The 57,671-nt window shown below is 45.4% G+C and carries 46 protein-coding genes and 1 pseudogene (2 of these 47 running past the window's edge); 21 read left to right on the forward strand and 26 right to left on the reverse strand.

Annotation, left to right across the window (positions count from 1 at the left end; genetic code table 11):
- The 4 genes from ACXAGP_RS02035 to ACXAGP_RS02050 form a co-directional block, all read left to right on the forward strand.
- Positions 1–194: the 3' portion of a methyl-accepting chemotaxis protein gene (locus tag ACXAGP_RS02035; RefSeq protein ID WP_475259205.1), read on the forward strand. The gene continues 1,363 nt to the left of window position 1, outside the view; the window shows 194 of its 1,557 coding nt (coding positions 1,364–1,557); the start codon falls outside the window, past its left edge; the stop codon is at positions 192–194.
- Positions 195–420: 226 nt separating this feature from the next.
- The gene (locus ACXAGP_RS02040) at positions 421–1,461 is read left to right on the forward strand and encodes an ABC transporter substrate-binding protein (RefSeq protein WP_475259206.1); all 1,041 of its coding nucleotides are present in this window, start codon (positions 421–423) and stop codon (positions 1,459–1,461) included.
- Between the two features lie 322 nt (positions 1,462–1,783).
- A complete protein-coding gene (locus tag ACXAGP_RS02045) occupies positions 1,784–2,749 on the forward strand; it encodes an FHA domain-containing protein (protein WP_475259207.1) in 966 nt (321 codons plus the stop codon).
- A 171-nt stretch (positions 2,750–2,920) separates the two neighbouring features.
- Positions 2,921–5,584 (forward strand): protein kinase domain-containing protein, encoded by a 2,664-nt coding sequence (locus ACXAGP_RS02050; protein ID WP_475259208.1) that lies wholly within the window; start codon positions 2,921–2,923, stop codon positions 5,582–5,584.
- Here the strand turns inward: ACXAGP_RS02050 and ACXAGP_RS02055 are convergent, their stop codons facing one another.
- The 4 genes from ACXAGP_RS02055 to ACXAGP_RS02070 form a co-directional block, all read right to left on the reverse strand.
- Positions 5,585–6,043 (reverse strand): hypothetical protein, encoded by a 459-nt coding sequence (locus tag ACXAGP_RS02055; RefSeq protein ID WP_475259209.1) that lies wholly within the window; start codon positions 6,041–6,043, stop codon positions 5,585–5,587.
- Between the two features lie 103 nt (positions 6,044–6,146).
- Positions 6,147–6,641: a hypothetical protein gene (locus tag ACXAGP_RS02060; RefSeq protein WP_475259210.1), complete on the reverse strand. Its 495-nt coding sequence runs from the start codon at positions 6,639–6,641 to the stop codon at positions 6,147–6,149.
- Between the two features lie 480 nt (positions 6,642–7,121).
- Positions 7,122–7,562 carry a hypothetical protein gene (locus ACXAGP_RS02065; RefSeq protein ID WP_475259211.1) on the reverse strand — a complete coding sequence of 147 codons (441 nt, stop codon included), beginning with the start codon at positions 7,560–7,562 and terminating at the stop codon, positions 7,122–7,124.
- A gap of 395 nt (positions 7,563–7,957) precedes the next feature.
- Positions 7,958–8,377 carry a hypothetical protein gene (locus ACXAGP_RS02070; protein WP_475259213.1) on the reverse strand — a complete coding sequence of 140 codons (420 nt, stop codon included), beginning with the start codon at positions 8,375–8,377 and terminating at the stop codon, positions 7,958–7,960.
- A 328-nt stretch (positions 8,378–8,705) separates the two neighbouring features.
- On the opposite strand from ACXAGP_RS02070, the gene ACXAGP_RS02075 reads away from it, so the two are divergent.
- A complete protein-coding gene (locus ACXAGP_RS02075; RefSeq protein ID WP_475259214.1) occupies positions 8,706–10,367 on the forward strand; it encodes an L-lactate permease in 1,662 nt (553 codons plus the stop codon).
- A gap of 7 nt (positions 10,368–10,374) precedes the next feature.
- Here ACXAGP_RS02075 and ACXAGP_RS02080 read toward each other — a convergent pair whose 3' ends face one another.
- The 3 genes from ACXAGP_RS02080 to ACXAGP_RS02090 form a co-directional block, all read right to left on the reverse strand.
- The gene (locus ACXAGP_RS02080) at positions 10,375–11,661 is read right to left on the reverse strand and encodes an NAD(P)/FAD-dependent oxidoreductase (protein ID WP_475259215.1); all 1,287 of its coding nucleotides are present in this window, start codon (positions 11,659–11,661) and stop codon (positions 10,375–10,377) included.
- 171 nt (positions 11,662–11,832) lie between these two features.
- A complete protein-coding gene (locus tag ACXAGP_RS02085) occupies positions 11,833–12,330 on the reverse strand; it encodes a MarR family winged helix-turn-helix transcriptional regulator (RefSeq protein WP_475259216.1) in 498 nt (165 codons plus the stop codon).
- Positions 12,331–12,359: 29 nt separating this feature from the next.
- On the reverse strand, positions 12,360–14,327 hold the full coding sequence (locus ACXAGP_RS02090) for a BCCT family transporter (protein WP_475259217.1): 1,968 nt from the start codon (positions 14,325–14,327) through the stop codon (positions 12,360–12,362).
- A gap of 283 nt (positions 14,328–14,610) precedes the next feature.
- Between ACXAGP_RS02090 and ACXAGP_RS02095 the strand changes: the two genes are divergently transcribed.
- The 5 genes and pseudogenes from ACXAGP_RS02095 to ACXAGP_RS02115 form a co-directional block, all read left to right on the forward strand.
- Positions 14,611–17,256 (forward strand): TonB-dependent receptor, encoded by a 2,646-nt coding sequence (locus tag ACXAGP_RS02095; RefSeq protein ID WP_475259218.1) that lies wholly within the window; start codon positions 14,611–14,613, stop codon positions 17,254–17,256.
- A gap of 78 nt (positions 17,257–17,334) precedes the next feature.
- Complete coding sequence (locus ACXAGP_RS02100) at positions 17,335–19,278, forward strand: tetratricopeptide repeat-containing sulfotransferase family protein (RefSeq protein WP_475259219.1); 1,944 nt, start codon at positions 17,335–17,337, stop codon at positions 19,276–19,278.
- 96 nt (positions 19,279–19,374) lie between these two features.
- A complete protein-coding gene (locus ACXAGP_RS02105; protein ID WP_475259220.1) occupies positions 19,375–20,121 on the forward strand; it encodes a hypothetical protein in 747 nt (248 codons plus the stop codon).
- Positions 20,118–20,594 (forward strand): hypothetical protein, encoded by a 477-nt coding sequence (locus tag ACXAGP_RS02110; RefSeq protein WP_475259221.1) that lies wholly within the window; start codon positions 20,118–20,120, stop codon positions 20,592–20,594. Before ACXAGP_RS02105 ends, ACXAGP_RS02110 begins: the two co-directional genes overlap by 4 nt.
- A gap of 99 nt (positions 20,595–20,693) precedes the next feature.
- Positions 20,694–21,497, forward strand: a pseudogene (locus ACXAGP_RS02115) (sulfotransferase family protein); the annotation flags it as partial.
- A gap of 8 nt (positions 21,498–21,505) precedes the next feature.
- On the opposite strand, the gene ACXAGP_RS02120 reads toward ACXAGP_RS02115, so the two are convergent.
- The 4 genes from ACXAGP_RS02120 to ACXAGP_RS02135 form a co-directional block, all read right to left on the reverse strand.
- Positions 21,506–22,021 (reverse strand): hypothetical protein, encoded by a 516-nt coding sequence (locus tag ACXAGP_RS02120; RefSeq protein ID WP_475259222.1) that lies wholly within the window; start codon positions 22,019–22,021, stop codon positions 21,506–21,508.
- 140 nt (positions 22,022–22,161) lie between these two features.
- The gene (locus tag ACXAGP_RS02125; RefSeq protein WP_475259223.1) at positions 22,162–23,025 is read right to left on the reverse strand and encodes a substrate-binding periplasmic protein; all 864 of its coding nucleotides are present in this window, start codon (positions 23,023–23,025) and stop codon (positions 22,162–22,164) included.
- 9 nt (positions 23,026–23,034) lie between these two features.
- A complete protein-coding gene (locus ACXAGP_RS02130) occupies positions 23,035–24,135 on the reverse strand; it encodes a hypothetical protein (RefSeq protein ID WP_475259224.1) in 1,101 nt (366 codons plus the stop codon).
- Positions 24,136–24,144: 9 nt separating this feature from the next.
- A complete protein-coding gene (locus ACXAGP_RS02135) occupies positions 24,145–26,253 on the reverse strand; it encodes a methyl-accepting chemotaxis protein (protein ID WP_475259225.1) in 2,109 nt (702 codons plus the stop codon).
- Between the two features lie 350 nt (positions 26,254–26,603).
- Here ACXAGP_RS02135 and ACXAGP_RS02140 point away from each other — a divergent pair, with 350 nt between their 5' ends.
- Complete coding sequence (locus ACXAGP_RS02140) at positions 26,604–27,662, forward strand: glycoside hydrolase family 26 protein (protein ID WP_475259227.1); 1,059 nt, start codon at positions 26,604–26,606, stop codon at positions 27,660–27,662.
- A 30-nt stretch (positions 27,663–27,692) separates the two neighbouring features.
- Here the strand turns inward: ACXAGP_RS02140 and ACXAGP_RS02145 are convergent, their stop codons facing one another.
- Complete coding sequence (locus ACXAGP_RS02145) at positions 27,693–28,004, reverse strand: 4a-hydroxytetrahydrobiopterin dehydratase (RefSeq protein WP_475259228.1); 312 nt, start codon at positions 28,002–28,004, stop codon at positions 27,693–27,695.
- A gap of 117 nt (positions 28,005–28,121) precedes the next feature.
- Between ACXAGP_RS02145 and ACXAGP_RS02150 the strand changes: the two genes are divergently transcribed.
- On the forward strand, positions 28,122–28,943 hold the full coding sequence (locus ACXAGP_RS02150; RefSeq protein ID WP_475259229.1) for a substrate-binding periplasmic protein: 822 nt from the start codon (positions 28,122–28,124) through the stop codon (positions 28,941–28,943).
- Between the two features lie 123 nt (positions 28,944–29,066).
- Here the strand turns inward: ACXAGP_RS02150 and ACXAGP_RS02155 are convergent, their stop codons facing one another.
- The 5 genes from ACXAGP_RS02155 to hrpB all read right to left on the reverse strand — a co-directional run bounded on the left by ACXAGP_RS02155 (position 29,067) and on the right by hrpB (position 37,962).
- A complete protein-coding gene (locus ACXAGP_RS02155; RefSeq protein WP_475259231.1) occupies positions 29,067–30,128 on the reverse strand; it encodes an efflux RND transporter periplasmic adaptor subunit in 1,062 nt (353 codons plus the stop codon).
- Positions 30,125–33,226, reverse strand: coding sequence for an efflux RND transporter permease subunit (locus ACXAGP_RS02160; RefSeq protein WP_475259232.1), 3,102 nt, complete (start codon positions 33,224–33,226; stop codon positions 30,125–30,127). Before ACXAGP_RS02160 ends, ACXAGP_RS02155 begins: the two co-directional genes overlap by 4 nt.
- A gap of 171 nt (positions 33,227–33,397) precedes the next feature.
- Positions 33,398–34,798 carry a Type 1 glutamine amidotransferase-like domain-containing protein gene (locus ACXAGP_RS02165; protein WP_475259233.1) on the reverse strand — a complete coding sequence of 467 codons (1,401 nt, stop codon included), beginning with the start codon at positions 34,796–34,798 and terminating at the stop codon, positions 33,398–33,400.
- Positions 34,799–34,916: 118 nt separating this feature from the next.
- On the reverse strand, positions 34,917–35,081 hold the full coding sequence (locus tag ACXAGP_RS02170) for a hypothetical protein (RefSeq protein WP_475259234.1): 165 nt from the start codon (positions 35,079–35,081) through the stop codon (positions 34,917–34,919).
- Positions 35,082–35,439: 358 nt separating this feature from the next.
- Positions 35,440–37,962: an ATP-dependent helicase HrpB gene (hrpB, locus tag ACXAGP_RS02175; protein WP_475259235.1), complete on the reverse strand. Its 2,523-nt coding sequence runs from the start codon at positions 37,960–37,962 to the stop codon at positions 35,440–35,442.
- Positions 37,963–38,129: 167 nt separating this feature from the next.
- On the opposite strand from hrpB, the gene ACXAGP_RS02180 reads away from it, so the two are divergent.
- Positions 38,130–40,046 (forward strand): acetyl-CoA hydrolase/transferase C-terminal domain-containing protein, encoded by a 1,917-nt coding sequence (locus ACXAGP_RS02180; RefSeq protein ID WP_475259236.1) that lies wholly within the window; start codon positions 38,130–38,132, stop codon positions 40,044–40,046.
- A gap of 142 nt (positions 40,047–40,188) precedes the next feature.
- Complete coding sequence (locus tag ACXAGP_RS02185) at positions 40,189–41,334, forward strand: ABC transporter substrate-binding protein (protein ID WP_475259237.1); 1,146 nt, start codon at positions 40,189–40,191, stop codon at positions 41,332–41,334.
- On the opposite strand, the gene ACXAGP_RS02190 is transcribed toward ACXAGP_RS02185, so the two are convergent.
- Complete coding sequence (locus tag ACXAGP_RS02190) at positions 41,331–42,203, reverse strand: ion transporter (protein WP_475259238.1); 873 nt, start codon at positions 42,201–42,203, stop codon at positions 41,331–41,333. The two genes, ACXAGP_RS02185 and ACXAGP_RS02190, sit on opposite strands and share 4 nt — an antisense overlap.
- 137 nt (positions 42,204–42,340) lie before the next feature.
- Complete coding sequence (locus ACXAGP_RS02195) at positions 42,341–44,224, reverse strand: DUF885 domain-containing protein (protein WP_475259239.1); 1,884 nt, start codon at positions 44,222–44,224, stop codon at positions 42,341–42,343.
- Positions 44,225–44,482: 258 nt separating this feature from the next.
- Here ACXAGP_RS02195 and ACXAGP_RS02200 point away from each other — a divergent pair, with 258 nt between their 5' ends.
- Positions 44,483–45,034: a DUF3299 domain-containing protein gene (locus ACXAGP_RS02200; RefSeq protein WP_475259240.1), complete on the forward strand. Its 552-nt coding sequence runs from the start codon at positions 44,483–44,485 to the stop codon at positions 45,032–45,034.
- A gap of 2 nt (positions 45,035–45,036) precedes the next feature.
- Positions 45,037–45,504: a hypothetical protein gene (locus tag ACXAGP_RS02205; protein WP_475259241.1), complete on the forward strand. Its 468-nt coding sequence runs from the start codon at positions 45,037–45,039 to the stop codon at positions 45,502–45,504.
- A 12-nt stretch (positions 45,505–45,516) separates the two neighbouring features.
- Here the strand turns inward: ACXAGP_RS02205 and ACXAGP_RS02210 are convergent, their stop codons facing one another.
- Entirely contained in the window at positions 45,517–45,927 is a 411-nt protein-coding gene (locus tag ACXAGP_RS02210) for a MerC domain-containing protein (protein WP_475259242.1), read from the reverse strand.
- Positions 45,928–45,941: 14 nt separating this feature from the next.
- The gene (locus ACXAGP_RS02215) at positions 45,942–46,412 is read right to left on the reverse strand and encodes a Fur family transcriptional regulator (RefSeq protein ID WP_475259243.1); all 471 of its coding nucleotides are present in this window, start codon (positions 46,410–46,412) and stop codon (positions 45,942–45,944) included.
- 157 nt (positions 46,413–46,569) lie between these two features.
- Here ACXAGP_RS02215 and ACXAGP_RS02220 point away from each other — a divergent pair, with 157 nt between their 5' ends.
- The 3 genes from ACXAGP_RS02220 to ACXAGP_RS02230 all read left to right on the forward strand — a co-directional run bounded on the left by ACXAGP_RS02220 (position 46,570) and on the right by ACXAGP_RS02230 (position 52,680).
- Complete coding sequence (locus tag ACXAGP_RS02220) at positions 46,570–49,071, forward strand: TonB-dependent receptor domain-containing protein (protein ID WP_475259244.1); 2,502 nt, start codon at positions 46,570–46,572, stop codon at positions 49,069–49,071.
- Positions 49,072–49,102: 31 nt separating this feature from the next.
- Positions 49,103–50,521: a 5-methyltetrahydrofolate--homocysteine methyltransferase gene (locus ACXAGP_RS02225; protein ID WP_475259246.1), complete on the forward strand. Its 1,419-nt coding sequence runs from the start codon at positions 49,103–49,105 to the stop codon at positions 50,519–50,521.
- Between the two features lie 311 nt (positions 50,522–50,832).
- Positions 50,833–52,680 (forward strand): thrombospondin type 3 repeat-containing protein, encoded by a 1,848-nt coding sequence (locus tag ACXAGP_RS02230; protein ID WP_475259247.1) that lies wholly within the window; start codon positions 50,833–50,835, stop codon positions 52,678–52,680.
- A gap of 263 nt (positions 52,681–52,943) precedes the next feature.
- Here the strand turns inward: ACXAGP_RS02230 and ACXAGP_RS02235 are convergent, their stop codons facing one another.
- A complete protein-coding gene (locus ACXAGP_RS02235; protein WP_475259249.1) occupies positions 52,944–53,111 on the reverse strand; it encodes a hypothetical protein in 168 nt (55 codons plus the stop codon).
- A 67-nt stretch (positions 53,112–53,178) separates the two neighbouring features.
- Between ACXAGP_RS02235 and ACXAGP_RS02240 the strand changes: the two genes are divergently transcribed.
- Positions 53,179–53,601 (forward strand): DUF1801 domain-containing protein, encoded by a 423-nt coding sequence (locus ACXAGP_RS02240; protein WP_475259250.1) that lies wholly within the window; start codon positions 53,179–53,181, stop codon positions 53,599–53,601.
- On the opposite strand, the gene ACXAGP_RS02245 is transcribed toward ACXAGP_RS02240, so the two are convergent.
- From ACXAGP_RS02245 to ACXAGP_RS02255, 3 genes are all read right to left on the reverse strand, one after another.
- Complete coding sequence (locus ACXAGP_RS02245; RefSeq protein WP_475259251.1) at positions 53,598–54,944, reverse strand: class II 3-deoxy-7-phosphoheptulonate synthase; 1,347 nt, start codon at positions 54,942–54,944, stop codon at positions 53,598–53,600. The genes ACXAGP_RS02240 and ACXAGP_RS02245 overlap by 4 nt on opposite strands.
- 144 nt (positions 54,945–55,088) lie before the next feature.
- Positions 55,089–55,547: a low molecular weight protein-tyrosine-phosphatase gene (locus ACXAGP_RS02250; protein ID WP_475259253.1), complete on the reverse strand. Its 459-nt coding sequence runs from the start codon at positions 55,545–55,547 to the stop codon at positions 55,089–55,091.
- Positions 55,548–55,562: 15 nt separating this feature from the next.
- Positions 55,563–55,925: a nucleoside triphosphate pyrophosphohydrolase family protein gene (locus tag ACXAGP_RS02255; RefSeq protein ID WP_475259254.1), complete on the reverse strand. Its 363-nt coding sequence runs from the start codon at positions 55,923–55,925 to the stop codon at positions 55,563–55,565.
- A 384-nt stretch (positions 55,926–56,309) separates the two neighbouring features.
- On the opposite strand from ACXAGP_RS02255, the gene ACXAGP_RS02260 reads away from it, so the two are divergent.
- On the forward strand, positions 56,310–56,705 hold the full coding sequence (locus ACXAGP_RS02260) for a DUF3429 domain-containing protein (protein ID WP_475259256.1): 396 nt from the start codon (positions 56,310–56,312) through the stop codon (positions 56,703–56,705).
- A gap of 12 nt (positions 56,706–56,717) precedes the next feature.
- On the opposite strand, the gene ACXAGP_RS02265 is transcribed toward ACXAGP_RS02260, so the two are convergent.
- A protein-coding gene (locus ACXAGP_RS02265; protein ID WP_475259257.1) for a glutathione S-transferase family protein crosses the window boundary here: on the reverse strand, positions 56,718–57,671 show its 3' portion. It continues 3 nt past the right edge of the window; the window shows 954 of its 957 coding nt (coding positions 4–957); its start codon lies off the right edge, out of view; its stop codon occupies positions 56,718–56,720.

A 57,671-nucleotide genomic window follows, 5' to 3' on the forward strand; every position in this document is an offset into this window, starting at 1 on the left:
CCGATCTGAATCGCAGTGTTGCCGCCTCAATCGAGGAGCAATCGGTGGTGGCTGAGCAAGTGGCAGTAAACGTAAACAGTATTAAGGAGCTGGCCGACGAGAGTGGCGATCACGGTAAAAAAGCCCAGCATCTGAGTGAGTCTTTGAAGTCCCAGGTGTCAACCCAAACCTCGCTGATAAAACAGTTTAATTGAGAGATTTAGTAAGACAACGGGCAGAGAATAAACTCCGCCTGTTGCGCTTAATTCCCTCTGGCATTTCATTCAAAAAACAGTACATTTCCCAACCACAAGCAAACATAGAAACCAAAAATATTCACGCAGAGGCATAATACTAACCCACCTTTTACGCTACTATTTCACTATGAACTTAAAAATCCAGATCGCCCTTACGCTAAGCTTTTGTCTTGCAACTAGCGTTATGGCAGCACCTTTAAAAGTCGCATTCATCAATCCGGGTCATCCACAAGGTGATGACACCGGGGCTTTCTGGTCTAACGTCAATCGCTTTATGCAAGCCGCCGCTAATGATCTGGATATCGAACTGGTGTCGTTGCACGCCAAGCGCAACCACCTGTTAATGAAACAACTGGCGAATGACGCCGCGGCGTTAAAACCCGATTACGCCATTATCGTTAACGAAAAAAGCAGTGGCCTGGATGTGGCTCACACCTTAATGGCCCACAACATTCCGGTTTTTATGTTGCTGAATAATTTTAGTGAACAAGAACTTGCATCCTTCAGCGCCTCACAACAAGCACTGTTAATTGGCAGCGTCATACCGGATAACTTTCAGGCTGGACGCAGTCTGATGCAGGGCCTGCTCAGCATCCATCAACAAAAATATCCGCTGCAAAAAAGCATCACCTTAATCGCACTGCAAGGGGATTATCGCAGCCCGGCGTCAGTTCAGCGCAATGCCGGACTCATAGATTACTTAATACAGCATCCTGAAATTCAGTTTTTAGATAGTCCAGTGGTAAGTTGGTCGGGGGAAATTGCCTATCAAAAAATTAAGGGACTGATACAACGGCAGCGCATTGATATTATCTGGTCGGCCAACGACCCCATTGCTGTTGGTGCCCGGCGAGCGGTTATTGAAGCCCTGCCCGACTATCAGGTAACCATTGGCGGTATCAACTGGGATAAACCCGAGAAGCAATTCCCCATTGATTTATCCTACGGCGGCCATGTGGTATTGGGGGCAAAAGCGCTGGTTATGCTGGCGGATTATCACGCCGGATTGCGCCCCGCCTGTCGTATGCAGCGCAAGTTAGCGATTTTTACACCAGGTGACCAACATCAAATTGCTGCCTTTCACGCCAATACCGATGGCAGTGCTGTAGAACAATTCGATTTTGCCCGCTTCAGTCGAGCCCATTCCGAACCAGCTAAGTTTGATCTTGAGACCTTTGTCACCAAAACCTTCACTCCAGAAGGCCAACAAAGCATCTGCCCCTGAGCGTTTATTGCTTTACGCGTCGGCTTTTACACCAAATATCGAAGCCAAACCACATTACCGTACAAAATGTAAATTATGACAGGAATCATTTCATTTTCTGGCGAAGCCATGGTTAGAATAGTTTTTTATATCGACCAGGCTGATGCCCAAAATTCACTACTGCTTTTTTGAACAAGCCGCGCATTTTGAGCGAGTTTTCATGGAGTAGCACTTATTTGGCCCATAACCTCGTCGATAACTATATGAAGGCATTAATGCGCCCTGCCTTGAGTAGTGAAAAAGAACCAAAACAATTACAACAAAGAAATATCCGGTACCCAATATGGCCTTGATCAGCAGCACAATTAGCCCTTATCCATTTTACCTGAAGAGCTACCACCGCTTTGGACGTTTAACCGGCGCCGTGGATACCTTGCTGGCCAGCCCGGCCATCAGTAAAGTGCACGCCGTGATCGAATGGGAAAATCAACAATGGCAATTGCGGGACCAAAGTAAAAACGGCTGCTGGCTGAATGATCACAAACTGCAAAAAGGCGAAAGTACGCCATTAAAACCCGGCGACATTATTCAGCTGTGCAATACCGGAGAGCACGTATTTAAAATCGTTGATATAGCGCCGCCGCAAAACTTATTGTTGCCCACCACAACCAATGTTTCCCCGGAAGATGCGGTTTTATTGAGTAACTACAACCTGTTACCCAATGAGAAAGACTTGCAAGTAGCATTGTATTTCAATGACTTAGAGCAGCAGTGGTACTATGAGAACCTCACCACTCAACAGCCTCCCAAAAAGGTCTTTAACGGCGAGCAAATTCTGATAGGTAACCATACCTGGCGCTTACAGCTATTTAATAATATCGACGAAACCCAGCTGCTGGAGCATCACGAAATTGCGCAACTGAACTTCCGCTTTGATTTGAGTCTGGATGAAGAAAGCACCCGTTTGCAGCTACAAACTCCCGACAACCTTGTGGACTTTAAGGTGCGCAGCCACCACTACCTCACCCTGCATCTGGCCAGAGAAAAGGCCCAACACGCGCAACAAGGTATTGATGCCCAAAGCCAGGGTTGGGTAGAAATGGAGTTGTTATCGCGTGATTTAGGCATGGACCCTAACCACCTGAATATTCTTATCCATCGCGCCCGTAAACAGTTTACCGATAAGGTAAAACAAGTAGACAACGCCGACCGTTTATTTGAGCGTCAGTCAGGCAAGATACGCTTTGGTGGTGAACATTTTACAATTTATAAAGGCGCCAATCTGGAATGCCAATTCCCGAAGGCATAAATTCAAAACTGTCCAGGCAAATAAACATCTACAACTTACGCTGTAAAATGGCGATGGAAATAAAAGCATTTTAACGGATTAAGCGAATGCATCTGGTAATTATCGACCAAATGCCATTATTATAGCCCTTAGAGTTTTCACCTATTGGCATGTTTTTTCAGGAAATATCCCTTGGCTAGCGCATCAAACGACACCACTGAAATCCAGACAAACACCGACTTTCAGCACCTCAAGGGATATAGCCCCATTAAACTCTTAGGCCAGGGCGGCATGGGCCGGGTGTATCTGGCAGAGGATGAAACCCTGGGCCGCCAGATTGCCATTAAGGTACTGCATCACAACCATGACAACGCCAGTTACGCCGAGGATGTATTACAGGAAGCGCGCACCCTGGCCAAAATCAATCATGCCAATGTGGTGCAGGTACACAGCGTTATCGAACAACCCGGCGCGGCCATTATCATGGAATATGTGCCGGGCATTACCTTAAAAAAGTATCAGCTAGAAAATAGCCTGTCGCTGCAGCAAAAAATCGGCTTGTTATACCAGATAGCACAAGGTTTGCAGGCCATACACCAACACGATATTGTGCATAAGGATATTAAAGCAGACAACATTCTGCTGGATACCCGCGATGGCCAAAACATTAAAGCCAAGCTCACCGATTTTGGCATTGCTGCTCGCCTTAACGAAGCACCACTGAATAGTGACGGAGCTAAGTCGGAAAAAGTGCGCGGCAGTTTGCCCTGGATGTCGCCAGAGCAGTTACAAAACCAAAGCCTGTGTATCGCATCGGATATGTTTTCGTTTGGCCTATTGGCATTTCAGTTACTGGCAGATAAACACGCCTTTGCCAAACACAGTAGCCTCAATTTAACGGAAACCCCCACAGAAACCACGGCAACCGATATCGCTCAGGCCATTGTTAATGACAGCGCCATGAACGCCAGCGACATCACCCCGGCCTTACCGCCCGAACTGGCACAATTGCTCAATCAGTTATTGCATAAAACCCCCGATAAGCGACCTTCCAGCAAACAGGTATGCGACCGTTTGCAACAACTGCAGCGCATGTTGGCGCAGCAAGATATTCTGGGCATGGAAACCCAAACCATCGAAACCTTGCCGCTTAGCAAACCTAATAAATCTTATACCCTGCCCGCGATTGCTGTGGCTTGTGTAGCCCTTATCAGCGTATTGGTGGTGTGGTTTATGATGCAGCCACCGCCTACCCGGTATGTGGCAGTATTAAAACCACAAATAACCGAAACCGAACCACTGTCCAGCCTGCAAAAAAACCTGGTACTCACCAGTATCGAAGACGCCTTGCAGCAGCTGATTATTAGCACGCCCCATTTAATGCTAATTCCCCAATCAGAACTGGACGACACCCAGGGCGATATTGACTTAATAGGTAAAAGTACCGGCGCCGACGACATCGTCGCCCCTGAGCTTATCTGTAACGCGCAACACTGTGAACTGGTGTTGTCTTTATTTAACCAGACGGAAAATAACAACGCGGAAGAGGCCAAATGGCATACCACCAACCGCCTGCAAAATCCCATTTACCTGGAAAGCTATCAGCCTATTTATCAGTTTGCCCAAACCCAACTTACCAATCTCTACAGCGGTATTAGCGAGCTAAACGCCAAATCGTTGGTGATTTCAGAGGAAGACTACGCCGAATATCTGGAGATTTATTATCAGGTGTATACCGAAGGGCAATACACTCAGACATCGCTGGAAAGATTGGAAGCACTGATTAAAAACAATGCCTATTTTTACCCTGTGTATAGTTTATATTTTGAAACAGCATTGGATGTTTATTATGAAAGCAACGATCAGAAAGTTCTCGAAACAGCAAAAGATATATTTATTACAGTTCCAAATGAGCTTCAAATTTCTAAGACGTACTTAAAGGACGGTTTCTATTTGGCGATGGGCGGCAGACAATACGAGGACGCTCACAGTATAATAACTGAAATGGAGAATCGGGGATTCAATAAAACACAACTATTGTTTTTAAAAGGTTTTTATTATCAGTTCACTCAACAATATGAAAAAGCAATAGAGCATTATTCCGAGTTAATTTCCCTGCATCCAACTGCAATAGCTTATTCCAATATTGCCTACACATATTGGTGGCAAGGTAATCAGCAACAAGCATTCAATAGTTTGATAAAAACCAAAGAATTATATGGTTATATCCCTAAGGTATACTCTTTGCTGGCGGCTTTGTATTTGCAAGAAGGCTCTCTTAATGAAGCAATTAACTTATATGAAGAAATTGCAGACAATGAGCCGAGCGGCACCAGCCTCACAAACTTGTCTCTTGCATATTTCATTAAGAAAGATTTAGTTCAAGCTCTTGAGTTGTCAAAGTCCGCATTAGAGTTTAATGCAGCACATCCCGGGTTTTTGCTAAATTATGCAGATATACTTTTAGCGTCCGGCAAAATAAAAGAAGCAAAACAAATATATTTAAAAATTATTGAAATCAGCACTGGTAAAAGTGACTTGGTAAGCCTCTCTCGACTAGCACAATCATACCTTCATTTAGGGAAAGGAGCTGAAGCATTGAAATTTATTTCTGAGGCAAAACAAATTTCACCATCAAACCCAAATATTCTTTATATCTCAGCGATGATTTTGGCAGAATTACAAGAAAACAACTCTGCGTTAAATGATATCAAACAAGCGATAAACCAAGGAATGGGTAAAATTTGGTTTTACCTTCCTTGGTTTAAGAATCTTTGCAATAATGAAGAGTTTTTGGAGCTGGTTTCAATAGACTCAATTGAAACCAGCCTTCAGTGTAAAAGTTCCAAACAGTAATTACTGTTGTGGGGGGCGCCCAACCACGATCTCCGGATCAAACAAATGGTCCTTACCATTATTTGAACTCTTAATATCAAAGTTAAAGGCAAAGTTGGTTTTTTCGATATCGACATTATTTAGTGTCACAATGCAGGTTGTGGGTTCTGGCAATGTTGCAGCAAAGTCAAACTTATCCGGGTCGGTAACATTTTTGATACCATTGTCTCTTTTACGGAATGTATAGCCCGGCGTTTGTAGATTGAATACCAGGTTCGCCGTTTGATCTCCGTTATTTGCAAAGGTGCCGTTGTAGATAAGGTCAATAAAGGTAAACTCACCGTTTAGTGCGAACTTCTTATCTGCAAATTCGGCTACCAAAGACTCGTCTGGGTCACCAATATTTTCCACATACAAGTTAAAGTGGGTATTGGCCGTGGTCCATGGCTCAATCACCAAAGAAATTTCCGGATTCGACATTATCATTCTCCTGAATTTAAAAAATTAAAAGCACTAAGCTTAAACACAGATTAAAAATTTAATTCCATTGATTCAATTACACAAGATTACATTTTAGAAACTATCACTTTGGTGGTCGAATAATTACAATTTCTGGATCACACATAAAACGTTGCCCGGTTTGGGTGTCGTAAACCCACACTTCAAAATAAGTGTTCTCGACTAAAATGCCATCATCTAAGGCCAGATTGATTTTCTTGTGGGTCTTTTTGGTTAGGGTCACGTCTTGCGGATTTTCAGCGGTGATCCAGCGAAATTGATAGCGATGTTTTACATCATCGTGAAAGCGAAACTGCACCACCCGATTGGTGTCTTCTTCATCAAAAGTCAGGCTGTCCGGGCTATAGAGGTAATGGTAACTATCCCCCACTTCTGCCAACTTAGCCTCTGCTGGCGGCACTTCATCCGGCGCCCACAGATTTAAGGTAAAGGTTTGTACATTTTGCTGTCTGGCATGTTGCTCGCCTGATTGCTTGCGCTCAACACTCACTGTTTCTGCTAATGTATACGGACTGCTGACTGCCGCCAGCACTAATAAACCAAGTAGTGATTTCTTCATCCTGAGTTCTCCCTGACCGAAATTATTTTAGATACTTCATGTTCACTTGATAAAATGATTATCCGACGCTTTTTCACACAGTGCAACCGCAAAAAATAAATTAATAAATCGGTCATATATTAATCACAAACATAGGTGAATCAGGATTAATTAATCAGAAAAATTAACGGCGAATATGTTGATTGGTTTGTTCTGCTTGAGCGCCATGGATGGCGTGAATGTCTTTTTTGCAGGGAGCAAAAAAAGACCAGCTGGACAACGGGGTGTGAATCCACCAAATTTGTCCGACTAAAGTCGAACCTACAAACGAACCTACATCAAATCGATAGACCATTGTAGGTCGAACTTCAGTTCGACAACGGTATTCATATCAACCATCATTCTACGATTGGACCACCTTTGTCCGCATAGCTGTTTATTGTTCCCGACAAAAACGGCATTCACTACCTCCCTGTAGCTCAAGTCGAACCTAAATAAGATCTACGCTACTGTCTGCGCAAATGTGGATGCTGGCTGCTTGCCATTGCCCCAGTTAGTGATGTTCACATCATGGCTGGCCGAGCCATCTAAGGTAACGCTTTTAAAGCGCAAGATTTGATTGGTATCGCTACCGCCGATGTCTGCTGTTTCCAACACTGCAACAACAGTGTGATCACCTTCAGACATGTTTTGCGGTGATATCACCACTTGTGCAAATGCGGTGGCTTCAGTGCCTTCGTAAACATAGTTACCCATTAAAGCGAAACTGTTAACGTTGTTGCCTTCGTTATTCCATTTCCAGGGGTTCGCATAAAAAGGACCAGCCCAAGACTGACCGGTGGCTGGATCCACCATAGTACCTACCTGAATACCTGTTACATTCTTCTGGTAATCACCACCACCTTGCATTACAAATTTAATTTCGATTGAAGTTGCCGCCATGAGTTAATCCTCTTAACTGGTTTATTGAATCTGTTAACCTGCCGAGCTACCGGAAGGCATGTATCCAGACTATGCCGCCACCTATTCGATGGGTATTACAATCCATTACACCCTTGTTGCGAGGTCGAAGTTGAGCACCATCCTCTTCCCTTTTATGAGCAATAATTTAAAAAATCAGATCTCCAGTTTTGAGAGGTATCAGGGAAGAGACCTCAATCAATGCTAGTACAAGGACGTACTATCATTGATGGTCAAAATTGGCTGATTTATTAATTTATGTCTTGCGAATCAAGGGCTGCGGGGGATTCTTAAGGGGGGCGCAGCCGCTCCCCTTAAGGCGAAGTCGGCGCCCCGACGAAAATTAAAATAATGAATTTAATTAATAAAAAACTTGCTTACTTCTTCGCAAGCGTCAGCTGTCCGTCCATATTAGAAATATCCGCCAGTTGCGCGGCATCTTCCGTGGTAAAGCGCACTGGTACGGAGCGCACCCAGGAGCCATCGATTTTCTGGCACATAGCCTGAATGGTCACGTGCAGCCCGGTGCTGGTTAACTGATAGCTACCCGCAGGCACAAACTCGCCAAATTGATTGGTAGGGTTGGCTTTATTGCCGTCACCGCCGCCAACCACCAGGTTGCCGTTCTCATTGATGATGTCGCCGATGTTAGGCGCTTCACTGGCGGGGTATGTCACTGCGGCATTGGGGTTGTGACTACCATCGACACGGGTGGCTATGGCGTTAATGGAAATTTCTACGTCTTTACTGGTTAACAGATAACTGCCCGCGGGCACGTATTGGTTTGATTCTGCCATGTTATTCTCCTGGAAATTGATAAATGAATGAATAACAAAGCCACGTTTTGGTCTTGCAGTGGCTTTGATGCATGCAACATAAACAAGGAGTAAAAAAATAGACATTACAGGTAATTACAGTATGCAAAAGGCTCACAAGGCTGGGGCGTTCGCTTTATGGATCAGGTTGTACGCGATAACAAATAGCTCCACTCCCTGTTATACACCGGTGCCGATTGTGGCACCGCTGCTTTACTTTTCATTCTTCTACTCTGCCAAAGAATACTTCACTTACCTGGCATTCTGTCGTTAACATAGCCGCAGTTGTTTAACCATTCCCACACGCGCCATGCTTGAACTCAGTTTGTCCTTTTTTCCGGTACTGCTGCTTATCTACTTGATGACCAAAAAGCAGGCGCTAGCCAGTCATATCGCTTTACCCCTGATCGCGGCACTCACTTATATGATTTTGTGGCTGGCGTTTTCAGAGTCCTTTTTATTGCTCAACGCAACGGTGGTGCATGGCCTGTTGAAGTCCTTAACCCCCATCTTGATCATTGGCGGCGCTATTTTCCTGTTTAAAACCCTGGAGGCCACAGGTGGACTGGCGGTGATAAAAGCGGAACTGAATCAGGTGTCCGACAAGCCAGTAGCACAGCTGATGATCATTGGCTGGGCGTTTCCATTTCTGATTGAAGGAGCAAGCGGTTTTGGCACACCTGCCGCCATTGCAGCACCCATATTAGTAGGGCTGGGTTATCCACCGCTGAAAGTGGCGATATTGGCTTTGATCATGAACAGCGTGCCGGTGTCTTTTGGTGCGGTGGGTACCCCTACCTGGTTTGGCTTTTCAGCACTTGGACTAAGCCATGGAGAACAACTGGGAATCGGTTTTCGCTCCGCGCTGGTGCACGGCATTATTGGGCTGTTAATTCCGCTTTTGGCCCTAAAGCAACTGCTTAGCTGGCAAAGTATTCGCCGTAACCTGGTGTTTATCCAACTTTCGCTGGTGTGTACTCTGCTGCCTTATGTGATTATCGCTCGATTTAATTATGAGTTTCCTGCCCTGGTGGCTGGGGCAATTGGCTTATTGTGTACCGTTTTTCTGGCCAAATATCAGATAGGGTTGGCAAAAGATGAGAATTCAGCCCCATCAGCCTATTCCGACAGCGATAAGAGTGCGGCAGCCACTCATGATTCGGCTGAGCAACAAGTAACATACCATATCCCCGCTGCAACCAAAACTCGCTTGTACAACCTGATTAACGCCGCCTTTCCCATCTGGGGAACACTGTTGTTTCTGGTTATCTCCAGAATACCCGATTTGGGGTTGAAAGCCTTGCTCACCAGCACTGCGCCGTTAATGGCCTTGCCGGTTGGTTATCTCGGTGATTTTGCGGTGAGCCAATCACTGGTGCTAAACCTGAACAATATCTTTGGTACGACTGAGTCCTGGCAGCACAATACCCTGTATGTCCCCTCAATTTTGCCCTTTATCTTTATTTCTCTGCTGGCGCTGTTGTGGCAGGACAAAAACCTGAAAGGCTTTGCGCCAGTGTTAAGCTTTACCTGCACCCGCATGAAACGTCCCACTTTGGCGCTGTTTGGTGCTCTGATATTTGTCGGCCTGATGATGACAGGCGGCGCGAATTCACCCGTATCGCTTATGGGACAAAGCCTGGCGCAAATCAGTGGCAATAGCTGGACGTTGTTCGCGCCCTTTTTAGGCGCGCTGGGCTCATTTTTCTCCGGCTCTGCCACGATCAGCAATCTCACCTTTGGCGCCATACAGCAAAGCATTGCTCTTGAATCAGCGCTGGATCAATACAGTATTCTGGCGTTGCAATCGGTAGGTGGTGCGCTGGGAAACATGGTGTGTATTAATAATATTGTCGCTGTGTGCTCGGTATTAGGGCTTAACAACAGCGAGGGCAGTATATTGCGCAAAACCGCCCTGCCCATGTTTATTTATGCCCTGTTAGCAGGCCTGTTGGGCCTGCTAATCTTGTGAGGCAAAATCAATGCAGTTTTAAGGTGGGTCTCAAACGCCGGTTAATGCGATTCACCAACATAAAAAACAGCGTTTTGAGTTTGCCGTAAACCACCATCTGGTGCATGCGGTACAAACTAATATACACAATACGCGCCAGCTTGCCTTCGATAAAGACACTACCTCGGGTGAGACTACCCATCAGACTGCCAATGGTGGAATATGAAGACAGTGATACCAGCGAGCCATAATCCACATATTGGTATTGCTTCAGCTCCTGACCTTTTTGCTCTCGTTTAATATTGTCAAACAAACAACTGGCCATTTGATGCGCCGATTGCGCCCGTGGCGGTACTTTGGATTCGTCCGGCATAATGCAATGAGCACAATCGCCAATGGCATAGATGTTGTTATCAGTAACGGTTTTCAGAGTTCGGTCCACCACTAGCTGATTGATGCGGTTAGTTTCCAGGCCATCCAGTTGCTGCATAAATTCCGGGGCTTTGATGCCCGCCGCCCATACCGACATATCGGCCGGAATAAAATCCCCCTGTTTGGTATGCAGCCCTTTGTCACTGGCTTCAGATACGGCAGTATTGAGCATCAGCGACACACCCAACTCACGCAGCTCATGAGCCACCTTTTGGGCGATTCGCTCAGGTAAAGCGGGTAATAGTCGTGGCCCCGCTTCGATAACCGTAACATTCAGTCGCGCTGAAGAAACATTCTGGTAACCATAAGCTTTGAGTAGCTCGGCGGTTTTATAAAGCTCAGCCGCCAATTCCACCCCGGTAGCTCCTGCCCCAACAATGGCAATGTCCAGCTTGTCTTTATTACTGTCGGATTGCAGCTTTAAAAACTCATTGAGCAGTTGCGTATGAAAACGCTGAGCGCTATCAGCAGAATCCAGGAAGATACAATGTTCTTTGGCTCCGGGTGTACCAAAATCATTCGTTACCGAGCCAAGAGCAAACACCAGTTTGCTATAAGCAATGGTGCGCGCCGGTAATACGGTATTACCTTCCTCATCTAACATGGCAGCTAAAGACAGGGTTTGCGCGCTGCGATCCAGCCCCACTACTTCCCCCAACTGAAATTGAAAGCCGTTTTTCTGACTCAGCGCCAGATAATCCAGACAGTCTATGTCTGCATCCAAAGAGCCTGCGGCCACTTCGTGCAATAGCGGCTTCCAGATGTGTGTGCGATTTTTATCTACCAACAGAACGTTAGTATCTGATTTTTTGAAGAAGCGTCCGAGTTTAACGGCCAGCTCTAAGCCTCCGGCACCTCCACCGACGATGACGATATCATCCATAAGTTTTTACCTGTTTAAATTGAAATTCGAGCACAAAATAGTCAAGCGCACAGGTAAAGCAAAAGGCTATTTTGCTGGTGTTAAAAACAATCTCGAACTGGCGGGAAATCGGGGCCAAAAAGTCTAACGTGATTTGTTCGTAACATCCGTAATTCGCGGATGTCTAGTATACTACTTATTGCTGCTGTCGACAGCTTGTTTATCATCAAAACTGGCAATTTCTAATACTGGTGCAGCATCCAGATTTTCAGCATCCATCATACTGGCCAAACGCTGAACGGAAGCGATCATCAGACTTTGTTCCCAATCTTCCAAATTGGAAAAACGATTGAGGAAATGTTCCTGAAATGGCATAGGTGCATCACTTAATAGCTCCTGACCTTTTTCAGTTAAAAACACGCCAACACGGCGTTTATCTTCTGTACTGCGAATACGTTGAACCAACTCTCTGGCTTCCAGACGGTCAAGGATACTGGTAACGGTAGCAGCGCTTAAGTTAATGTTATCAGCAATCTGGCGCACCATGATTCCAGGTACTTTGCCGATATTTTGCATAACCAATAATTGTGGGCCGGTGAGACCCACTTCGCGATTGAGCTGTCTGGAGCGTAAATCAATGGCCCGAATAACCTTTCTCAAGGCGACCAATAATTCTTCGTCTTTTTCCATACTGCTAACCCAATTTGTCGTGATGCGCTTTAACGCATTAAATGCAAGAAGTGTTGATGTTTGTGGTACTGATCAATAATGTCGTTGATCACCGCCGTGGTAGACCAGCCCATAATATCGTAATTCTGGCCACCTTCTCGTAGGTGAACCTCGGCGCGATAGTATGACTGTTCATGATCGTTGTCCAGTGCTTCCGGTTCATTGCTGGCATATTCCGGTTGTTCGTGTTTGCGGCGGTATACACCATAGACAAATTCGGTTTCTTCACCGTGGCGCACCACCATCTCGATGGCCCGTTCTTTGCGCTGCACCTCTACTTCCAACTGATACTGAACCAGCTCTGATTTTACCGACTCAAACGCATCTTTAACCGTACCGTCAAGGAATTGCTCCACCGCAGTCTTATTGGGATAAGTCACAATGCTTTCCAGTCGTTCTCGCCAACCTTCTTTGTTACTGCAGGTAACAAAAGGCGCTGAAGTAAAATTCAGACTTTCCTTCTTATGACTTTCCACCCGCAAAGCCTTGATCAAGCCACCTATCGCCAGTAGTAATACGATAGAAAATGGCAGTGCCGTTACTATCGTCATGGTTTGCAGCGCGGATAATCCCCCGGCAAAGAGCAAGACAATAGCAACCAGTCCTACCGCGAGAGCCCAGTAAATACGCTGCCATACCGGCGTATCATTCCGACCATCGGAACAGAGCATATCCACCACCATCGCCCCGGAATCACAAGAGGTGACAAAGAAAATCACCACCATACACAAAGCCAAAACCACCAATACGTCTGAAAAGGGAAAACTTTCCAGAAATACAAACAGGGCTACGGCCGTATCTTCATTTACCAATGCCCCTAAGTTAGCGCCGTGGTTTTGCACCAGATCGATAGCGGAATTACCAAATACCGTCATCCACAGTAAAGTAAACGCGGTGGGCACCAGCATAACGCCAAAAATAAACTCGCGGATGGTACGACCTTTAGAAATCCGGGCGATAAAGATCCCCACAAATGGTGCCCAGGCTAACCACCATCCCCAATAAAATATGGTCCAGCCACCAATCCAGTCTTTCTTTTGATAGGTGAAAAGATTCAGCGTATTGCGCACAATATCCGACAAATAATCGCCGGTATTTTGCAGATAAGCCTGTAGTAAAAACACGGTGGGCCCAAGCACCAATATGAACAACAACAAGGCGACAGCCATCGCCATATTAGTTTGGGACAGAATTTTAATGCCCTTATCTAAGCCAGACACCACCGAAACGGTAGCCACTGCGATAACGGCTATCATTAGCAGGATTTGATTACCGGTGTTGACCTCAATATCCAGCAAATATGCCAGGCCCGCATTAATTTGTGCCGAGCCAAAGCCCAGAGACGTAGCGACACCAAAAATGGTACTTACCACGGCAAAGATATCCACCCAATGACCCAGCCAACCGTTTATGCGCTCACCCAGTATTGGATACAAGGCAGAGCGCAGTGTCAGTGGCAAGTTATTGCGAAAGCTAAAATAGGCGAGAATTAACGCCACAATGGCATATATAGCCCAAGCGTGTAAGCCCCAATGAAAAAAGGTGGTTTTCATGGCTTCTTTTACTGCTTCAATGCCTCCCGGCTGCGCAGTGGGTGGTGCCATGTAGTGCATGAGGGGTTCTGCAACGCCGAAAAACATCAACCCTATCCCCATGCCCGCCGCGAACAGCATAGACAACCAGGTAGCCAGATTGTAATCGGGTAATGCGTGGTCTGGCCCAAGTCTGACATCACCGTAACTGGAAATGCCGAGATACAATACGGTAACTAAAATAATGGCAACCGTTAACACGTAAAACCAACTGCCACTGGCGACGATTTGATTTTGTAAGCTCACAAACAAGGCGTCCGCTGCTTGTGGTGCAAACAAGGCAAAAATCACCAGGAAGGCAATACTGAGCGTAGCCGTGACAAAAACATTGAGATTGAGATGACGAAAGGTTGCGGCAGATATCACTGGATTTGGGCGTCCTGTTGTTATTATGGCTCAGAAAAACACGCACTTAACGTAGTATTCTAAGCATATTAACACAATACTGAAATAACACCTTAGTATTAGAGGCAATATAATCACCTACAATAAAGTTAAATAGCTGTTATTTCGACATAATCTCCTATCAACTATATTAAATAGAACAGTAGTTATTTTGCAGTTTTCGCTATTTACCATTAAGCTTTAAAAAGAACACTTTATAAGTTTCGAAAGAAACAACACACACTTCAAACACAAAGGTCACACAATGTACAAATCCAGAATTTGCTGTGCTGTAATCGCTGCGCTCGCCTCCTCAGGTGTGCACGCGCAAGAAGAAAGTCAAAAGAAAGCTGCAATAGAAACCATTGAAGTTACCGCTACCAAAAGAACCGAATCCATTCAGGAGATTCCGGTTTCAGTTACTGCCCTAAATGGCAGTGCCTTGGAAAACCTCGGCGTGGATAACTTCCAGGATTACGTGGAGTTTTTACCTAATGTCGTTTTCCAGGGTAACGGTCCGGGTACTAACGAAATTTATATTCGCGGTGCAGCCTCATCGCAAACCAGTATCTCGGTATCATCAGTACAGGCATTGCAACCCTCAGTGGCTTTTTATCAGGACGAGCAGCCTGTCTCAATGCAAGGTAGAAACCTGGATATCTTCGCTACGGATGTGCAACGAGTTGAGGTATTACCCGGACCACAAGGCACGCTATTTGGAGCCAGTTCTCAGGCGGGTACGGTACGCTTAATCACCAACAAACCGGATTTATCCGGTTTTAGCGCTGGTGTTGATATGGAGATTGCCTTTACCAACGGTGGTGAGCCAAGCAATACGCTGGAGGGCTTCATCAACGCCCCATTATCCGAAAACTTCGGCGTGCGTATCGCAGCCTACAATGATAAACAAGGCGGCTGGATTGATAACATTCTCAATCAGCCTGGCCAAGGCGGCTACATTGGTAGCGCTATTGTTATCGACCGAATTTCTGGTGGACCGCTGACCGACCCTGCCAATACGCCGGTTGTCTCGCCAACCAACAATGCATTGGTTGAAGACGATTTTAACGATGCACAATATACTGGCGCACGTTTCAGCGGACTTTATGACAACGGTGACTGGTCGTTTTTGATTCAGCACACCCAACAAACGCTGGAAACCGAAGGGGTATTTGCCTATGACCCTAACCTGGAGGGTGAAAGCTCCACTAACCGCTTCCAGCCAGATGATAACAAAGACGAATTTGGCCTGACCACCTGGACGATTGAAGGGCGTCTGGACCAATTAGAGCTGGTGTATACCGGTGGTTATCTGGATCGCGATATCGAGTCTAACGTGGATTATACCGGTTATACCAATGGTGGTTTATTTGCCGCTTATTACGTGTGTAACCATTACGAAGCCGCCACGCCAGCCGATGAGCGCTGCCTCGATCCGACTAAATTCTACAAAGAAGACACCAATACATCTCGCACCACCCATGAATTTCGCATCAGCACACCAACGGACAACCGCTGGCGCTTAATTGCGGGTGTGTTTATGGACGAGCAAAGCGTTGATACCGTTGGTCGCTTTAAACTGGGTAATACCGACTTAGGCTTTTTCTCCAATTTACAACGCACCACTGTGGGTACGGAAGGCATTAATAGCAACGGTGGGCCATTTGAGCCAGACGTGAGCTTTGTAAATGATGTGACTCACGATATTGACCAGATTGCGGTATTTGCCAACCTGGAATACGACATTACCGATACCCTCACCGCTAACTTTGGTGCCCGCTGGTATGAAATTGACGACGAATATAAAGGCTCCACGACAACAGTGGATGTATCACGCAGATTAAGAGCCTTTGGCACTATGGATCCCAACGAACTTGCGGCAGTGGGATTGGATCCTGCACTGGTGCAACAGGCAATTGAATCTGGTCAGTTACAAGTAGACTTGCTGGACGACAATGGTGTGTTAACAGTTGACGATACCATCTTCAAGTTCGGTCTGGATTGGAAAGTAAACAAAGACTTGTTGTTGTTCGCTAACTATTCAGAAGGTTTCCGTCCACCTGTCACCAACCGTGTAGGTGGTGGCCTGGCCACTAACCAAAACGGCGCCTTTGAAGGGTTCCGCATTCCGGTTTATTCACTGACTGATACCCTTGATAATTTCGAATTGGGTATGAAAGGTGATTTCCTGGATGGCACCTTGCGTATCAATGCAACGGCCTATTACTCTGAGATTACCGATCTGCAAACCTCGCGTTTCGATCCCACCAATATCAGCTTCTTGTTCTTTACTGATAACGTGGGTGATGCTGAGATTAGAGGTATTGACGCTGATATCACCTGGCTCGCCACAGAAAACCTGGTGATCAACTCGGCCTTTAGTATTCTCGATACAGAGTTAACCAACATCAATCCTGAGTTGGCGGGTATTGCTCCACCATCAGGCAGTGAACTGCCCTACTCTGCAGACTTTTCTGGTAACTTACGCGCCAGATACTTCTTTGAGCTGGATGGCGATTTGAGCGGTTATGTCAACGGTTCATTGGTTTACACCGGTGACCGTTTGGCCAGCATGAAGATGGATGCTTACGTATTGGAAGATACCACGCAGTTGGTCTACGGCGTAGGCTCAGGACTGAAGATCCAGGATGAAGCCGCTGTTTATGAGGGTGTAACCTACACTGACTCCAATGGCCAGGTATTCCGCGGTGGCCGATATGTGCAAGAAAGTTATGTCTTAGCCAACGTGGCAGTCGGTGTTACCAATGACGAATGGAAAGTAGAATTCTACATCGACAACATCACTGACGAAGCAGCAATTCTGCATATTGATAATCAGCAGTTTACGCCGAAAGTGATGACCAATCGTCCCCGCACATTTGGTATTCGCTTCTCTTACGACATGTTTTAAACTGTTCGCATGAAGATAAGGCAGGCTTTTCAGCCTGCCTTTTTTATGACATCGTAACCCCAAAAAATAATCAGAAATATGAGCGCTGAAGTAAAACAATCACTGGCACGCGGCCAATTTGAAGACACCATCAGACTTGCCCGGCAAGCGTTGCAAACAGAGCAACCTGAGGCGCACCAAAAAGAGCTTCACTATTGCATTGCGGTTGCCTATCGATTGAAAGGCGATATTCAGCAGGCCATCAAAAGTAATTTTGATAATATTCAGCGCTACCCGGAACACGCCCGCAGTTATCAGGAATTGGGTTATTGCTATGATGCGCAACAACAAAACCAGGAAGCGGCTAATTATTTTTATAAAGCCACCCAATTAAACCCTGCACTAGTAGTCTGCTGGCGCAAATTGCTGACGTTTTACCAACAAAGCCAAAACCATAAAGCTGAACATATAGCGCAATTACAGCTCACTCGTTTAGAGAAATTGCCAAAAGCGATTTTGGGCGCCAGAGATCTGATGTATGAAGGCCAATTAGAGAGCGCAGATAAAGTCTGTCGACAATATCTACAGCAGCATAAGCATGATGCTGAAGCCCTGACACTACTGGGCGAATTGGGTATCCAACTCAAGGCCTATCCCGAGGCTGAATTTGTACTGGAAAGCTGTGTTGCCTTGCACCCACAACACTATTTTGCGGGCCTGGAATATATCAAATTGCTCAATCAGATTGGCAAGTTTCGCCAATCCCTGAACATCTGTGAGCAGTTGTTAAAACATCACAGTCAGGATAAGCCGCTGCTACTGGCCAAGGCTGGGGCCTTGCTGGGCATTGGCGATATAAGGGCCTCAATTGAGCTTTATCAGCAATTGCTCAATGAAGATAAACAACAACCCTATATTCAACTGCTTTTGGGGCATGCCCTGAAAGCCAATGGTGAAATTGAAGACGCCATTGCCGCCTATCAGATGGCCTGGCAATTAAAGCCCGACTTTGGTGATGCTTACTGGAGTTTAGCCAATACTAAAACCTATCGCTTTAGTGAAAGTGAATTGCAAGCCATGGAGACGCTAACACACACGGTTGACACCAATCTTGAGGATAAAATACATATCCACTTTGCGCTGGGCAAAGCACTGGAAGATGCCAAAGAGTACGATAAATCCTTTCTCCACTATGAATCCGGCAACAAGCTTAAACACGCTCAAACCGGCTACGACATCAGTGCCATGGAACGGCAGGTAGACAGACAAATAACCGCCTGCAATCAAGCTTTATTTGGCAATTTAACTGGCTGCGGAGCCGATGACCCGGCCCCCATTTTTATCGTGGGTCTGCCAAGAGCTGGCTCAACGTTGTTAGAGCAAATTCTCGCATCCCATTCGCAGGTTGAGGGAACCATGGAATTGCATAACGTATTGAGCCTGGTGAGTAAATTACGAGGCAAAGCGAATGCCTATCCAGAAAATCTGCAACAGATTGAGCCAGCTTATTTTCAGCGTTTCGGTGAACAATACATCAAAGACACGCAAATTTATCGCAGCGACAAAGCATTTTTTATAGATAAAATGCCCAATAACTTTATGCACTTGGGTTTAATTAAACTAATGCTGCCCAACGCCAAAGTAATTGATGCCCGCAGAGCACCGATGGATTGTTGCTTTAGTGGTTACAAACAGTTGTTTGGTGAAGGCCAGGAGTTCTCCTACGACCTGGACAGCATTGCCCGCTATTACCGCAGCTATGAAAAGCTGATGGCCCATTGGGATGAAGTATTGCCGGGATTTGTCCTGAAAGTACAGCACGAGGATGTCATTGATGATGTGGAAACTCAGATCCGGCGTGTATTGGATTTTTGTGGACTGGAATTTGAAGCGCAGTGTTTGCGTTTTTACGAGACACAGCGCGCCATAAAAACCCCTAGCTCAGAGCAAGTAAAACAGCCTATCAACCGCAAAGGGCAAGACCGCTGGCGCCATTATGAAACGCATTTACAACCGCTAACAGAGAGGTTTCACTATATTTAGTCAGTTGACTGGCAGTAGACCAGATTAGTAAAGAGTTGAACAATTTAAAAATATAGTTATTATCTTTGCTACAAAATTGTGGAAAAAATTAAACAAATGGAATTACAAATCAATTCAGTTTTGGAAGAGGTTAGAGGCCAGATAACTAATTCTAAAAAAGAGGTACTTTGGGCTATATCTCCAATCCCTGCTCTTTTTATTTTAGTATATTTAGGTTTATACATCGCATATGGCTCAGAGACACAGCAAGTTTCTGGACTAGGTTTTTTACATATTTTTTCATTATTTTTACTCACATCATTTCTGTTTCTTAAAACAGTCTCCTATTTGCATAGACTATTCATTTTTAATGAGCGTCCAAATTGGACAGCACTTTTAGAATGGAAGAGGTCAGATACCTTGCTGCTGAAAAGCGCCCTGAAAATATTTGGGCTATATGCAATATCGAGTCTACTTTTTTTAAAATTTATGTCACCGGGTCTCACATCTGATAGTCAGAATTCCTCGGGACAACTGCTTTTCGGATTATCATCAATAGTATTTCAACTTGTCTTAATGATAGTCGCTACGCGAATTTTAATGATATTTCCTGCTTCAGCAGCCAATACAGAACTATCAATTAAAGGCGCATGGAAACAAACGCAAATTTATAAGTGGAAATTACTGATTTTACTGGGTGTTATTCCAGCCTCGACAAGTATTCTAATGGCCATTTTACCTTCTTTTAACAACGCATTTTATCAATTAGCAGTGTTATTTCTGTGGATTTTTGTGAGTGTTTTTGAACTTGCAATCTTATCTATTTGCTTTAAAAGAATAAGTGCTATAGGTTCATCTACATGAACAATGAATCAAATAAAAAGTTTCCGTTGAAGAAACTAACTTTTGTTCTATTGGCAATATGCGCCATTATTTTTTTTGGCGGCCCAGATAAAGATTGCGAAGACTGTCTAAAAATTGTTTCCATGACAGTGAATGCTGAAAACTTGTCAGAAAACGAAATCAAATCAATTTCAGATGAAATGTTTAAACCTGGTTTGTATGAAGAACTTGATCAATTATTTCCAAAGTATGCGGGTACATTCAAGACTGATAGACTTTTTTTTAAAATCAGAACCGTTCTGCGCTCAATAGAAAAACCATCAACGACAACATTCTCCATAGGATTCAAATATCAATCATCAGAAGAAAAACAAAATCCCAGTATTGCCAAGGACGCAGAACTAGCAGCAAGCTTTTTAACCAAGAAACTTTATGACGTTGTAAAGCCTTTTGCATGCAAAGACAGTGAACACGAAAACTGTCAGACTAATTAAAACAAAAATCGCTAGTACAAATCGCATGGCTTAATTTCTCAATACGCCCCTCCACACAACTTAAAACACAGCCAAACGGGTTAAGACATCGCTGTACGCCAGGTAGACAGACAAATAACCGCCTGCAACCAAGCTTTAATTAGCAAGTTAGCTAGCTGTGGAGCAGACGACCCGGCTCCCATTTTTATCGTGGGTCTGCCAAGGGCTGGCTCAACGTTGTTAGAGCAAATCCTCGCCTCCCATTCGCAGATAGAAGGCACCATGGAATTGCACAACGTATTGAGTCTGGTAAGCAAATTGCGAGGCAAAGCGAATGCCTATCCTGAAAACCTGAAGCAAATTGACCCAGCTTATTTTCAGCGTTTCGGTGAACAATACATCAAAGACACGCAAATTTATCGCAGTGACAAAGCGTTCTTTATAGATAAAATGCCCAATAACTTTATGCACGTGGGCTTAATAAAACTGATTTTACCCAATGCCAAAGTGATTGATGCCCGCAGAGCACCTATGGATTGTTGCTTTAGTGGTTACAAACAGTTGTTTGGTGAAGGGCAGGAGTTCTCCTACGACCTGGACAGCATTGCCCGCTATTACCGCAGCTATGAAAAGCTGATGGCCCATTGGGACGAAGTATTACCGGGATTTGTCCTGAAAGTACAGCACGAAGATGTCATTGATGATGTGGAAACTCAGACTCGACGTTTATTGGCTTTTTGTGGGCTGGAATTTGAAGCGCAATGTTTGCGTTTTTTCGAGACACAGCGCGCCATAAAAACCCCTAGCTCAGAGCAAGTAAAACAGCCTATCAACCGCAAAGGGCAAGACCGCTGGCGCCATTATGAAACGCATTTACATCCGCTAACAGAGCGGTTTCACAGCTCTTGCAATAGAAAGCCTTAAACGAGCCGCTACACCTGCGTGCCATTTAAAAGCACCAGTCCACTGACACCGTTATAGTCCCCAATCAACCATACTTGCTTAAAGGGATGACCATCTGGGATACTGATCCGTGCCAGATTATTTTGGATGTTATGACGTTGCCATTGTGGATTGGCATTGCGAATAACCAGCCAGATATTATCGCCTTCGTAGTGTTTGCAGGCTTTGTTTGACAATATGCGATTGAGCGCTCGCACCAGTCGATCATCGGTATTGGTTTCGGCTTCCAACAAGTTGAGTTCTTTCTGCGTTTTTTCATCCAGAGACTTACCAAGTATCTGTCGCGCTTCGGCCTGCGAACCATATAAATGGGCTATTTCAATATCCACCAAATCGTTGCCAACTCTGCAGGTAACATCGGGTTTGGCTGGCACATTATTGGACACAAAACTCACAGGAACATCAAACTCCCGCTGATAGCAAATGGCAAAAAGCTCAGCGGCCTGCTTTTCCAGTACGATTTTTTCGGTTTGATTTTGATTCAAAACAGTTCGCGGGGTGTATGTTAGTGATTAGACTATTCTTTGTTATTTACCGAGAGAGTCTATTAAATACTTGAGGTTTGTTCAATCCAACTAGCAGCGATAGTTAACGCCTGCTCCAAACCAAGTTTATACCTATCTGATTAAGGCTGATTTAAGTCTTCATGTCCATTAACTTCAGTGTCCTTGAGGTCATCAAGCTTGGCGGAACTTGTATATTTTCCGGTAATAAAATCCTCTTCCAGTTGCTCCAATAGTCCCGCATCCTTGGCACTTGCCATACCTTGATTAAATACCGCTAACAATCTCTCAGCATCCGGGTGTGCTTTGGAAAACATTAAGTGTGCATTCCTGGAAAACAACTCGTTATCTAACGTCTCAAGTGTACGCACCTGTTCGGCACCAAAATGCTTATTCAGCGTATACCAGCCAGAGATTTCCTCTGCAGGGAACACATCAATACGCCCCAGCAACAACATTTTAAAGTTTTGCAGTTCGGTATTGACGACAGAAACCAAACCTGCGTTTTCGCGGGCATAACGCCATAAGTCTTCCATGTAGGTGTAACCACGTGTTAACCCTACTCGCAAACGCAGCCGTTTTACGTCGTTAAAGCTATTGATATCCAGTGAAGACTTTTTCCTGAAGAACACCACTCGCTCTCCTCTAAGCGGCTCACTGGCAAAGAAAAATTCAAGGTGACGAGGATCGTTGTACCAATAGCTACTGGCCACATACTCGCCTTCCACCGTATTTTTGTAGGCTCGTGACCAAGGGAAAAACACAAAATTAACTTGTTTCCCTTGTTGCGCAAAAGCCACTTTAATTACGTGATTCAGATAACCAAAATGGGGGGCAAATTTGGATGTGTGAGGAGGTTGCTCACCGCTGGCAATGGTAATAATTTCGAAATCATCAGGTCTCGCTGTGACTTCCTCCATTTCTGCAGCAGAGGGGAGAATCACGCTACTCAAGATAAAAACCATAAAAACAATAGGCCTGATCATATAAGCTCCCTAAAAGTGATAAGCCGTGCTGAAATTGATTCTGACTGTAGAGCCGATGTCGTCAGGGAAGTACACCCCAACCCCATTTCCGCCAGAAAACCACATATTCTCACCATGAATATAGTCCAGGTAAAACACAAAGTTGCCCGCGATGATATTGCTTCCCAGTACCCATTGCAGAGATTTTTCGCTACCGGATTCTGACGAATCCACGATGCCAACTTCGGTATAAATTAATGCGGTATCAACGAATTGCGGCAAGTTACTAAAGCGATAAGATTGATTAAGTACCACTGAATGAGCTTTTTTAGCGATGGGAAATGGGTAGTCAAATGCTGAAAACACAACGTGTTGGGCGTCAATGTCATAACGATATTGACTATACTGAATGGTAGTCTGCCATTGCTCGTAAGGCTGACGATAAAAAACCGACCAGGCCCAATGGCGGGAATTGCCCGCGTTTCTATTTTGAATTTGTCCTACTTGCAAGGAAAAGCCTAACTTGCTTTGTTGTTGCTGAAACCACTGCGGTGAATACTGATAGTAAAAATTGAGTTGACCATTTTCTTTGAATTCACTGCCAGCGACTTTTGCCACATCGAACGAATACCTGGCAAACTCTTTTGCATCCGCCAGTTCATCAGTGATAAACGCCCCTACTTTCCAGCTATGTCGTTCATTTGTGTGGTGGTATACCGCCCCTAAGTCAAAGTCATCCTCTAAACCAAGGTAGTAATTTATGGAATACCAAAAGCTGTCTGAGAGGTAGTTTTGCAAGCCGAATGGCACGCGAGTAATGCCGATTGAAAGCTGACTCTCCTCGTCCAGCTTTCGAATGTACTCAGCATAGCGCAAAATATTGACCTGCAAATTATCGTAGTAGCGTGCATCAAAGTTAAAGGTATCTCCGGAATCCCAACTTAAACTGCCCGTGAGTTTGATAGACTCGAATTCAGCACGAGTCTGCTCTGATTCTACCCAATCGCGATAATCTGAATTAACTCTGATATGACCACCAAACCAGCTGTGTAATTCGGCATGGCTTGCGGCAGCGTAAACAAGTGTCATTAGCGGGACAAATACTTGTATCAGCCGGGCTTTGCTAAACATGCCCTACCCTTAATATTTGAACTGATTTAGCTTCTTGCGCAAAACAACCGTAACCTCGTTAATACGGGTGCTCTCAGCACTGGTTTTATCTGCGATTTCAGCAACACTGTGTACGGAGTCATTAATATTATTAATATTGCGAGAAATTTCGTTGGCCACTGAATTCTGCTCCTCCACGGCAGTGGCAATCGTAATGGAGGCATCACTAATATGCTCAGTGGTGACCACCACTTCCTGTAACTGAGCTTGTGAATCAGAAGCTCGTTGGGCATTTTCACTGCACAACTCAGCGCCTGAACGCATGGATTTGACCGCTAATGCAGAGTTCTTGGCCAGGGTTTCAATCAAATTATTAATTTCTGATGTAGACTGATTGGTGCGGGTAGCCAGGTTGCGTACCTCATCTGCCACCACTGCGAAGCCCCTGCCCTGTTCTCCCGCTCTGGCTGCCTCAATTGCCGCGTTTAGGGCCAAAAGATTAGTTTGCTCAGAGATATCGGAGATAACTCCCACAATACCACTAATGCCTTGCGTAGCTGACTCAAGCTCATCCACTTGTTCTGAGGCTTGTTGCATGTTTTCAGCCAAAGCCTGCAAACTTTCCACTGTCGTATCAAGGCCTTGCGCACATGTTTTCACTTTCTCCAGAGCAGATTCAGCCGATTGAGCAGTGTCTGTGCAGTTTGCTGCGATTTCCGTGGTGGCTTTCGACATCTCGGTCACCGCCGAGGTCACTTCCTGAATTTCATGTTCCTGTTTTGTCACACTTTCTTTGGTTTGATGACTCAACTCCGCATTTTGTCTTGCAGAATTGCGCAGCACCCCTAAAGAATCACAGGTATCTTTGACTATTTCATGGGTTTTACTCAAAAAGGAATTTAATCCCTTCGACAAGGTTCCCACTTCGTTGTCTATACGAATATTAATGCGCTTAGTGAGATCACCTTCAGATTCTGAAAGCTCTGTTACCAGCTGACTGGCTTTTCTCACGGGTGACGAGATTTGTTTCGCAGTGATAAACACCATGAAAAAGCCAGCGATACCAATCAAAGCGCCAGAGAGCAATTGCAACATCAGATTGCGTTTGAAACGCCCATCCAGTTGCTCATTCAGTTCATCAGCTTTTCGCATCGCGATAGCGTTGGGCAGCATATACTGAACGGCCCAAGGGTTTTTAACGTCTTCAAAGGTCAGTGGCAGTAGCAGTGCAATATGGTTATCACGGACATTCACCATCTCATCCCCGCTTTTCACTGCGCTCTGGATGTTCTGCCACTCTTTATCGGGGAGATGCTCGCCTACCAATGTTGGGGTCTTGGTATCAGCAACAACACTGCCATAATAACTAACCACACGCATGTGCCCGGTTCCCTGATAGATGGATTCATTGATGTTTTCAATCAGTTGTTGAATAAAGGCCACCGATAAATCCGCCCCCGCAATCCCCTTAAATTCTCCATTGCTTTCAATTGGTGCAGTAATGGACGTCATTAAAGTGGGTTTGCCCTGTACATCCCACACCGCAGGATTACTTACACAAGGTGAGCGGGATTCAAAGGTACACATGTACCACTCTCCACGCATCACACCGCGTTCATCAGGCGTTCTGTCATAAGCTGAGGCAAAATTAACCGGCCTTACCCCCAACTCTCCGGAAGCTGAACGCGTCCAATAGGGACCAAATTGACCGTTTGCGTCAGAATGGCCACTGTCGTTTACGTGATTAGCATCGCGTCCATCAATTGCATTTGGCTCCCAAGCAATATAACTACCCAATATTCGGGAGTTGTCTGCTAATACTGTACGCACGTAGTCACTGACGTAGTTGCGATTCACTACGTCCGAAAGTTGCGATTGATAAAGAAATTCTTGGGTGGTAGCCATATCTTTGGCGACACGGACAGTATCCGACACAATGCTTTCAACGTCTTTTATGTCGCTTCGAATACGCTTTAATGATTCAGAAATAATCTCTGTTGAATATTCGGTCAGTGCTTTTGAAGTACTAGTTAACAACTTAGTGGAGAGAAACACCCCCACAAAGGTCATCACCAGAATAGCGGCGCCCATGCTGGCACCACTGGTAACATTTATTTGCTTATTTATGGAATGAAACATGGCGGAGCAAAATCCCAGTTTTTTAATCCACTCTATTGAATGTAATTTGATACTGAGAAATTGCAAATTAACGTGGACAATTAGGGCGCGTTTCTGGCCAACAGAAAGAACTCAGAAACAGGCAGCTTAATTAGGTTCAGTCACGTATCATGTGCCCAGAACAAATAGTTTATCGCCCGGGAAAATACCTGACTCTAATTGTCATGGATATAGATTAAGTTTTTAACGCCAAACTTGAAATTGATGGAACACAAAAAAAAACATCTTCGTAATGTAATAAAAGATAAATGACTTTCTCTTCAGAAAACGGCTAATTGAAATGTAGTATTAATCAGTTATTTGAGCGAAAAGTGAAATCATTGCACCTGTTTATGCTATTTTTTGTGGCCTTAAGTCTCAATGTCCAAGCCACATTGGCAAAGTTCGAGCCCCCAGGCGATAAAGTGCTGCTATTAATAGGTCAGGATAACGAGACCATAGGCGGACAAACAAAATATAACGATGGTTATCTCGATCATTTTGCTGCCCCAGCCGGCATCAGCCATTACATCTATTTTGTCGAAGGGATTGAAAATAATTTTGGTTTTACATTTGACGTAGGTTCGGCCGACGGGCTCAACACTGAAACTACTTGGGGTGCTGGACCAAAGTGTTTGCGTTGCATGTTAGCAACGCCACGATTTCAAGGAATGATTGTTCACCTGTCAATTTCAATGGAATTTGATAGCGAAGAGAAAGTCGCTACAGGTGAATACGACCACCTAATTCATGAACTCGGTGACTTCATGGCTGAGTTTAACCAATTTCCTTTTATTATTCGTATTGGGTACGAATTTGAAGGCAGTTGGAATCACTATCGGCCAGAACCATTCAAAGCGGCCTGGAAACGCATCGTCGATATGCTGAGAGCTCGCAATTTAAAAAACTTTGCCACTCTGCTGGGGTCAGCCCGGCGCCATACTTCCCCAGATATAATCTCCCAATACTATCCCGGCGATGAATACGTCGATTGGATAGGTTATTCGTATTGGCACGGAGAAAATGCCCAACATCATATGATAGAGTTTGCCCAATCTAAAGCAAAGCCAGTTTTCATTGCTGAAACAACTCCTAGAGGCTTTTATTTAGAGCAACAATCTCATGGAGCACCTCTGATCTGGCATGACTGGTTTAATATCCTCTTCGATCACATTGACAGGTACCCCAACGTCATCAAAGCGGTTTCTTATATTAATACCCATTGGGAATCGCAACCTATGTGGAAAAACAAGAGCTGGGGTGATGCTCGATTGCAAAAAGCCCACCCTGAAATTCAACAGAAATGGCGCAAAGAAATTAACAAAGAAAAATATCTACTTGGCTCGAGCAACCTTTACGAGATAATTGGATTCAAGACAAATACAAATTAGTACAACCTTGGGGGAGCTTGACGCTTTTTATCAATCTACCCCAAGCTTTTGTGCAGTTATTTCCATCTTTTGGGCCAGTTCAAAATCTAACTGGGTAATACCGTTAGCATCGTGGGTCACGAGGGTCACATCAACCTTGTTATAGACGTTAAACCATTCAGGATGATGGTCCATTTTCTCAGCGGTTAAGGCCACTTGTGTCATCCAACTGAAAGCCTCTGAAAAATCTTTAAACTTGAAACTCTTTTGTAGCGCACCATCCACTAATTTCCATGGAACATTGCTACTTTGGTTTAATTGACCAAGCGCCGTTTGTATATCATTGTTATTCATAGGCGTCATAAACGAATCCTGCAAAGCTTGTTGCTACTGATGTGTTTACTAACAATAGTCCAATTACCGTTAAATGGATTTAATGGCGTGCAAACTTTTTTAGCCCATCTTCATGGCCCAGCCCGAATGATGAGGTATAGCCCTGCCCGATTACTCAGAGCTGTTAAGATCTTTCTGCTTTGCTTTGTGGCATATTGTCCGCAATTACTTGCCAATAGTGGTGCGATAACAAGCCAAACTCCTGAAATCCGTTTGATCGCCAATCACCTGCCCCCCTACATGATTGTCAACCATACTGAAACGGGAACAACCTACGACGGTTTTGAACATGAATTAACTCAAAAACTGGCCAACACCCTGGGAGTTAGCTTTTCCTATTATCCTTGCAGCTGGGCTGAATGTATGCAGGCATTAATGAACGGTGATGTTGACATGGCCCATACTTTGCTGCGTTCAAGCGCTCGCGAAACCTTTCTGGAATTCGTGGAGCCCCCCTATTTACAAGGCACTCATGTAACCGTCTTCTATCAGCGATATGACGACAAGCGTGTTATCGATGAGTTTTCCGACTTGCAGCAGGAAAACTTTGTGATTGGCTATCTTGGCAGTACGGTGTATTTTGAAGAGTTTGAAAAGGCCAATCACCTATTAAAAATGGATGTCAAAACCAGCGAAACCGGCGTTGCATTGTTGGCAGCGGGAAAGATTGATGTATTAGCAGGTTTTGATGAGCTATTTTTTGATCTTGAAAAGAGCAATCCAAACATCAAAAAGCTGATGAAGAAATCCGAATATCAAACCACTGCCACACTGCAATCACATACCGTTATTAGTAAAGCCAGTGACTTGCTAATTCACAAAGACGATATCAACAAAGCAATGCAACAACTGCAGTCATCCGGTGTAATTGCTCAGCTCAGTGAAAAGTGGGTAAGCAATATTCGTTGAGCTGTAACTATGCCCTCACTTTACTGCCACTGTGCCAGAGAGAAAAACAGCAGATTGAGCACAGTATGAAAATACTCAACCTGCGTTCTGGCTTTAAATATTCAGACTTGCTTCCCTTTGGCTTTAAGCATTCGGCGTGGCAATAGTGACAGTTTGTCCATCCTGAATGCGCTCTGCACCGCGAGTAGCTACTTTGTCTCCGGCTTGAATCTCATCACTTTGAATACTAACGCGCTCCTTCATACCCTCACCCACTTGCACCAAATGGCGGTGGGCCTTGTTCTCTTCGTCGATCACAACTACGTACGTACCTTCTTTACGCAGGATCAAGGCATCGCGATGCACAGTCAGAGTCTCTTGCGGCGCTCTGACGGGAACGGTGGCGGTAATCAACTCACCGCTGGTCCAACTTTCGTTCGCACCTGCAGGTAAACTCACTCTGAGTTCAAAAGACTGAGACTGGCGATCTGCGGCCGGAATAATGGCTTTGATGGCGGCACTGATTTGATTATTTTCCGATTTAATTAACACTTCTTTACTGGTGCGTAGGAATGGCAGGTATTTCACTGGCACAAAAATGCGACCTTCCAGGTTCTCAGTATCTAACATGGTCACCAGCACATCACTGCGGTTTACATCGCCACCCGCTTCGCGGATACGGTCAGTGATCACCCCATCGAATGGCGCTTTCACCACCGCACGGCTTAACTGATCGTTGATTTGTCGCAAGCGCAATTTGGCAATTTCCAAATCCGCTTGGGCGAGATCATATTGCGACTGAGTTTGGTCTAGTTGAAAGGCAGAGGCACTGTTGCTCTCGCGAAGATTCTTCAAACGGTCAACTTCTCTGGCCAGGTACTTAATATTGATTTGTTCCCGTTTGATTTCCGCCTCTTGCTCTGCCTGTTGCAATTGCAGTGGCAGCTGATCAATTCGCGCTACGGTATCACCTTCCACCAGATAAGTGCCGGGCTCAGCCACAAACTCCAGACGTCCGCCCACACCTGCAGTGAGTTGCACATTGTTGCGACTGTAAATACTGCCAACAATATCCACAGTTGGCACAAATACTGACTTTTCAACCACACCAACGTTCACAGGTTTTGCCGGAGGCGTCTGCGCCGAACTACTGAAACTGACCAGTGAAGAAACCAAAGCGGCTGTTAGTATTAATGCGTTTTTCATTGTGCTGACTCCTGTGCAGCGAAAGAAGACTGAGTTGAAAATTGAGCTTGTGTTTTTTGCTCGCCGATGCGCAACAGTGAAGGCAATAATACCAAGGTAAACAGCGCGCTAATAGCCATACCACCGACAATCACGGTTGCCAGGCCACGATAAATTTCTGAGCCAACCCCGGGTAATATCATCAAGGGCAGCATGCCAAACAAGCTGGTGAGTGTGCTCATGTAAACCGGTCTGGCACGAATTCTCACCGCTTGTCGAACCGCAGCCTGACGACTCAAACCCTCCCGCTCAGAGCAGCGAGTTTGATCCACCAGCAAAATGGCATTGTTTACCACTAATCCCAACAGGATGATAAAACCAATCATAGTCAGCAAATCCAGTGACTGAAAGGTAAAGAGGTTCAACACCCATAAGCCTAACACCCCGCCAGCTAACGCCATGGGCATCACGGTGAGCACTAATAAACTGTCTTTGCCCGACTTAAACAGCGCCGTCATCAATAAAAACAGAATGATAAGCGCCAAAATGAAGTTCTGTAACATATCCCAAATGGCCTGTTGCATGCGATTTGCGTTACCGTTAATTAACAGGTTAGCGTCTGAAGGTAATTCCGCTTTGATGGCTGGGATCACCTGTTCTTCCAGCTGTGCCATGGCTTCTTCCAGGGACATGGTCTCTGGTGGTCTGACAATCAGAGATATAGTGCGTTTGCCATCCACCCGACGCAACTGGCTAGGCCCTACGGTGCGGGTGACTGTGGCCAACTCGCCCAAGGTTTGTATGCCGGAGCGCGGCGTGTAAATGGGCAGTGCTGCCAATTCATCCGGGTTATTCCAGGGAGTGCCCCGCAAGATGACATTCATTCGGTCGTTGCCATCAAAGTATTCGGCGACAAACAAGCCATCGGTAAAAGCACGCACCGCATTGGCCACATCGCTGCGATTCAATCCGGCTTGAGTGATCCTTCTGTCGTTGGGTAACAAGCGCAACTCAGGCTCTGCCATAGATAAAGCAGGCACGGGTTGTGCGCTGGTGCCCGGTAAATGCTCTTGTATTTGCTGAATACCAACTTGGGCAGCTGCCATTAACGGGTCGATATCGGGCCCTTGTAAATCAATATTCACCGAGCGGCCATTGCCTCCTCCAGTTACATTGATCATAGAGCCTCGGAACAAGAAAACTTGAGTATCTGGCAAATCTGCCAGCACTTCGCTTTGTACTACTTGCATCAGCTCTTCTACTCGCGTGGGATCATCGGCATAGATAAAACCGCCCGTGGCATTAGGTCCATAACTATAAAAGTTATAGCTTTTTACCTTGGGTTGTTTTTCGCCGGTGGTGTATGGCGCAATGCGGTCGCGAAAGCGATTAGCCATCTCTTCATCAAGGAATTCGATATTACCTCCGGGCGGTAAATTCAGAGAGAAGAAAAAGCCATCAATGGGTGCCCGTGGCATAAAGTCGGTTCGGGGCATTAAAGTGGTGGTGATCAGCGCTGAGGCGATCATCAGCCCCGCTATCCAGCCTATGCGCTGTTTCGACGTTGCCGTGAGCTTCATAATGAAGTCCGTCAGTTTCTGCCAATAATCTTCATGCGGATCTTGCTTAGGTAAATCGCTCAATAAATAACGACTGGCGATAGGCAAAATGGTGACTGCTGAAACCAGTGAGGCAATCACAGCAACCGATAAGGTTAACGCTAAGTCAGAAAACAGTTGCCCTTCGATGCCTTTCATAAACAAGATAGGCAGGAAAATTGCGACGCTGGTTGCGGTTGAGGCAAACAAAGCACCTGTTACCTGGGTAGCCCCTTTTACCACCGCTTTTTTGTTGTCCATGCCTTCACTGCGCAATCGCACAATGTTTTCCTGAACAATAATAGCAGCGTCCAGAACCAGTCCGACGGCAAAGGCCACACCTGCCAAAGAAATAACATTGAGACTGCGTTCCAACATGCTCAAAACTAAAAACGCCACCATCACTGACAGTGGTATGGTAGTCGCAATGATCAGGGTGGCTTTCCAACCCCGTAAGAAAAGCCAAAGAATCCCCAGGGCCAGAAACACACCTAGGCCAAGATTACTCTTCACTAACAGCAAAGCATTGCGGATATGAACTGAAGAGTCAAAACTGAGATCGATCATCAGGCCGACTTCGGCCAACGGACCTTCATTTAACTCTTTAATCGCCAGATTAATATCGTCCAGCAACGCGACCGTATTAGCCTCGTTACCACGCGTGATAGTGATGTAATAAGCAGGCGCGCCGTTACGCAAAGTAAAACCAAATCTATCCACCAGGGTATTTTCTACGGTGGCGACATCTTTCAAAAACACCGGGCGATCACCACTGTAAGAGATGATCATATTTGACAATGATTCCAGATCGTATTGTCCGGCAAAACGCACTGTATATTGACGACGTCCAACATCAGCAAAACCGCCTGAAACGTCGGAAGCACGGGCAACCGTGTTGGCTACCTGTCCGATGGGAATACCCAGTGCCGCCAGCTTGTGTGGTTCAAAGGAGATGCGTAATTCTCGTGGACGCTGGCTGTTTAAATTTACCTGGCCGACACCTGAAATTCGAGCAAGACGCGGCTCAATCACATCTTCGATAAGCGCTTGGTGATTAGCCATCTCTGTCAGATCATTCCCCGGTACTGGTCGCACTAACAATGAGGCAGCATTAGGACCACCTCGACCGCCCCCTGTTGCTACGACAGGTTCAAATACATCCAGCGGTAACGGTGGTGCCTGGTTGAGATTATTGATGACATCCAACATAGCTTGCTGCATGTTGGTGCCCACATCAAAGGTTAAGGTAATATTGCCAAAACCGCGCTGAATACTGGTGGTAACATCCACTACGCCTCGCGTGTTCTTAACCACATTTTCCTGCGGCTCGATGATCACGGACTCCACCTCTTCTGGTGCGGCAGCACGCCAACCCGTAGAGATAGTAATTTGTGGTTGTTCAATGTCTGGCGTCAACTGAATGGGTAGTTTCATCATGGCAATCACGCCAAAAATGAATACCAGAGCCACGATCACCAGCACGGCTGCTGGATTTTTTACCGAAGAGCGAGTGAGATTCATACCTGTTCCAAAATCATCTGCTGAATTGCGTTCAGCCTGAATTAACAGCGGAATTAGAAAGTTTTTATTATAGTCTTTCCAGCCGTTTCAGACGAACTGCACAACAAACGAGACAGGCGGTGGAATAGCGTAAAAAATCGCCGCCTCGATAGCAAAGCGGCGGTAATCACATTAATAAGGATTTGAAGGATTGTAGAAGTTGCTATTGCGACCGTCGATATCGAGGCGCTGCGGCGTAACACTGGATGCACCTGTGAGTACATTGTATGTATCACCCGGCTGCAATTGATAATTCAATAAATTATCCAACACTACAGCCTGACCACAACTTGCCTGGGTAAAGCTGGTTTGGCTATCGGTTGTTAACACATAGGCATTACCCGAACCATCCAATACGCCATTGCCATCTTCAGTAACAAATAACGCCGCGTCCTCGTCCACTCCTATTGCCTGATTACCTGAGCCAATATTTGCTAAAAAGGTGGCCATACGACCCATGCGGTCGCGTTCAGCAAAATGGGTATCGGTTATCACGCCGGCTAACAATGGCGTGTTCAGGAAGTTATTAGATATGTTAATGGTTTCGTGGCACAGATCAGTGACGGCTTCTTCACTAATGGCCCCAAGGATACCATCTGGATCGTAAATGTATTCTCCCTGCACTGCGTTACCCGCTGAAGTACCACCAATGATGCCATTTTTCGCATACACATGTTGGAGCGCACTTTGTACTTTTGTCCCTTGCCATTGATTCAAATAATCAGATTGATCACCACCGGCAATAAATACAAATTCAGCTGTTTGAATCGCCCATTCCACATAATCAGAATTCGCTCGGGAGACGGAGTCTACGATAATGGTTTCAACTGAGTCGGCTCCCGTCAAAGGTAGCAGGTAATCGTTGTAGGCATCAGTGCCTGATGTACGCAATACCACGACATCGCCACCAGCAATGTGCGGGTTAACTCGCTGACTAAACGACGCATCCACATCAGGACCACCGCCCATCAATAGCACTCCAGCTTGAGAGGGCTCTGCTATGCATACATCTGTGTCATTGCCCACGATGTAAGATTTTAATCCCCCAGGCTTGGAAGGACGCGCTGTATATTGGCAATCTCCTGTATCGCCGCCATTATCACCACCGTCGCCGCCACCGGAACCATCTTCGGGGAAATCAATGGTTAAATCGTACCAGCCTGTGCCGCGATAACGACTGACTTTGAGGAAATATTCGCCCGCTGTTCCAGAGTAAGAGCCACTTTCAGGAACGGTACTGGAGGCGCCCGACGTTACCGCACCACCTGTGCTGCGATATAAATCCCAGTCAAAATCATCACGGCTGTTGTGATCTAAGGTAATGCTTACCGTGCCATTGCTGGCAGCATCAAATCGGTACCAGTCAGTATCCCGACGAGAATCGATATCTGCCTGAATCAATACCCCGCTACAGATGCCATCATTGGCACTGGACTCCGTATCGTTTGATTCAGTTTCCTGGGTAATACAGGCGTTCGCCACAGACGAAGCCAATAGCGTCATGGCTGACACCAGCTTTATTGTAGTTTTCATAGTTTTTCCAACAGTTGTTGTTAATTGTTATGGATTGTTTTTATTATTTTTGAGTTTTTGCTTGCGTAGATACGCCCGCTATTGGCAAGCAAAATAGCGGACAAGGTAGTAAATCAGACTATTCGTCGAACCACTCAGACAGGTAATAATCTGCCGAGCCGGAAGGAGAAGATAGGTGCAGGCTTATTTGAAAGGATATCTCATCTAGTCTTACCTCAAACGAACCAACATCGCAGTTATGCAATGGCTTGGCTTGTTGTTGTCGGGCAAGAATTGAGTGCACCTTTACGCCTTTTAATGCTGTTTTTTTGAACTGCTAAAAGGTATATCACAAGATTTTCTTATTAATCAATAGGGCTAAGTTTGGTGATAATGAATTCAATCGCACACAATAGGACAAACGTCCTAAACCATTGAATATTAATGCAGTTTTAGTGATTCAAATACAAATAACAAAACCTCTAAGTGACCAGAAAATCACTTGTCAGACCTTTATTTGTAACAGTCCAAAGCATCATTGTGCGAGCACTCCCTGATACATAGTTATTCATGACACTTTTTTTAAACTTTTTTTAAAACCTGTTGTTTTTCCGGACAAGAAAGCGGGAATCAGCCAATTTTGGCAAATAAATACAAACCGATTATTTTCGTTTCAGAGATTTACCTGGCTTTTCCTCAAGCGGTTTCTCAGGCCATCGGTGTTTGGGATAACGACCTCGCATCTCTTTTGCAACCTCAAAATACGAGCCGGTCCAGAAACCATACAAATCACTGGTGGTTTGGATGGGTCTTCTCGCTGGCGAAAGCAACTCAAAGCGCAACGGTATAGTTTGATTGGCTAACTTAGGCGAATCCGTTAAACCAAACAGCGTTTGCAACTGCACAGATACCGTAGGACCTTGCGCCGTATCATAGCGAACAGGAAACTGTTCTTGTGTCGGCGCAGTGAAACAATCAGGCGCATCTTTATCCAACTGCGTCTGTTGCTCCCAATCCAGTACAGATTTAAGTAAGGGCAAAACATCCAGTTTCTGCAATTCTGCTATTGAGCCAACATTGCCCAGATAAGGCTCCAGCCAGGCCTCCATATCGGCCAGTAAAGCCGACTCACTAATCTGAGGAAAATGACTATCTACACTGGCAAGCCAGGCAGCTCTTTCCAACCAGCGCTGACATTGTTTGGTCCAGTTTAAACTTGAAAGTCCTCTTTGCTTTACCTGTTGCAGCAATAGTTGTTGTTTTTGTTGTTTTGTTAAGTCTTCCGTTACCGTGCGTTTTATTTCAATGGCGCCAAAGGTTTTAAGCTGGATACATTGGGCTTTACCTGATTTTTCATTAAGGCTCAGTGTTTGTTGTGATTGCAAGTGAGGTTCAGTAAAAGTCAGCACCTGCGATTCGCTGATTTCAGTGGCCAACCAAATACGCCCGCTTTTCAGCTGTGCGTCAATATCAAGAGTGAGCAACCATTGGCTGTGATTGAGCGGATCATCCAAAGGCAACTCAGCCCCTCGCCCATTGTAAAGCAGATAACTATTGCTGTTTTCTGTGCGTTTCTTTGCTAATAAATCCGGATATCCCGCAAGAATCAAACGTCCAATGCACTCTCTGTCCACTTTTGAATGTCCATTGCGTTGAGTAGTAATTCCGACCCGAGATAAGATTTTATTTGCCGTGGCTTTAACCTGTTGCAATACATTGAACCTGAGATGCTGCTTAAAATCCGACTCACACCACAAGGCCTGCAATCTGTGCTCAAACCCCACTGTGTGGAAATCTCTCAGAATATCCTGCTCGCTCAATAAGGCACAAATATCCGCCGCTATACGTTTTTCTGTTTCAGTACTTGCCGATAAAAAGATTGCCGCTAAACGCGGTGCCAGAGACAGTTTCGCCGCTTGCTGCCCTGCTGCAGTGGGCTTGCCTTTATCATCAATAAACCCGATTAACTGCAATAAGTCGCGACTTTTCTCAAAATGCCCCAACGGCGGCGGAGTAAGCCAGTCTATGTGGTTAAAATCTTGTTGCCCCCACACGGCCAGTTCCAGGATTAAATCCATCAAATCAGCACGTTTGATTTCTTCATGGCGATAATCAGCCAACTGTTGTTGTTGCGACTCTGCCCACAAACGAATAGCAACACCTGCTGCTGTTCTACCCGCTCGTCCCGCTCTTTGTGTGGCGGAAGACTTGGCAATATATCCACTTTCCAGGCGCGTCATACCGGTTTTTACGTCGTATACCGAGCGCCTTTCTAACCCAGAGTCAATCACCACAGAGATACCGTTAATAGTTAAACTGGTTTCCGCAATATTCGTGGCAAACAGTACGCGTTGCCGCCCCTGCTTGTCAGGTGCTATGGCTTGTTGTTGCTGCTTAAGGGGCAAAGCGCCATAAAGCGGTAACAATAAGATGTCCGCACTATTTAACTGCTTGAGCAAATTCTCCTGAAACAAATTAATGCAGCGATGAATGTCTGCCTGCCCCGGTAAAAACACCAAAATATCCTGAGGACCTTGTTGTTTATTGATGTGTAAATAGGGAAAAGCCGCGCTCCAGACAGCTTCAGCGAGGCGTTTTCGTCCCGGCGACTGGTATTGGATGTCTACGGGAAATGTGCGCCCTTCAACATGTTTAACCGGCGCACCTTCAAGATATTGGCTTACACTATCGGAATCGATTGTGGCAGACATCACCAGACAGTGTAAATCATCCCTTAGTGCAGCCCTGATTTCTTTCACTAACATCAGGCCCAAATCAGCTTGCACACTGCGTTCGTGGAACTCATCGAAAATCACTAAGGCAACCTGATCCAGCTCTGGCTGCTGCTGTATTTGTCGCGTCAGTATGCCTTCCGTGACAATCTCCAGTTGGGTATTAGCCGACACCTTATTATCGTTTTTTACCCGATAGCCGACGCGTTGCCCTACGGGTTCCCCAAGCTGACTAGCCAGAAAATGCGCTATCGCTTTGGCGGCAACCCTGCGCGGCTCCAGCATAATAATCTTTTTGCCTTGCAACCATGCTTGCTGCATTAAAAACAGCGGCACTGCGGTAGACTTACCGGCACCTGGCTCAGCGGTCAACACCAGACGGCTGTGTGACTGCAGCTGTTGGCTGATGTCATTTAGATGTTGGCTGATTGGAAGGGATTTGATGAACTGCAAAATAACTATTAAAACTCAGTATCCGGGCAGCTGGCTGCAATTGTGAAAGACGCAATAGTAAAGCCAAGCAATGCCCTCAGCAATAAGTTGCGCCGCTGTTTTTCTGTCATTTGAATATTATCTGCTATGATGCACTACAACTCGTCGATTTTTTAACCGGAGTTCGGGTGTTCTGGCGTAAATTACGGTTTCGTAAACCACTCAATGTGATCACAGGCTATGCCAGTCAACCGCAGTGGCAAGCCAAACGGCTGAAATTTGAGGATGTTGCCGCTAAAATTCCCGATGGCAGCCGCGTCTACATCGGCAGTACATCTGCCACTGCCCACTGTACTCTTAATGCCATTGTTACCGGTTCGCAAAACTTACACGACATCAATATTCTGCAGTTTATTCCCGGTGGTGAATTGCCTCATCTGGAGCAAAACGTTAGTCGCATTCGCACCACGGCTTTTTATGCGTTTGATCGCGCTGCGAAGAATATCCAGGAAGGTATAACCGACTATATGCCGGTATCCAGTGCACGTTTGCATCGCTTAATCAAAGAAAAGCGCATCCCTATCGAAGTGGCCATCATCAAGGTAACCCCGCCGGACGAAGATGGTTTATGTAGCCTTGGAACAGGTGTTGATTTTAGTCGCGAAGCCGTCGACGCGGCAGATATAGTGGTAGCGGAAATCTGTGAGAACATGCCCTGGACAGAAGGCAACTCCCTCATTAAGGCCGATAAAATCAATTGGTGGACGGAGAACCACAGTCCCTTGCCAGACAAAGATGAGTTGTTTCCCTGGCTGGGTGACTTTAGCCTGGACAAGTCCGTGCTGGATAAAATCGCCGCTAATATCTTGTTCGAAATCCCGGATGGTGCCACGCTGAAATTTAATCTGACCGCCATGACTGATGACTTAATTCCCTACCTGAGAAAGCGCAAAAATCTGGGCCTGCACACGGACTTGTTAACCGACAAGGTTCTGGAGCTAATCGAAGAAGGTGTCATCAACAACAGTCAAAAGAACGTTCATCAAGGCAAAACCATCGTTTGCCATGCCTATGGTAGCAGTCATCTTTATAAGGCCATCCACCGAAACCCCGATATTGAGTTTCATCCTTCCTACTATGTCAATCGCCTGGATCGCATTGCGATCAACAATAATCTGATTGCCATTATCACTGGCCTGAAAGTGGATCTCACAGGTCAGGTAGCGGTAGATTCAGTGGGCAATCGTTTTTATGCCGGTGTCGGCAGTTCTGATGATTCCATTCGAGCCGCTGGCTATTCTCTCAACGGCAAACCCATTGTTGCGCTACCCTCTTTGAGTATTAAAGGGAATTCCAACATCCTGTTTTCTTTACCCGAAGGCTCCGGTGTGACCATCACCCGCGTTGATGTGCACTATGTAATTACCGAATATGGTACCGCGTTTTTGTTTGGCAAAAGTATTCGCGAACGCTGCCTGGCACTGATTGATATCGCTCATCCCAAATATAGAGAGTCTCTTTTAGCGCAAGCCAAAAAATCCTATCTGGTTCACTCGGCGCAACCCGGTCACTCATTTAAATCGGTATACCCAAAAAACTGGGAGTGTGTCCATACCACCGAGCAACAAAAACAAGTCCTGGTCCGCCCTATCAAGGCCGTGGATGAAGACCTTCTGAGAGACTTCTTTCATAAACTCTCTGATCAAAACGTCTACATGCGTTACTTTTCGAAGCTGCGATCTTTGCCTCAAAAAATCCTGAAACAATACTCAGATATTGATTACAGCCGAGACATGGCCTTGGTAGCACTGTCTCCTCCTGAAACCGCAAAACACGAGATTGTCGCCATTGGTCAGTGGATCATGGATGATAGCGATGGTATCCCTGAAATAGCCTTTCAAGTGCGTGATGACTGGCAAGGCCAGGGTTTGGGAGGATTCTTCATTGAGCGATTATTTCAGTTAGGTAAAGAGTGCGGGATCACACAATTCAAAGCAGACGTATTGGTAGATAATGAAGCCATGAACTCCGCGTTTGAAAAAACCAACATTCATTTTCAAAGAAACAGTGAATTTGGTGTCTTCCATTACCTATTCGACTTGTAAGCCGTTTACCAACGACTAAACTGAACCTATACCTTAAATGAAATAATGGTTTGATTTGAATAAGCGCCCTTGGTACGTACTCCTATTCTTTTGTAGCTGGATAAGTTCAACGCTTGATGCTGCACAGGTGAATATCGCGGTTATGGCTAATACTGAAAAAGAAGCCTCTGGCTATATTGATAGTATTACCGCGTTCGAATCTCACTACCCAGACATTAAAGTCAATTTACGCTTTTTTGGCGATATCAAGTACAAGTCAAGTATCAGTCAATGGTTGCAAACCGGACAATTTGACCTCTTATATTGGCAAGCTGGCCGTCAACGATTGTTTGAACTGGCTCAACAGGGCCTATTAGATGACAGCAGTGCTATTTGGCAAAGCTTAAAGTTAGACGCTGCCTATCCAGCCAGTGTTAAACCTTTGGTTACTCATCAGGGAAAAGTCATTGCGATACCATTTAGCTATTATCATTGGGGGATATTTTACAATAAAGCATTGTTTACCAAACTCGGAATTCAAGCGCCTGAAACCATAGTTGAAATGCTGGAAGTCTGTGATGTCTTGGTGTCCAAACATATTATTCCTGTGGCCTTGGGTTTGCAACAGCAATGGCCGATACTGGCGTGGTTCAGTTACATAACACTGAGACTAGAGGGATTAAACTTTTATAATCAACTCATGGATGGTCAGGTTTCCTGGCAGTCTGCGAAAGTCATAAAGATCATGAGACAGTGGCGAACATTGTTTACTCGCTGCGGTTTTAATATTGACGCGCAAACAACCTCATTAGAGTTAAGTGTCCGTACCTTACTGAAAGAAACAACAGGCCTGTTGTTAGCCGGGAATTACATACAGCACCACTTAAACGATGCAGAGATTGAACAGCTCTCTTTTTTCCCTTTTCCTGTCATTGACAATAACATGGATAAAATTGAATCTGCGCCAGTTGAGGTCTGGGTCATGCCCGTTGATTCAAGAAACAAAGCCAGTGCGCGCACCTTCCTTGAGTTTTTCATTGAGGCTGAAAATCTGGCTAGCTTTAATCGCCGAATAAATTACTTTTCGCCCCACAAAACTTTCAACGATAACCAGCCCATAGCGAACAAGGGAATTGCATTGTTGCAACAAGCTGATGGCCTGATGCAATATTTTGACCGGGATACTGCCTCACAAATGGTTGCAGTGGCACAACCTATATTCGTTGAGTTTATTGAAAATGGAAACATCGAAAGTGCGCTTACAAAACTTGAGACTAAACGTCTGGAAATGCGCAGGCAAAGCCCTTAATCCGGTTTATCCACAGACGTTTTTTTCTGCAATTGCCGCTGCATTGCGCTTAGCTGTGCTTGCAAAGCGGCTATTTGTTCACTTAATTGCTCATTCTCTTCATGGGCAAATTCTTTTAATTCGGTTTTATCCTGTTGCCGCGAATCCACCTGCGCCATCTGCATGGCATCCACGATAATACCGATGAACAAATTGAGTACCGCAAAACTGGTAACGATTATAAAGGGAATAAAGAAAATACCAGACCAAGGGAAAATCTCCATAGTGGGCCGGACAATGCCCATCGACCAACTTTCCAGAGTCATTACCTGGAACAAGGTATAGGCTGATGCGCTAATAGATCCAAACCACTCTTGCATGTTGGGATCAGGATGCTGCCCGAACAGCTTAGTGGCCAGCACTGCACACACATAAAATATCAATAACAAAACGCCAATAACTGATGACATACCGGGTATCGAATGCCCGAGTGCGGAGATCACTCGGCGCATTTGAGGCACAACGGACAACAGGCGCAATACCCGGAGAATACGGAAGGCGCGTAGAACCGAAAGCGGACCGCTAGCTGGAACCCAGGCGATACCCACTATCAGAAAGTCAAAAACATTCCAGCCGGATTTAAAAAAGTGTTCGCGATAGGCATATAACTTGAGCAGGATCTCTATGGTAAAAATGGAGAGTAAAGTGGTATCTGTCCATTTTAATAACTGTCCGTATTCCGCTTGAATGTTTTTGTCAGTTTCAAGGCCCAAGGTAATAGCATTGAATAAAATTAAAATGATTATACTGCGTACAACCACTGCACTTTCGATAAGTACAGCAACCTTACGTCTGCGTTCACTAAGTGTATCTAGGGAAACGGGGTACATGAATCATCCTGGCATATCTTAACTATAGCCAGATATGTGTTTGCATCTTCATGGATTCAAGTGATTGTCGAGGATAAAAAATTAAAAAAAAGCGGCCCAAAGGCCGCTTCCATTTTTATGTTTAGACTAGCTTAAACCTAGGCTTTGGATTCGGCAATCCAGTTATCTACGATTCTTTCCAGAACCGAAAGAGGTACGGCTCCGCCGCCCAGAATCACATCATGGAAATCGCGATAATCAAATTTATCACCCAATTCAGCTTGCGCTTTGGCCAATAACTCCTGGATTTTCAGCATACCAATTTTATAACTGGTGGCCTGCCCCGGTAATACAAGGTAACGACGCACTTCAGAACGCGCTTGCTCTTCTGTAATGGCCGAATTCTCTTTGAAATAATCAACGGCTTGTTGCTCAGTCCAGCCTTTTGCATGCAAGCCAGTATCTAATACTAAGCGGATAGCACGCCACATTTCAGAACCCAAACGGCCAAATTCCGACAGTGGATCTTGATACGTTCCAGGCATTTGCTTCGCTAACCACTCAGTGTAAAGTGCCCATCCTTCGATGTAAGCCGTGAAGCCCGCTTGCGTGCGGAAAGTGGGTACGCCCTCCAGTTCCTGGGCGATGGCAATTTGCATGTGATGACCTGGTAAACCTTCGTGGTAGGCAATTACCTCAAGTTCGCGTTTTGGCATGGCTGTCATGTCAGACAAATGCGCGTAGTAAGTACCGGGACGCGAACCATCCGGGGTAGAAGGATAATAATGCTGCGCCGCGCCGTCTTGCTCGCGGAATGGCTCTACCCGTTTAACCACCATGTCGGCTTTAGGCAAGATACCAAAATAATCAGGTAACAAACTCTTGATGTTATCAATGGCCGCTGTGGCATCATCGATATAGCCTTGACGCCCTTCATCGGTGTTAGGGTAATACAAACGCTCGTCATCTTTGGTGTCACGCAAAAATACAAAATATTCAGCCAGGCTACCTTCAAAGCCAAAAGCGTCTTTTGCAGCAATCATTTCCGCCCGTAAACGCGCCACTTCCTTAAGGCCAATTTCGTGAATCTCATCAGCCGTCAACGCTGTGGTGGTTTGATTCGCAAGACGCTCATTGTAATAAGCGACACCATTCGGTAATGCACTCACCCCTTTGGCTTCTGGGCTGACATTGACTTGATCTTCTTTTTGCCAGGCGATCACTTTTTCATAAGCGGGCTTGAAATACGTTAATAAGTAATCTTTTGCTTGGCTAGTTAACGCATCGGCTGTTGCCTGATCAATTTCTTCTTTTTCAACTAACCCGGCAATCTTGGTTTTAGTAGCACTCCAGATAGAGCTGTCTTCCCCGTCATCAAAAGGGGCACCGGTAATAATGGCCTGCGAAGACTTAATGACTTCTTCAAACGCAAAATAAGGCGGACGCACGCCCTCTTTAGCCGCTTTTTTAGAGCCTTCGATTAACTGCTCTAATGCCCGTCCTGTTTCTTTCAGACGATTGATAAAATTGTCCATATCGCCTTTGTTTTCAACGTTATGGAAGGAGATCAATAAGGTTGGGAAAAAGGTTTGAATGGCGTTCATTTGTTCGAAAACATAGCCGTTGTAGCGGAACTCATCGCCAGCCAATTCCGCTTCTGCTTGATAAACCCAGACGTCATAAGAAATTTTGGCATCATCAGTCAGCTTGTTGTAATCGAACGAGGACTTCAACTCCTCCAGGTTTTTGCGAGTAAAAGCCAGGTTATCTTCAAGCGCCGCTTCAGACATCTGATCAATCTCACCTTGACGCTCTTTACGGCCAAGGAAAGCCAGTTGAATTGGGCTACGCATGATGCCCTCTTCGTATTTTTCTTCGAACCAGGTGTTCAGTCTGGCCGTTTCCGCCTGAATTTGTTCCGCAGTAGGTGCAGCAGCTTGTTCAGCAGGAGCAGTAACTTGTTGTGTTTGTTGAGCAGTTTGATTTTCACTGCAGCCCATCAACGCCAAAGCGACGACAGAAGCAAGAATAGTAGGTTTCATGTTTTTATCCGTTTTTATAGTGAGGAGGTGACGCTAGCCGGATGCCCGCGCTTTTGCAATTAACAGCAATCAATTTTTACAAAAAAAAACGGCGCTTGTCGCTTCTTTTTTAGCTTTACTGGCTAATTGGGGCAGAATTAGATGCAGGAATAACTACACAGCACCAAATTGATATGATATAACATTTTCATTTATATCTGACTGCTTGTGCTATTTGGTTCGAAATTTCGTTTTATAAATTGTTCCCGGATTGTCGTTGTGCGATCTTTATTTCTGGCTGCATTGTTCATTCTTGTTTCTAGTCCGAGTCTGAGTAATTCAAATTATCGTGATATCGAATGGATTGACCTTATACCAGAAGACGATCTGCATGCCCTTCTCAACCCACCTGAATCGTTATTTGAGATTAAGGATGGCTCTTCTCAAGACTCCGTTGAAGATTTTAATCAACAAGCTTTTGAAGACGAACAAAGCCAGCGATTTCAAGCGGCACTCAACTCAACCCGAGTCGTACAACACATGGGTGAGCAAGCGATCAGAATCCCCGGGTTTATTGTGCCACTTGAGGCACTAAGCGAAGATACGGTATCAGAGTTTTTTATCGTGCCTTATTTTGGCGCTTGTTTACACCTCCCTCCACCGCCGCCAAATCAAATCATTTATGCGAAAAGCGTAAAAGGTGTTAAATTGCGGAGCTTGAATGAACCGTTTTGGTTTTCGGGCGTCCTGAAGATAGAAACCTTAGAAAACGCGATGGGTACTGCTGCTTATCTCCTGAACGAAATAACTGTTCTGCCCTACGAGGATTAATCATGAACATCTGCAAACCTATTAGTAAATACACAACGTTGCTTTTCTCAGGCGGCTTGGCTTTTTCCGCCCACCTCAGTGCTTGCGATCTGCATGCAGGCGGCGGTTTTGGCAATTTCCCGATGATGCCACCGCCTCACTCTTCAGCATTCAATCAAGCAGTAGTTCTGGATCCTATCTCCCTGAAACACGCTAAAAAAGTCATGGTTTCCAGTGGCAGAGACACCACTATTTTATTTTCTTATCGAGTTCCAAAAGGCTATGACAATGTCGCTATCAGTTTTAGTGGGCCGCAAGAGGTCAACTTCCCTGAAGCCAAAACCTTCTACCCCAAACAGGGCGATGGTGTATTCCGAATGAAATACAGTGCCACAAAAAAAGGACGCTACTCGATGAAAATACACATCAAAGCCAGTCAAAATAGCCGGCCTGTTTCCAGTTATCAAAGCGTTGAAATTTACGCGGGTTAACTTAATTCAGCGTTAAGATTGCCAATCAGTGATCCGCTCTTGGTTGTCAGGGCAGCGCAAACGAAGATTGAGTACATGGCTTAACGCCACTAAAACTGCACCTAATGCAGTAAGTGCTACGGCGATTGATTTATCGCTGAGGTCATGTTCCAGCACGGCCGCGGCAACTAAAACAATGAGTCCCAATCCGCCAATAATCATGCTGCGCAGGTGCTTGTGAAGACGATAGCCCATTGCCAGTGAGACAAGGCTAATTGGCACGACGGCAAATAATAAACCGAGGTGCAGGAGTTCGCCCTCAAGGAATGCTAAAGCCGGCAAAGCTGGCAGCGTTACAAGAAGAAATGGCGTAGCGATACAATGCACTAAACACAACACTGAAAGCCCGACTGCGGCTTTATCGCCTGGCATTAACAACTTCATTAAATCTTTCTCTCTTAATTATTTTGACTTGGCTGACAGGACGCACAGCGCCCGATAATTTCCAGCTGATGACCGTTTGGTGTAAACTGAGTTTTACTTATCGCACACCCCAGCTGCTCGATAAACTCACTGCTACCGGTTATTTCGCTCACCTGCTCACACTCATCACAAATCAAAAATAACGAATAAGGATGCTGATGATTGTCACAATCCTGTTTACAGGCGATGAACTTATTGGTGGACTCTAATTTGTGTGCTAGTTTCACCGAGGTCAGAAACTCCAAGATGCGATAAACAGACATGGCTTTGATGGCGGGTTTAGTAAGCTTGTTGTATTCGCTGGTGATCTCGTAAGCAGACACCGGACGTGAACTCTTTAACAAAACTTGTAATACCCTTTGTCGCTTGGCCGTAAGTTCTCGCCCCAATTGCTTACACACGCTTTCCGCCACTTCAAGTGCGCAGTCCAGTTGTGCTTCATTCATAATGCAATTACCTGACAACCCCGACATTCAATTGCCTTTTCCGTTTTCCACTTCGCTGAGTCCAACACAATTTCCTGAAAACTGTTTACATTTGATATTGTTACAATATAACATAACCATCAATTGTTACAATATATCATTACAGTTAAGAGGTTAAATGTACAGGGTTACAAAAATCGCCGCAATGCTTGCTACGTTACTCCCGGCAAGCTTGATGGCTCAAACACTTCAGGGAGTTGTTCAGGACAAAAATGGTAGCGCTGTGGCTAATGCTGAGGTGGAGTTTGAAGGTATTGGCAAAACCGTTATCACTGATGATTCAGGTCGTTTTGAAATAGACGGGCTGCCCGAAGGTATCAACGAACTGCATATTGTCGCCCCGGGTTTTGCGCACTTGCATCAAGATATAAATGTGACTGAGCAGCAAAACCTGTCGATGACCTTCACCGTGCAACGCTCCGCCATTGAAGTTATTGATATTATTGCCACACCTATTCACATGTCGGCCATGGAGTCAGCTGCGCCAGTCAGTGTGTTAGGTGGAGAGGCTCTGCGACGCCAGCAAGCCGCCACTTTAGGTGATAGCCTGGAAAAAATTGCCGGTGTGCATACCAATTTTCACGCGAATGTCGCAAGCACCCCCGTGATTCGGGGATTGAGTGGTCCGCGGGTATTGATCGCACAAAACGGCCTGGACGTGAGCGACGTTTCAAGAGTCGGACCTGACCATGCTGTCGCATCAGAAGCATCGACTGCACAACAAATTGAGGTTCTAAGAGGCCCCGCCACCCTGTTTTACGGCAGTGGCGCTATTGGTGGTGTGGTTAATGTAGTGGATGGACGAATCCCTCTCGATAACACCACTCGCGGTGAATGGTTACTGGAGACTAATTCTGTCGATGAACAAAAACTGGCTTCCTTTAACCTGACTACAGGCGTCAAAAATATCGGCTTCTACCTCGATGGTTATTGGCGCGAATCTGAAGACTATGAAGTTCCGGTGGCCCCAGAAGTTGAAGATGCTCATGATGACCAAGATTCATACGATTATGTGGTAGATAACAGTGCCGAAGAATCCAAAGGCTTTACCTTAGGTACCAGCGTGGCTTTTGACGGAGGTTATTTTGGTTTTGCTGTTGAGCGATTCGAGCGTGAATACGGTATTCCGGGACATTCTCACGGTGGAGATGAAGAAATCAACGTTACAGCTGATTTAGAACAAACTCGCATTCAGCTAAAAGGTGATCACAACCTCAACAACGACTATGTCAATACTGTGAGATTATCTGGTGGCTTTACTGAGTATGAGCACGCTGAAATCGAGCTGGGTAATGTCGGCACCCTATTCGAAAACGATTCCAGTGAACTGAAAGTCGATGTGTTGCACAAACCTTTCGCGGACTGGAATGGTGCTGTTAGCTTCCATTTCAAGCGCAGTAAAGTCGCAGCCGAAGGTGAAGAAGCATTCACCCCTCCATCTGAAGAAGAAACCCTTGCTCTGTCAATTATGGAAGAAAAGCACTTCGGTGATGTGCTATTCCAAATTGGAGCCAGAGTAGAGCGCGTTACATTACAGGCAGAAAATGTCTTGCTTCCAGAGCTTGAAACCCATGCCCATGATGACGAGGAAGAAGACCATGAGCATGACCATGACCATGAGCACGATCATGACCACGGAGACGACATAAGCATAACTCGCGTCTTTGAAGCAGACCATGACTTTACCCCTGTTAGTCTCTCAGCCGGCCTAGTGTGGGACTTTACTCCGGGATACAACCTTGGTTTATCTGTATCACGCTCTGAACGCGCACCTTCAGCATCGGAGTTATTGTCTTTCGGCCCGCATATAGGTACACGCTCATATGAAGTAGGCGCCTTATTCGCACTGCACGAACACGAAGACGAAATGCACATCGAATTAACGGAAGAAGTGATTGATCTGGAAACGGCTAACAATATCGATCTGACACTACGCAAAACTCAGGGTGATTTTGGTTTCATACTCAACCTGTTCTATAACAAGGTGGACAATTACTACTACCAGGTCAATACAGGATTGTTTGCTGAAAGCGGACACGATCATGATCACGGTGATGAACATGCTCATGAGGATGAACATGCTCATGAGGATGAACATGCTCATGAGGATGAACATGCTCATGAGGATGAACATGATCATAGTGATGAGCACGACGAACACACAGACGAATTACCAGTGTACTTGTTCCGAACTGACGACGTCGTTTTGCATGGTTTTGAACTGCAAGCCGCATGGCAAATCAATGACAGTTTCAAAACCACCTTCTTCTCTGATTACGTTCGTGCTCGTTTGCAGGATGGCGGTGATCTACCCAGAACTTCGCCAATGCGCTTTGGTACGACGTTAAGCTATGAGCAAAAAAACATCAGTGCTCAACTTGATATCACTCGATATCAAGAACAAGACCGCATTGCAGCAGAAGAGACCGTAACCGACGGTTACACCTTGGTGGATTTCAATGTGTCCTATGAGCTCCCCATTTTAGAGCAAGACATTCAACTCTACTTGAAAGGGAAAAACCTCACCGACACCGAGGCTCGTGTCCACACCTCGTTTCTCAAGGACATTGCCCCTCGCCCGGGTCGCAGCATCGCTGTTGGTATCCAGGGTTTCTTCTAATTGCTAAAAAATATAAACAGGAATTTAAACAATGACTAAATCATTCCCCTTAAATCTTATCGCGCTTGCACTGGGCAGTGTGTTTTTGACCGGCTGTGGCGATGCTGAAACAACCATTATTGAAAAAGATCCGATTATTGTTGAAGCACCGGATGATGATCACGACCACGATGACGGTGACGATCACGACCATGATGGTGACGATATCGTAATTGAGTCGATGGGCAGAATGGCTGTGCTTTCTGAAGATAGCGCCACAGCAACCATTATTGACCTGGATGATGCTGAGGTTTTAGACAGCTTTACGTTAACACATGCTTCAAACAGACTATCTTCCTCGCCGGGTTATCGCTATGTTGTTGTTGCTAGCCGTGATAACGATTACGTGGGCTTTATCGATGGCGGACTCTGGCGTGAAGACCACGCTGACCATCTGCATGATTATGAGCAAAGCCCGGCATTAAGTGACTATGAGCTTATGGGCAGTCGTCCCACGCACATAGTGACGCATGATGGTCAATTGGCCATTTTCTATGATGGCGATGCCGATAGCAGCACACCAGCCATGGTACAGGTACTCACAGATACTGACATTAGTGGTGAAAATGCGACTTTGCCGACGGTAAATTACGATATCAATATGCACGGCGTAGCTGAGCCTCGCGGTGAACACCTGCTATCTACAGTGCGTAGAGACGACGCGGAAAGTACTTCAAATGCCAAAATATTGCCTGATCAGGTTGCAGTCTACCACTGGCACGATGGCGAATATGAGCAAGAGCAAATTCTGGACGTAACTTGCCCAGACCTACACGGTGCTGCTCAAAACCATGAATTTGTTGTATTTGGTTGCAGTGACGGCATTTTGGTTGCGCACCAACACGATGATGAGTACGAAGCCGAAAAGATTGCTAACGTCGATGGTATGGAAGGCATGCGAGTAGGCAATATTTACGGTCATGAAGCCAGTGAATCCTTCATTGGTGTCGCTTCTGCTCACGGTGGTGCTCACTCGGTATTGCTGAGCATCAATCCAGAAGAAAATGAAATGGAAGTGCTGGAATGGCAACCTGAGGAAGATGCCAGTGTCGTTGCTTACAGTTTCTCTGCGAACGGCGAGCACTTTATGGTGTTAGACAGCCATGGTCATCTCAACATTCTGGAAACACATGAGCACAATGGCCACATGCATTGGGAGTTAGCAGGTCAAATAGAGATTTCTTCTGAAGACCTGTCTATGATGCCAGAAGGCTTATCATTCAGCATGACCGTCGCACAAAGTGGCGAATATGTTTATGTGGCCGACCCAATCGCACAGCACATTTTGCAAATCCATCTTGAAGATATGGAAGTTGAAGGTGATATGGAGTTAGATTTTGCGCCTATGAGCATTGTCTGGCTAGGTATCGCTGAAGAGCATGATCACGAAGACGGTCACACTCATGATTAAGATGGTGTATCTCGAAATGAGATTCCATTAACTGAAAAGTACTTTCGAGTGCATTTTTAGTCTCACATTTAACTTGGCCTGAACACCTTACTGTTTGAGTTCAGGCCTTTTTATTTTTACGTTCTTGTGTTAACACTTTTTTGTCAATCAAACACTATTCTGTTGTTGCATAATCGTCATGCGAATAGTTCATTATCAGTTAATGTATAACTGGTATAAAATATTGCCTTATCTCAAATCTGATGTAACAAACCATAAAAACTTTTGTCTTTCACGGATTTCTCAATTCAACTATTAATGGAACTAAACTGATGACACATTTCCGAAAACTATGCAGCGTTGCTTTGCTCAGTACCTTATTTGCCTGTGGACAAGGCAGCTCGGTAACCGACGACAGTGATGCAGATGGCGTACCTGATTTGATTGACGCCTTTCCCGATAATCCAACAGAATTCAGAGACACTGATAATGATGGAATGGGAGACAATGCTGACACTGATGATGATAATGACAACTTCGAGGATTCAGTCGATCTTTTCCCGCTAAACCCCAATGAGTGGGCAGACGCCGATCTGGACGGTATTGGCGACAACAGTGACTTGGATGATGATAACGACGGTGTGGAAGATAGTATCGATGCCTTCCCTAACGATCCCAATGAAACCCTGGATTTTGACAACGACGGATTGGGAAATAACGCAGATACTGACGACGACAATGATGGTGTTATTGATATAGACGACGCATTCCCGTTAAACGCTTCAGAATCTTTAGATTTTGATGGTGACAATATTGGCGACAATGCCGACCAGGACGACGACAACGATGGCGTACAAGATGCTGTCGATACTGTCCACCTTGTGGGTAACAAAGACCAATACCAACAAAACGAATTTATCAGTGTTGAGGTCAGAGGCTTCGATACTGAGAACCAAACATTAGATGCAAACAATGGCTGGCATTTGCAATATTACTTATACAATGCCGAGACCAACCAACAGATAACGAGTTTGTCCACTGATGGTTATTACAACGGACAGTGGGATAGTTTGTCACAATCATGGCGGGTATTCTTTCCCGCTCCCGACTATCAAATCACCTATGATGCGCGTGTTAGCGTTTATTGTTCACTGCATGATTACAATTGTGATGGCATAGAAAACAATAATTACACCGCAGAGGACAGCTTTCTATTTACTGTGTATTGTGAGCAAGAGACTGCTTGTAACGAAACCAATCAAGCCCATAAAGCCACACAGTTAACCAACTCTCCGTCCCCCCAAGACTCTCCTGTCATTCAAAGACGTAATGACGGTCAGCTGTTTGTCGTTTATCGTGATTTTGATAATTTGTCCGTCCGACCATTGTTGGAGTCTGCTGACAACGGGGAAACCTGGAACGCCGCAACAAATCTTCCAGACTCATACAATGAAAGCTTTTTAATCACCGATACTGACGAATTTATTGCCTTTCAGCATTGCTATCTATCCATCTGTATGTACAAAAAAGACATTGATGGTGTAGAAACCTACCTTTCCTTGGAAGCACTGCTTAATGATGCAGATATTGATATTCCGATGCTCACCAATGATGAAGGAACACGTTATCCCTTTGCCAATTTTGAGATCACTCAGACCCGAGATGGTGGGTTCATTATGGGATTTTCTGTGCAGCAAACGATAGACGGTAGCCTCACCAATCTTTATCTGGTGAAAACCTTTGATTTCATCAGCGCAGTCTTTTCAACCCAGTTAAATACTGCTGAAGGCTTGCATGGCCATCTCAGCATTGCTGAGGCGAGCGAAGGTTTGACTGTGTCTTATTCAAGAATTGATGACAACCATCAAAGAAAATGGGTTTTAAAACGAGGCGAACACCTTGATACCCTCTCTCTGGTGGCAAATGCAGACAACTTTTTCCAGGATCTTGATCTGATTGTCATGGGGAATGAAACCATGATCATTAGCAACAGCTCCAGCTCTCTTTACCAAATGGAGATACAAAACGGAACATTGTCATCAGTAAAGGTATTATATGATGGCGGAGTTATGCTCGGATTTAGTGGCATCGCGCTATCAGAAGACACCATTGCTGTAGTTTATGAAGCAGACTGGAATGAACAAAGAGATATTTTTATGGACGTAATTCAGCTGGACTAACCCCCTGTTATCCCAATCAATATCGATGGCAGCAATAGTCAAATGATGTCAGGTCTACCAATCAGGTAGGCCTGTATATTTTTCATTTTTATAACCAACGTTTCACGGCTTCCACTGTATCAAAAGGCGAAGTGTTAAACGCCATTTTGGCCTTCGGCTACAACTCCGGCCATTTCTGATAATCCACTACATCTGGGTGTAACCCCACCAGTAATACGTTTTTTGGCATCGCCTGGAATCTCCTCTATCTTCAAGGCGCTGATTCACTCACCCTGTGATGAATCTTGAAGATTAATTTTCTTTAGCTCATCCCACAAGGCGATAGCTCGCTCTACGGCATATTGCATATCTTCTTTCACTTCTGGATTGGCAAACATAGAAGCGTAAATTTGCGCGGCGGTGTTATACACAAATTCTTTTTCTGACAGCATGGTGTTAGTCCTTAAATTGATTATCATTATAGTTGTAGCAGTCAAACAAAAGTGAGTCGAGGAAAATATGTCACAGCAAATCGACACCGACATAGACAACTATCTGGCTAGTTTAAAAAACAAAACTCGGGAAAAAGATGCCCGTATGTTACTGCCGCTAATGGAAAAAGCTTCGGGTTATAAAGCACACCTGGCGGGCACTATGATAGGTTTTGGACAATATCATTATGAGTATGATTCTGGCCATAGCGGCGATTGGTTTGTGACAGGCTTTGCCCCCAGAGCACAAAATACAGTGGTTTATATCATGCCCGGCTTTGCTGATTTTGAAGATTTGTTAACGCAATTAGGCAAACACAAGCTGGGCAAATCTTGCCTTTACTTAGGAGCCATGAAGAATATTAATCTGGAGGTTTTGATGGAGATGGTGAGCAAATCGGTAGAGATAATGCAGTCGCGCTACGACTGCATCCCCTACCCCAAACTTTAAACTGACTTGCGCAAGTGGTCAGAAACCAGGAACGCCAGCTCTAACACCTGGTCAGCATTTAAACGTGGGTCACACTGGGTCTTGTAACACTCAGCCAAGTCAGCATCACTGATCTGATACGCACCACCAGTACATTCGGTTACGTGCTGTCCGGTCATCTCCAGATGAATTCCACCAGCGTGTGTGCCTTCTGCGTCATGAGCGGCAAAAAATTGCTGAATTTCCCGCAGAATGTCATCAAAATTACGGGTTTTATAGCCACTCGAAGCGTTCTTGGTATTGCCATGCATAGGATCAGAGCTCCAAACCACATGACGGCCTTCCGCTTTAACCCGGCGCAACAAGGCTGGCAAGTTTTGCTCCAGGTTATCAGCACCCATTCGAGTGATCAGCGTCAAACGTCCGGGTGTGTTGTCTGGGTTTAAAGCATCAATCAAGGAGATCAACTCATCCCCTTGCATTGACGGCCCCACTTTAACACCGATGGGGTTGTGAATGCCGCGGAAGAATTCCACATGAGCATGATCCAGCTGACGGGTACGCTCGCCAATCCATAACATGTGCGCAGAACAGTTGTACCACTTGTCAGTTAAGGTATCGACTCTGGTTAGTGCCTGCTCGTAATTCAACAGCAAAGCTTCGTGTGAGGTATACAATGAAGTCTCCCGCAAACCCGCGGTATTGTCTGAATTAAGCCCGATCACTTCCATAAAAGACAAGGTGTCCTGAATACGGCGGGACATATCCAGGTAACGCTCTTTTAATGGATTATTTTCAACAAACGTCATATTCCATTTGTTAACCTTGTGCAGGTCCGCCAAACCACCTTGCGCGAATGCACGCAACAGGTTAAGCGTTGATGCTGAGCGATGATAAGCATCAATCATGCGTTGCGGATCCGGAATACGCGCTTCAGGCGTAAAAGGGAAACTATTAATGATATCACCGCGGTAGCTGGGTAAAGATACACCGTCCCGCGTTTCCATATCTGCCGAGCGCGGTTTGGCATATTGCCCTGCCATCCGTGCCACTTTGGTCACATGGCAACGTCCGGCAAAGGTCAGGACAATCGCCATCTGCAAGATCACTTTGAAGGTATCGCGAATTTTCGGCGCGTTGAACTCATCAAAGGATTCAGCACAATCACCACCTTGTAGCAAAAAGCCATTACCTTGTGAAATATTAGCCAGCTCAGAAAAAAGGTGACGGGTTTCCTCGGCAAAAACCAGCGGCGGAAATCGTTTTAACTCAGATTCAACTTGAGTCAGCTTCGCTGCATCTTGATAATGGGGTTGTTGCAAAATTGGGAAATCACGCCATGTGTCTGGCTGCCATTGTTTCACGAGAATTACTACCTGTTGTGATGTTTAAAAAGGAGCCAAACTACAACATGAATAAAACGGCGATTCAAGAGATAACCTCCTAAAAATCGCCCTTTATTAGAATATTTTCATCAAATATTTAAAAACTGTATCTAACAATGCTAATCAGACACTTTCTAACCGAGTTATCAATGCCCTTGATGCATTCTCAACCAGATCTAAAACCCGCTCAAAGCCGACGTCTCCACCGTAATAAGGATCCGGTACTTCTTGTTCCGCATCGTCACTTAAGCTTAAAAACAACTGCACCTTGTGCTGGTATTCTTCAGGGCATAGGTCCAGCAAATCCCGCAAATTAGCTTTATCCATCGCAAAAATAAGGTCAAAGTACTGAAAGTCAGACTGTTTTACTTTTCGCGAATACTGTCCCTGAAAGTTGTAACCGCGCTTTTTGCCGTGTTGCATACTGCGACTATCGGGATTTTCTCCGGCATGGGTGGCGATGGTACCTGCAGAGTCAATTTCCACTTTTAATCCGGCATCTTTGGCCATTTTTCGAAATACCGCTTCGGCTGTGGGAGAACGGCAAATATTACCCAGACAAACAAACAGTACCTTTTTCATCGTACCTTTCTCCTCTCATTGACCTTCAGGTTTGTCGGCTCTTGCTTGGGCGTTTTCATTACTGTACTGAAAGTTTTTATAGCGCGTCCCTAGTTTGTTGATATTCGCTTTAAGGCACTGCTCGCGGCTGATACCTAACCCCTGACGCAAACCTTCCATGTAAAACTCCAAATCCCCAAGCTCTTCAATGACATTTTCCAGGTCCAACTCTTTGCGATAAATCACTTGTTTTTTGATGGCGTCCAAGAGCTCTCCGGCTTCGCCACTGATGCCAATGGCCATGTGCATTGAATGGGCGTCTTCGGCGTTTAGTTCGGCTGCAATTTGTTCTCCGGGCTTGGCCAGAGCTTTAACCATATCAGAATGAGAAATCGTCATTGTTACTCCTTTTGTGTTTTTGCTCAGCATAGAAAAATGTGTGAAGAGATACAATGCCAGTATTTTTACGTATCAGATTTATAGGTAACAAAAATGAAAACAACATAATGACTATACCCAAGCCACCTCAAGATGCCTGCTTCAGAGCTATCACAGCGCTTTCAATACAAGGCGCACTTGAGAAGGAATGTCGGCTACCTTTCAAACAAGTGCAACACAGTAATGGAAGCGCTGTGAAGCTCCCGAAGGGCGGGGCCTAAAAGCATTTATGCGGCGTTAAATTGTATCGACGTGAGAACAACCATGCCATCTCCAATTTACCTTGCCTAAATCCTTTTATTCTCCCGCTGAAGTCGAGTATCTTGAGGTAGTTTGGGTATAAACATGAACTTTTTAGGTGTGGCGGGATTGACTCCGTTTGCGGGTTGTCCCTTGTTGATATTGATACAACTGGTGTCTGTGCATGAAGGCGTTGCCTGGTTCACAATATACAGCGCGCTTATTCTATCTTTTTTGGGTGGTATTCATTGGTATGACGCGCTCAACAGAACGTCTTCTGTATGCCAGCTCTATATCGCCATGCTTCCCAGTATCATCGCTTTTATCGTATTACTATTCACCCAAGGAGCGCTAACATTAATACTGCTTAAAGTGAGCTTTCTAGCCCTGCTGCTTTACGATTTTAAGCAGCTGCAAATGAGCGCCCATTACCTGCGTTTAAGAACGCTGTTAACAGGCGTGGTTATTGGTTGTCACATTGCCATGTTATGGCTTAGTTAACCTTTAGCTTAATTAACGCTGCCAGGGGCCATCGAGTTTTAGCTTTGGCCCTACCGGGATAACCTGAGTGGGGTTGATCATGGTATGGCTGTAGTAATAGTGGCGTTTGATGTGCTCAAGGTTCACCGTTTGAGCAATCCCGGGATATTGGTAAAGTTCCCGCAGATAATTGGACATATTGGGGTAATCTTCTATGCGCTTGATGTTGCACTTAAAATGTCCCACATAAACAGCGTCAAAGCGTACCAACGTGGTAAACAAGCGCCAATCCGCCTCAGTGATCTGAGTCGCAACTAAATAGCGCTGTTTAGACAGAATATCCTCCACCTTATCCAAGGCGCTAAACAACGCCGCAACCGCCTCACTGTAGGCCTCTTGCGTCGTGGCGAAGCCGGATTTGTAAACGCCATTATTAATGTTGTCGTAAACGAAATCATTGATTTCATCAATCTCGCTACGCAATGCTTCAGGATAGTAGTCATCGCTATTGCCTGTGAGGTCATCAAACGCCGAATTGAAAATACGCAGGATTTGCGACGATTCATTATTGACGATTTGTTGTGTCTTTTTGTCCCATAACACTGGCACGGTAACACGAGTAGTTATGTCTGGCTGCGCACGGGTGTAGATTTGATGTAGGTGACTCGCTCCGAAAAGATGATCCTCGGTAGCCTCAGGAAACGGATTCTCGGCTGTGGAAAATTGCCAACCTTTGTCTAGCATATCAGGATGCACTACCGAAACCGAGATGTGCTCTTCCAGCTGTTTGAGTTTGCGTAATATCAGGGTCCTATGAGCCCAAGGACAAGCCAAGCTGACATACAAATGATAACGCCCGCTTTGTGCCTCAAACTCAGAACCAGGAGCAATCTGATGGGTAAATTGTGATGCCTGACGAACAAATTTTCCGCCGCTCTTTTTGGTGTCATACCACTGATCTTGCCATTTACCTTCAACTAATAAACC

It is taken from the genome of Planctobacterium sp. AWM4_229 (assembly GCF_056160305.1).

What these genes read in the sequence shown, in the direction of transcription:
- ACXAGP_RS02060 (WP_475259210.1), bottom strand. Translation starts at nt 6,641, where the DNA reads ATGAAGAAATCACTACTTGGTTTATTAGTGCTGGCGGCAGTCAGCAGT.
- ACXAGP_RS02210 (WP_475259242.1), bottom strand. Translation starts at nt 45,927, where the DNA reads ATGAAGTTGTTAATGCCAGGCGATAAAGCCGCAGTCGGGCTTTCAGTG.
- ACXAGP_RS02220 (WP_475259244.1), top strand. Translation starts at nt 46,570, where the DNA reads ATGTACAGGGTTACAAAAATCGCCGCAATGCTTGCTACGTTACTCCCG.
- ACXAGP_RS02195 (WP_475259239.1), bottom strand. Translation starts at nt 44,224, where the DNA reads ATGAAACCTACTATTCTTGCTTCTGTCGTCGCTTTGGCGTTGATGGGC.
- ACXAGP_RS02105 (WP_475259220.1), top strand. Translation starts at nt 19,375, where the DNA reads ATGGAATTACAAATCAATTCAGTTTTGGAAGAGGTTAGAGGCCAGATA.
- ACXAGP_RS02255 (WP_475259254.1), bottom strand. Translation starts at nt 55,925, where the DNA reads ATGACGATTTCTCATTCTGATATGGTTAAAGCTCTGGCCAAGCCCGGA.
- ACXAGP_RS02040 (WP_475259206.1), top strand. Translation starts at nt 421, where the DNA reads ATGGCAGCACCTTTAAAAGTCGCATTCATCAATCCGGGTCATCCACAA.
- ACXAGP_RS02080 (WP_475259215.1), bottom strand. Translation starts at nt 11,661, where the DNA reads ATGGATGATATCGTCATCGTCGGTGGAGGTGCCGGAGGCTTAGAGCTG.
- ACXAGP_RS02070 (WP_475259213.1), bottom strand. Translation starts at nt 8,377, where the DNA reads ATGGCAGAATCAAACCAATACGTGCCCGCGGGCAGTTATCTGTTAACC.
- ACXAGP_RS02185 (WP_475259237.1), top strand. Translation starts at nt 40,189, where the DNA reads ATGGCTAATACTGAAAAAGAAGCCTCTGGCTATATTGATAGTATTACC.
- ACXAGP_RS02135 (WP_475259225.1), bottom strand. Translation starts at nt 26,253, where the DNA reads ATGTTTCATTCCATAAATAAGCAAATAAATGTTACCAGTGGTGCCAGC.
- ACXAGP_RS02235 (WP_475259249.1), bottom strand. Translation starts at nt 53,111, where the DNA reads ATGCTGTCAGAAAAAGAATTTGTGTATAACACCGCCGCGCAAATTTAC.
- ACXAGP_RS02230 (WP_475259247.1), top strand. Translation starts at nt 50,833, where the DNA reads ATGACACATTTCCGAAAACTATGCAGCGTTGCTTTGCTCAGTACCTTA.
- ACXAGP_RS02250 (WP_475259253.1), bottom strand. Translation starts at nt 55,547, where the DNA reads ATGAAAAAGGTACTGTTTGTTTGTCTGGGTAATATTTGCCGTTCTCCC.
- ACXAGP_RS02100 (WP_475259219.1), top strand. Translation starts at nt 17,335, where the DNA reads ATGAGCGCTGAAGTAAAACAATCACTGGCACGCGGCCAATTTGAAGAC.
- ACXAGP_RS02225 (WP_475259246.1), top strand. Translation starts at nt 49,103, where the DNA reads ATGACTAAATCATTCCCCTTAAATCTTATCGCGCTTGCACTGGGCAGT.
- ACXAGP_RS02130 (WP_475259224.1), bottom strand. Translation starts at nt 24,135, where the DNA reads ATGTTTAGCAAAGCCCGGCTGATACAAGTATTTGTCCCGCTAATGACA.
- ACXAGP_RS02095 (WP_475259218.1), top strand. Translation starts at nt 14,611, where the DNA reads ATGTACAAATCCAGAATTTGCTGTGCTGTAATCGCTGCGCTCGCCTCC.
- ACXAGP_RS02190 (WP_475259238.1), bottom strand. Translation starts at nt 42,203, where the DNA reads ATGTACCCCGTTTCCCTAGATACACTTAGTGAACGCAGACGTAAGGTT.
- ACXAGP_RS02085 (WP_475259216.1), bottom strand. Translation starts at nt 12,330, where the DNA reads ATGGAAAAAGACGAAGAATTATTGGTCGCCTTGAGAAAGGTTATTCGG.
- ACXAGP_RS02145 (WP_475259228.1), bottom strand. Translation starts at nt 28,004, where the DNA reads ATGACGCCTATGAATAACAATGATATACAAACGGCGCTTGGTCAATTA.
- ACXAGP_RS02065 (WP_475259211.1), bottom strand. Translation starts at nt 7,562, where the DNA reads ATGGCGGCAACTTCAATCGAAATTAAATTTGTAATGCAAGGTGGTGGT.
- ACXAGP_RS02045 (WP_475259207.1), top strand. Translation starts at nt 1,784, where the DNA reads ATGGCCTTGATCAGCAGCACAATTAGCCCTTATCCATTTTACCTGAAG.
- ACXAGP_RS02150 (WP_475259229.1), top strand. Translation starts at nt 28,122, where the DNA reads ATGATGAGGTATAGCCCTGCCCGATTACTCAGAGCTGTTAAGATCTTT.
- ACXAGP_RS02165 (WP_475259233.1), bottom strand. Translation starts at nt 34,798, where the DNA reads ATGAAAACTACAATAAAGCTGGTGTCAGCCATGACGCTATTGGCTTCG.
- ACXAGP_RS02240 (WP_475259250.1), top strand. Translation starts at nt 53,179, where the DNA reads ATGTCACAGCAAATCGACACCGACATAGACAACTATCTGGCTAGTTTA.
- ACXAGP_RS02160 (WP_475259232.1), bottom strand. Translation starts at nt 33,226, where the DNA reads ATGAATCTCACTCGCTCTTCGGTAAAAAATCCAGCAGCCGTGCTGGTG.
- ACXAGP_RS02205 (WP_475259241.1), top strand. Translation starts at nt 45,037, where the DNA reads ATGAACATCTGCAAACCTATTAGTAAATACACAACGTTGCTTTTCTCA.
- ACXAGP_RS02260 (WP_475259256.1), top strand. Translation starts at nt 56,310, where the DNA reads ATGAACTTTTTAGGTGTGGCGGGATTGACTCCGTTTGCGGGTTGTCCC.
- ACXAGP_RS02155 (WP_475259231.1), bottom strand. Translation starts at nt 30,128, where the DNA reads ATGAAAAACGCATTAATACTAACAGCCGCTTTGGTTTCTTCACTGGTC.
- ACXAGP_RS02110 (WP_475259221.1), top strand. Translation starts at nt 20,118, where the DNA reads ATGAACAATGAATCAAATAAAAAGTTTCCGTTGAAGAAACTAACTTTT.
- ACXAGP_RS02215 (WP_475259243.1), bottom strand. Translation starts at nt 46,412, where the DNA reads ATGAATGAAGCACAACTGGACTGCGCACTTGAAGTGGCGGAAAGCGTG.
- ACXAGP_RS02125 (WP_475259223.1), bottom strand. Translation starts at nt 23,025, where the DNA reads ATGATCAGGCCTATTGTTTTTATGGTTTTTATCTTGAGTAGCGTGATT.
- ACXAGP_RS02075 (WP_475259214.1), top strand. Translation starts at nt 8,706, where the DNA reads ATGCTTGAACTCAGTTTGTCCTTTTTTCCGGTACTGCTGCTTATCTAC.
- ACXAGP_RS02055 (WP_475259209.1), bottom strand. Translation starts at nt 6,043, where the DNA reads ATGTCGAATCCGGAAATTTCTTTGGTGATTGAGCCATGGACCACGGCC.